The sequence below is a fragment of the Actinobacillus genomosp. 2 genome (assembly GCF_029773605.1).
In the GTDB taxonomy this organism is placed as follows: domain Bacteria; phylum Pseudomonadota; class Gammaproteobacteria; order Enterobacterales; family Pasteurellaceae; genus Actinobacillus.
Genome location: NZ_CP103807.1, coordinates 1,612,208 through 1,669,878 on the forward strand (window position 1 = coordinate 1,612,208; position 57,671 = coordinate 1,669,878).

49 protein-coding genes, 7 tRNA genes, 4 rRNA genes and 1 pseudogene (2 of these 61 running past the window's edge) are annotated in these 57,671 nt (G+C 40.5%); 37 read left to right on the forward strand and 24 right to left on the reverse strand.

Features of this window, described 5'->3' with window-relative positions; all coding sequences use genetic code 11:
* Together rffA and wzxE are read left to right on the forward strand one after the other, a co-directional pair.
* A protein-coding gene (gene rffA / locus NYR60_RS08070; RefSeq protein WP_279466612.1) for a dTDP-4-amino-4,6-dideoxygalactose transaminase crosses the window boundary here: on the forward strand, positions 1-34 show its 3' end. Its footprint begins 1,103 nt before the window's first position; only the last 34 of its 1,137 coding nucleotides appear in the window; the start codon falls outside the window, past its left edge; the stop codon is at positions 32-34.
* Positions 31-1,281, forward strand: a complete 1,251-nt coding sequence (wzxE, locus tag NYR60_RS08075; RefSeq protein ID WP_279466614.1) for a lipid III flippase WzxE — start codon at positions 31-33, stop codon at positions 1,279-1,281. The genes rffA and wzxE overlap by 4 nt, the downstream gene beginning before the upstream one ends.
* A 40-nt stretch (positions 1,282-1,321) precedes the next feature.
* Here wzxE and hcr read toward each other — a convergent pair whose 3' ends face one another.
* Both hcr and hcp read right to left on the reverse strand, forming a co-directional pair.
* Positions 1,322-2,341, reverse strand: coding sequence for an NADH oxidoreductase (hcr, locus tag NYR60_RS08080; protein WP_279466616.1), 1,020 nt, complete (start codon positions 2,339-2,341; stop codon positions 1,322-1,324).
* A 147-nt stretch (positions 2,342-2,488) separates the two neighbouring features.
* Positions 2,489-4,155, reverse strand: a pseudogene (hcp, locus tag NYR60_RS08085) (hydroxylamine reductase).
* A 279-nt stretch (positions 4,156-4,434) separates the two neighbouring features.
* Here hcp and NYR60_RS08090 point away from each other — a divergent pair.
* The 16 genes from NYR60_RS08090 (at position 4,435) to NYR60_RS08165 (ending at position 15,085) form a co-directional block, all read left to right on the forward strand.
* Positions 4,435-5,505: a TDP-N-acetylfucosamine:lipid II N-acetylfucosaminyltransferase gene (locus tag NYR60_RS08090; protein WP_279466617.1), complete on the forward strand. Its 1,071-nt coding sequence runs from the start codon at positions 4,435-4,437 to the stop codon at positions 5,503-5,505.
* Entirely contained in the window at positions 5,498-6,832 is a 1,335-nt protein-coding gene (gene wzyE, locus NYR60_RS08095) for an ECA oligosaccharide polymerase (RefSeq protein WP_279466620.1), read from the forward strand. The genes NYR60_RS08090 and wzyE overlap by 8 nt, the downstream gene beginning before the upstream one ends.
* Positions 6,816-7,541: a lipopolysaccharide N-acetylmannosaminouronosyltransferase gene (gene wecG / locus NYR60_RS08100; protein ID WP_279466621.1), complete on the forward strand. Its 726-nt coding sequence runs from the start codon at positions 6,816-6,818 to the stop codon at positions 7,539-7,541. The genes wzyE and wecG overlap by 17 nt, the downstream gene beginning before the upstream one ends.
* A 159-nt stretch (positions 7,542-7,700) precedes the next feature.
* Positions 7,701-7,777, forward strand: a tRNA-Arg gene (locus NYR60_RS08105).
* A gap of 30 nt (positions 7,778-7,807) precedes the next feature.
* Positions 7,808-7,883, forward strand: a tRNA-His gene (locus tag NYR60_RS08110).
* A gap of 28 nt (positions 7,884-7,911) precedes the next feature.
* Positions 7,912-7,988 (forward strand) — tRNA-Pro (locus tag NYR60_RS08115).
* Positions 7,989-8,186: 198 nt separating this feature from the next.
* A 16S ribosomal RNA gene (locus tag NYR60_RS08120) occupies positions 8,187-9,725 on the forward strand.
* 83 nt (positions 9,726-9,808) lie between these two features.
* A tRNA-Ile gene (locus NYR60_RS08125) sits at positions 9,809-9,885 on the forward strand.
* A 51-nt stretch (positions 9,886-9,936) separates the two neighbouring features.
* Positions 9,937-10,012: transfer RNA gene (locus NYR60_RS08130), tRNA-Ala, on the forward strand.
* Between the two features lie 254 nt (positions 10,013-10,266).
* Positions 10,267-13,167: ribosomal RNA gene (locus NYR60_RS08135) — 23S ribosomal RNA — on the forward strand.
* A gap of 112 nt (positions 13,168-13,279) precedes the next feature.
* A 5S ribosomal RNA gene (rrf, locus tag NYR60_RS08140) occupies positions 13,280-13,395 on the forward strand.
* Between the two features lie 55 nt (positions 13,396-13,450).
* Positions 13,451-13,566: ribosomal RNA gene (rrf, locus tag NYR60_RS08145) — 5S ribosomal RNA — on the forward strand.
* The 16S, 23S and 5S rRNA genes sit together here with 7 tRNA genes alongside, the layout of an rRNA operon.
* A 12-nt stretch (positions 13,567-13,578) precedes the next feature.
* Positions 13,579-13,655: transfer RNA gene (locus tag NYR60_RS08150), tRNA-Asp, on the forward strand.
* Between the two features lie 51 nt (positions 13,656-13,706).
* Positions 13,707-13,782, forward strand: a tRNA-Trp gene (locus NYR60_RS08155).
* A 117-nt stretch (positions 13,783-13,899) separates the two neighbouring features.
* A complete protein-coding gene (gene xerD / locus NYR60_RS08160) occupies positions 13,900-14,793 on the forward strand; it encodes a site-specific tyrosine recombinase XerD (RefSeq protein WP_279466622.1) in 894 nt (297 codons plus the stop codon).
* Position 14,794: 1 nt separating this feature from the next.
* A complete protein-coding gene (locus NYR60_RS08165) occupies positions 14,795-15,085 on the forward strand; it encodes a DUF5389 family protein (RefSeq protein WP_279466624.1) in 291 nt (96 codons plus the stop codon).
* Positions 15,086-15,112: 27 nt separating this feature from the next.
* On the opposite strand, the gene tilS is transcribed toward NYR60_RS08165, so the two are convergent.
* The 5 genes from tilS to xylF all read right to left on the reverse strand — a co-directional run bounded on the left by tilS (position 15,113) and on the right by xylF (position 21,949).
* Complete coding sequence (tilS, locus tag NYR60_RS08170; protein ID WP_279466625.1) at positions 15,113-16,387, reverse strand: tRNA lysidine(34) synthetase TilS; 1,275 nt, start codon at positions 16,385-16,387, stop codon at positions 15,113-15,115.
* Positions 16,388-16,529: 142 nt separating this feature from the next.
* Positions 16,530-17,972, reverse strand: coding sequence for a D-xylose transporter XylE (gene xylE, locus NYR60_RS08175; protein ID WP_279466628.1), 1,443 nt, complete (start codon positions 17,970-17,972; stop codon positions 16,530-16,532).
* A 266-nt stretch (positions 17,973-18,238) separates the two neighbouring features.
* A complete protein-coding gene (locus NYR60_RS08180) occupies positions 18,239-19,366 on the reverse strand; it encodes a sugar ABC transporter permease (RefSeq protein ID WP_279466630.1) in 1,128 nt (375 codons plus the stop codon).
* Between the two features lie 3 nt (positions 19,367-19,369).
* Entirely contained in the window at positions 19,370-20,884 is a 1,515-nt protein-coding gene (xylG, locus tag NYR60_RS08185; protein ID WP_279466631.1) for a D-xylose ABC transporter ATP-binding protein, read from the reverse strand.
* A gap of 60 nt (positions 20,885-20,944) precedes the next feature.
* Positions 20,945-21,949 (reverse strand): D-xylose ABC transporter substrate-binding protein, encoded by a 1,005-nt coding sequence (gene xylF, locus NYR60_RS08190; protein WP_279466632.1) that lies wholly within the window; start codon positions 21,947-21,949, stop codon positions 20,945-20,947.
* A gap of 246 nt (positions 21,950-22,195) precedes the next feature.
* Between xylF and xylA the strand changes: the two genes are divergently transcribed.
* The 4 genes from xylA to dnaJ all read left to right on the forward strand — a co-directional run bounded on the left by xylA (position 22,196) and on the right by dnaJ (position 28,848).
* Positions 22,196-23,515 (forward strand): xylose isomerase, encoded by a 1,320-nt coding sequence (gene xylA / locus NYR60_RS08195; protein WP_039198100.1) that lies wholly within the window; start codon positions 22,196-22,198, stop codon positions 23,513-23,515.
* A gap of 200 nt (positions 23,516-23,715) precedes the next feature.
* Positions 23,716-25,161: a xylulokinase gene (gene xylB, locus NYR60_RS08200; RefSeq protein ID WP_279466633.1), complete on the forward strand. Its 1,446-nt coding sequence runs from the start codon at positions 23,716-23,718 to the stop codon at positions 25,159-25,161.
* Positions 25,162-25,433: 272 nt separating this feature from the next.
* Entirely contained in the window at positions 25,434-27,335 is a 1,902-nt protein-coding gene (gene dnaK, locus NYR60_RS08205; protein WP_005605999.1) for a molecular chaperone DnaK, read from the forward strand.
* Between the two features lie 370 nt (positions 27,336-27,705).
* Positions 27,706-28,848, forward strand: coding sequence for a molecular chaperone DnaJ (gene dnaJ / locus NYR60_RS08210; protein WP_279466634.1), 1,143 nt, complete (start codon positions 27,706-27,708; stop codon positions 28,846-28,848).
* A 39-nt stretch (positions 28,849-28,887) separates the two neighbouring features.
* Here the strand turns inward: dnaJ and prmA are convergent, their stop codons facing one another.
* The 3 genes from prmA to tldD all read right to left on the reverse strand — a co-directional run bounded on the left by prmA (position 28,888) and on the right by tldD (position 31,953).
* On the reverse strand, positions 28,888-29,769 hold the full coding sequence (gene prmA, locus NYR60_RS08215) for a 50S ribosomal protein L11 methyltransferase (protein WP_279466635.1): 882 nt from the start codon (positions 29,767-29,769) through the stop codon (positions 28,888-28,890).
* A 153-nt stretch (positions 29,770-29,922) separates the two neighbouring features.
* Entirely contained in the window at positions 29,923-30,378 is a 456-nt protein-coding gene (gene tnpA / locus NYR60_RS08220; RefSeq protein ID WP_279466636.1) for an IS200/IS605 family transposase, read from the reverse strand.
* A 114-nt stretch (positions 30,379-30,492) separates the two neighbouring features.
* Positions 30,493-31,953 carry a metalloprotease TldD gene (gene tldD / locus NYR60_RS08225; protein WP_279466638.1) on the reverse strand — a complete coding sequence of 487 codons (1,461 nt, stop codon included), beginning with the start codon at positions 31,951-31,953 and terminating at the stop codon, positions 30,493-30,495.
* Between the two features lie 264 nt (positions 31,954-32,217).
* On the opposite strand from tldD, the gene NYR60_RS08230 reads away from it, so the two are divergent.
* Entirely contained in the window at positions 32,218-33,390 is a 1,173-nt protein-coding gene (locus NYR60_RS08230) for a XylR family transcriptional regulator (RefSeq protein WP_279466640.1), read from the forward strand.
* Positions 33,391-33,481: 91 nt separating this feature from the next.
* Here NYR60_RS08230 and murQ read toward each other — a convergent pair whose 3' ends face one another.
* Entirely contained in the window at positions 33,482-34,396 is a 915-nt protein-coding gene (gene murQ / locus NYR60_RS08235) for an N-acetylmuramic acid 6-phosphate etherase (RefSeq protein WP_279466643.1), read from the reverse strand.
* Between the two features lie 34 nt (positions 34,397-34,430).
* A complete protein-coding gene (gene hypT / locus NYR60_RS08240; protein ID WP_279466644.1) occupies positions 34,431-35,312 on the reverse strand; it encodes a hypochlorite stress DNA-binding transcriptional regulator HypT in 882 nt (293 codons plus the stop codon).
* A gap of 213 nt (positions 35,313-35,525) precedes the next feature.
* Here hypT and NYR60_RS08245 point away from each other — a divergent pair, with 213 nt between their 5' ends.
* Positions 35,526-36,221: an aspartate/glutamate racemase family protein gene (locus NYR60_RS08245; protein WP_279466645.1), complete on the forward strand. Its 696-nt coding sequence runs from the start codon at positions 35,526-35,528 to the stop codon at positions 36,219-36,221.
* 16 nt (positions 36,222-36,237) lie between these two features.
* Complete coding sequence (locus NYR60_RS08250; protein WP_279466647.1) at positions 36,238-37,542, forward strand: anaerobic C4-dicarboxylate transporter; 1,305 nt, start codon at positions 36,238-36,240, stop codon at positions 37,540-37,542.
* Positions 37,543-37,619: 77 nt separating this feature from the next.
* Here the strand turns inward: NYR60_RS08250 and NYR60_RS08255 are convergent, their stop codons facing one another.
* Complete coding sequence (locus NYR60_RS08255) at positions 37,620-38,729, reverse strand: anhydro-N-acetylmuramic acid kinase (RefSeq protein WP_279466650.1); 1,110 nt, start codon at positions 38,727-38,729, stop codon at positions 37,620-37,622.
* A 94-nt stretch (positions 38,730-38,823) separates the two neighbouring features.
* Here NYR60_RS08255 and NYR60_RS08260 point away from each other — a divergent pair, with 94 nt between their 5' ends.
* Both NYR60_RS08260 and NYR60_RS08265 read left to right on the forward strand, forming a co-directional pair.
* Positions 38,824-39,888 carry an MFS transporter gene (locus NYR60_RS08260; RefSeq protein ID WP_279466651.1) on the forward strand — a complete coding sequence of 355 codons (1,065 nt, stop codon included), beginning with the start codon at positions 38,824-38,826 and terminating at the stop codon, positions 39,886-39,888.
* Between the two features lie 334 nt (positions 39,889-40,222).
* On the forward strand, positions 40,223-40,588 hold the full coding sequence (locus NYR60_RS08265) for a CrcB family protein (RefSeq protein ID WP_279466652.1): 366 nt from the start codon (positions 40,223-40,225) through the stop codon (positions 40,586-40,588).
* Between the two features lie 59 nt (positions 40,589-40,647).
* Here NYR60_RS08265 and NYR60_RS08270 read toward each other — a convergent pair whose 3' ends face one another.
* Complete coding sequence (locus NYR60_RS08270; protein WP_279466653.1) at positions 40,648-41,970, reverse strand: anaerobic C4-dicarboxylate transporter; 1,323 nt, start codon at positions 41,968-41,970, stop codon at positions 40,648-40,650.
* A gap of 178 nt (positions 41,971-42,148) precedes the next feature.
* Here NYR60_RS08270 and dapF point away from each other — a divergent pair, with 178 nt between their 5' ends.
* The gene (gene dapF, locus NYR60_RS08275) at positions 42,149-42,973 is read left to right on the forward strand and encodes a diaminopimelate epimerase (RefSeq protein WP_279466654.1); all 825 of its coding nucleotides are present in this window, start codon (positions 42,149-42,151) and stop codon (positions 42,971-42,973) included.
* A gap of 79 nt (positions 42,974-43,052) precedes the next feature.
* On the opposite strand, the gene epmA is transcribed toward dapF, so the two are convergent.
* On the reverse strand, positions 43,053-44,036 hold the full coding sequence (gene epmA / locus NYR60_RS08280) for an elongation factor P--(R)-beta-lysine ligase (RefSeq protein WP_279466655.1): 984 nt from the start codon (positions 44,034-44,036) through the stop codon (positions 43,053-43,055).
* 343 nt (positions 44,037-44,379) lie between these two features.
* Between epmA and frdA the strand changes: the two genes are divergently transcribed.
* The 9 genes from frdA to NYR60_RS08325 all read left to right on the forward strand — a co-directional run bounded on the left by frdA (position 44,380) and on the right by NYR60_RS08325 (position 52,621).
* Positions 44,380-46,179, forward strand: coding sequence for a fumarate reductase (quinol) flavoprotein subunit (gene frdA, locus NYR60_RS08285; protein ID WP_005598820.1), 1,800 nt, complete (start codon positions 44,380-44,382; stop codon positions 46,177-46,179).
* Between the two features lie 12 nt (positions 46,180-46,191).
* Complete coding sequence (locus NYR60_RS08290; protein WP_279466656.1) at positions 46,192-46,926, forward strand: succinate dehydrogenase/fumarate reductase iron-sulfur subunit; 735 nt, start codon at positions 46,192-46,194, stop codon at positions 46,924-46,926.
* Positions 46,927-46,934: 8 nt separating this feature from the next.
* Positions 46,935-47,321, forward strand: coding sequence for a fumarate reductase subunit FrdC (gene frdC / locus NYR60_RS08295; protein ID WP_279466658.1), 387 nt, complete (start codon positions 46,935-46,937; stop codon positions 47,319-47,321).
* A gap of 12 nt (positions 47,322-47,333) precedes the next feature.
* Positions 47,334-47,678, forward strand: coding sequence for a fumarate reductase subunit FrdD (gene frdD, locus NYR60_RS08300; protein ID WP_115587985.1), 345 nt, complete (start codon positions 47,334-47,336; stop codon positions 47,676-47,678).
* Positions 47,679-47,857: 179 nt separating this feature from the next.
* Positions 47,858-47,971, forward strand: coding sequence for an LPS translocon maturation chaperone LptM (gene lptM, locus NYR60_RS08305; protein ID WP_279466659.1), 114 nt, complete (start codon positions 47,858-47,860; stop codon positions 47,969-47,971).
* 120 nt (positions 47,972-48,091) lie between these two features.
* Positions 48,092-49,342, forward strand: a complete 1,251-nt coding sequence (gene lysA / locus NYR60_RS08310) for a diaminopimelate decarboxylase (protein ID WP_279466660.1) — start codon at positions 48,092-48,094, stop codon at positions 49,340-49,342.
* A gap of 54 nt (positions 49,343-49,396) precedes the next feature.
* Positions 49,397-50,014, forward strand: coding sequence for a glutathione S-transferase family protein (locus NYR60_RS08315; RefSeq protein ID WP_279466661.1), 618 nt, complete (start codon positions 49,397-49,399; stop codon positions 50,012-50,014).
* Between the two features lie 190 nt (positions 50,015-50,204).
* Complete coding sequence (gene hutW, locus NYR60_RS08320) at positions 50,205-52,025, forward strand: heme anaerobic degradation radical SAM methyltransferase ChuW/HutW (RefSeq protein WP_279466662.1); 1,821 nt, start codon at positions 50,205-50,207, stop codon at positions 52,023-52,025.
* Positions 52,022-52,621, forward strand: coding sequence for an NAD(P)-dependent oxidoreductase (locus NYR60_RS08325; protein WP_279466663.1), 600 nt, complete (start codon positions 52,022-52,024; stop codon positions 52,619-52,621). Before hutW ends, NYR60_RS08325 begins: the two co-directional genes overlap by 4 nt.
* Before the next feature lie 64 nt (positions 52,622-52,685).
* Here the strand turns inward: NYR60_RS08325 and NYR60_RS08330 are convergent, their stop codons facing one another.
* The 9 genes from NYR60_RS08330 to coaA form a co-directional block, all read right to left on the reverse strand.
* Positions 52,686-52,934, reverse strand: a complete 249-nt coding sequence (locus NYR60_RS08330; protein WP_005615901.1) for a succinate dehydrogenase assembly factor 2 — start codon at positions 52,932-52,934, stop codon at positions 52,686-52,688.
* Positions 52,934-53,878 carry a 4-hydroxy-3-methylbut-2-enyl diphosphate reductase gene (gene ispH, locus NYR60_RS08335; RefSeq protein ID WP_279466665.1) on the reverse strand — a complete coding sequence of 315 codons (945 nt, stop codon included), beginning with the start codon at positions 53,876-53,878 and terminating at the stop codon, positions 52,934-52,936. The genes NYR60_RS08330 and ispH overlap by 1 nt, the downstream gene beginning before the upstream one ends.
* A complete protein-coding gene (gene lspA / locus NYR60_RS08340) occupies positions 53,879-54,361 on the reverse strand; it encodes a signal peptidase II (RefSeq protein WP_279466667.1) in 483 nt (160 codons plus the stop codon).
* Between the two features lie 78 nt (positions 54,362-54,439).
* Positions 54,440-54,778, reverse strand: coding sequence for a nitrogen regulatory protein P-II (glnB, locus tag NYR60_RS08345; protein ID WP_039198472.1), 339 nt, complete (start codon positions 54,776-54,778; stop codon positions 54,440-54,442).
* Positions 54,779-54,897: 119 nt separating this feature from the next.
* Positions 54,898-55,482, reverse strand: a complete 585-nt coding sequence (gene mog / locus NYR60_RS08350) for a molybdopterin adenylyltransferase (RefSeq protein WP_279466670.1) — start codon at positions 55,480-55,482, stop codon at positions 54,898-54,900.
* 72 nt (positions 55,483-55,554) lie between these two features.
* A complete protein-coding gene (ccmI, locus tag NYR60_RS08355; RefSeq protein ID WP_279466672.1) occupies positions 55,555-56,469 on the reverse strand; it encodes a c-type cytochrome biogenesis protein CcmI in 915 nt (304 codons plus the stop codon).
* Positions 56,469-56,960 carry a cytochrome c-type biogenesis protein gene (locus NYR60_RS08360; protein WP_279466674.1) on the reverse strand — a complete coding sequence of 164 codons (492 nt, stop codon included), beginning with the start codon at positions 56,958-56,960 and terminating at the stop codon, positions 56,469-56,471. Before NYR60_RS08360 ends, ccmI begins: the two co-directional genes overlap by 1 nt.
* Complete coding sequence (locus NYR60_RS08365; RefSeq protein WP_279466675.1) at positions 56,938-57,483, reverse strand: DsbE family thiol:disulfide interchange protein; 546 nt, start codon at positions 57,481-57,483, stop codon at positions 56,938-56,940. The genes NYR60_RS08360 and NYR60_RS08365 overlap by 23 nt, the downstream gene beginning before the upstream one ends.
* A gap of 115 nt (positions 57,484-57,598) precedes the next feature.
* On the reverse strand, positions 57,599-57,671 hold the final stretch of the coding sequence (gene coaA / locus NYR60_RS08370) for a type I pantothenate kinase (RefSeq protein ID WP_279466678.1). The gene runs 878 nt beyond the window's last position; the window shows 73 of its 951 coding nt (coding positions 879-951); its start codon lies off the right edge, out of view; its stop codon occupies positions 57,599-57,601.

The following is a 57,671-nucleotide window of genomic DNA, read 5'->3' on the forward strand; positions in this document are numbered from 1 at the left end:
TATTCAGGTGATATTGGAATTTCTTACGCAATGAAATCACTGAGCAAAACGGCTGTTTGGACAGCAAGCTCTACGGCTTTTAAAATTGGTATTAGCTTAATACTGGTGAAGCTATTTGCCTTGCAATTCGGGCTAGAAGGATTGGGGCAAGCAGCAAATTTTATGACGCTAATTACCGTACTAGGCGTTTTTGCCGGAGGAGGAATTTTTAACGGCGTAACGAAATATGTAGCGGAATTGGAACATAGCCCAGAGCAATTAGATACGTTTTTAGTAACGTCAAACCGTATTGTTGTGCTGTTCTCTGCAGTGCTAGCGGTCATTTTTGTACTATTTTCTGCAAAAATTAGCGAATGGATTTTTTATTCTGAAGATTATCAGATTGTGATTGTGGTTACCGCCTTTATTCAGTTCGCTATTGCTAATAGTAATTATCTGTTAGCCGTTTTAAAAGGTTATCGACAGGTTAAAGCAAATGCGATAAGCCTGATTATCGGTGCTTTTCTTAGTACGATTTTCTTTTTAGCTTTACTCTATTGCTTCGGGTATTTCGGTGCGTTAATCGGAATTGCTTGTATGTCGGTATTTAGTTTTCTGCCGGCAAGTTATTTCTTAAAGCAAAGAGGATATCAATTTCGACTTTGGCAACAAGGGCGTTTTTCTTGGCAATATGCACGCACTTTATCTAAATTTAGTGCTATGGTTTTGATTACGGTAATAACATTGCCGATAATCTATATTGTATTGCGAGATCTATTAGCCGAATCTCATTCATTGGAACAAGTTGGGTTATGGCAGGGCGTAAGTAAAATTTCCGATGCTTATTTACAGCTGATCACGGCGGTATTTTCCGTTTATTTATTGCCTGTTTTTGCCAAATTAGCCCAAAAAGATGAAATAAAACGTGAAGTCGTGAAAGCGGTTAAATTTGTCGGAATTTTTGTGATTAGCACAAGTCTATGCGTGTTTGTACTAAAGCGTGAAATCATTCTGACCTTATATTCCGAGCAATTTTTGCCAATGGAATCATTGTTTATTTGGCAGCTGATCGGTGATATGTTTAAAGTGGTTGCTTATGTATTCGGTTATTTGGTGGTTGCCAAGGCATCGTTAAAACTCTATATCTTGGCGGAAGTTTGTCAGTTAACCTTATTGTTAATGATCGGACAATGGTTGATTCCGTTAAATGGTGCGGAAGGGGCGGTACAAACCTATTTATTAACTTATTTTTGCTATTTCTTTATCTGCTTATTGGCGTTTCATCGCTATCTAAAAAATTAAAACCTCAAAGATGCTCTTTGAGGTTTTTTGTTAATAAAACTTATAAAGAAACCGATACATTTTCTTTAACACGGCAGCTACACGCCAGCACATAGCCTTGTGCAATTTCTTCTTCAGTTAAGTCGCCGGTGTGTACTACTTCATATTCACCGCCGGTGACTTTGGTTTTACATAAACCGCATAAACCAGTACGACAACCTGAAACGACCGGTTGTTCTTGTGCTTCTAAGGCAGCTAATAGGGTCATACCGACCGGTACTTCTGCCTTAATTTGTTTTGCACCGTTGATTGTAAGAGTGGTTTTCTTATCCGAACTGATTTCACCGGCTAAAGCGGTATTAAAGAATGCTTCGGTAAAGAAACGATCTTCGCTCACGCCTAATTCGGTTACGATATCTTTTAATGCCGCCATATAGGCTTCAGGGCCGCAGGTCATCACAGTGTAATCGCTCACATTTGGTACGGCATTTTTGATAATTTCTGCCGAAATTCGACCGCTTGCAAAGCCTTCGGTTGCCCCGACTGAAGCGTTGATCACTAAGTTGAGTTTTGGATATTTCGCTTTTAATTCTGCCCATTCCGCTTTGAAAATCACATCTTCTGGCGAATGTACCGAATGGATAACGGTTAAGTTCACTTCTGGGCGATTCGCTAATAACCAACGAGCCATCGACATAATCGGGGTAACACCGCTGCCTGCACCGACTAATAAGTAATTAGTCGCTAACACCTGTTGGCAAGAAAATTCGCCCATTGGGTTAGAGAACCAAACTTGGTCTCCGACTTTCACCTCACTGTTGAGCCAAGTCGAACCGACACCGCCCTCAATTTCACGCACGGTAATTGACACGAAACGGCTTTCGCCCGGAGTGGAAGAAAGTGAGTAAGCACGGGTAATATGCGGTGTGTTTTTAATGCTGACTAACGCATATTGCCCCGCTTGGTACGGGTAGAAATCCTGTGCGATAAAGTTAATTGTTTTTACCTTTGGCGCTTCTTGTACGATTGAATAAACCTGTAATTCATTAATACATAAAGGGTTTTTATTGGTATTTGCCATTTTGTTATTCCTTTCGATATGTGTAGGGACGCAATGCTTGCGTCCGTGAACACACGTAGTGTGTCCCTACATTTAATAAGCGGCCAAAATTGCTGAGAAATTTGCAAAAATTTTGCGAAATTAGACCGCTCTTTTTTAATTAGCTGATTATTTATTGATGATATGACCGAAATCTTGCTCTGGAGTGGTTAAACCGCTTAAACCGAATTTTTCGTGTAATAAATTCATCACATTGTCATTCAAGAATGCCGGTTTGCTCGGGCCTGAATAAACATTTTTCACGCCAAGTGCTAACAGCGTTAATAACACGATAATAGCTTTTTGTTCGAACCAAGAAAGCACAATCGAAAGTGGCAATTCATTTAAACCGATACCTAATTTTTGTGAAAGCGTAACTGCTAACATAATCGCTGAATAGGTGTCGTTACATTGACCGGCGTCTAATAAGCGAGGCAAGCCGTCGTCACCCATATCACTAACAGTACCGAAATCTAATTTGTTAAAACGGTATTTACCGCAACCGAGCGTAAGCACCGCAGTATCTTTTGGTAATGCGTAAGCTAAATCGGTGTAATAGTGGCGTTCTTCTTTATCGCCGTCACAACCGCCGATCACAAATACGTGGCTTAATTTGCCCGCTTTGACTAAATCAATTACCGCATCAGATGCGTCAATTAAGGTTTTACGGCCAAAGCCTACTGTGATGTAGTGTTCTAATTCGGTGTATGGGAAGCCATCACATTCCAACGCTTTTTCGATAACCGGTGCAAAGTTATGTTTTTCTAAATGCACCACGCCCGGCCAACCCACGATGTTACAAGTGAAGATACGATCAGCATAATCGCCCACATTTGGATCGATTAAACAGTTTGATGTCATCACGATCGCCCCCGGAAGCGTGCAAATTCTTTTTGTTGATTCTGCCAGCCTGAACCGTAGTTACCGACTAAATGTTTGTATTTTTTCAGTTCCGGATAGCCGTGTGCTGGTAGCATTTCACCGTGGGTGTAAACATTAATGCCTTTGCCTTCGGTTTGTTCTAATAATTCTTTTAAGTCTTTTAAATCGTGACCTGAAATTAGGATACATTTGCCTTTCACCGGACGGATATTAACCGTTGCCGGCACAGGATTACCGAAGGTTTCGGTTTCGCCGGCATCTAACATTGCCATCACTTTAAAGTTCATTGCACCGATAGCGAGCGATTTTTCGAGTAATTCGTTTAAATCGCTTGGTTTTGTACCTAACCAAGCCATAAAGCCGTGGTATTCCACATATAAATCGTTATCGAATTTGCCTAACACATAAGCGTGTTCTAAATAAGCCGCCGCACCTTTTAAGCCGTAAAGGGCTAATAAACGCACGCCGTGAACTTCTTCACCGATTTCCGCACGATCAGTATCTAATGCAAATTCTTTGGCTTGTTCGGCAAGTTGATCAATTGAAATGCCTTTGAGTTCAATATGTGCTAACGGATGGTTAATCGTTGGGTTCGGCTCAATTTCGCTGACCGCTTTGATTAATTCGTTACGGTAAATCATCGCTTGTTGTGCATAGCCAACGATACGATTTGAATCGAAGTTAACGTTGGTTAGGGTGGCAAAGAACGCACGAGGGGCGAAGTTGTCCGCATCGTGGTTGATAATACCGTGTTCACGTGCTTTTAACGCCCACGCAGACAGGCTGTGTAAGCAGGCAATTAATAAGTCTTGTAAATCTGAGGTTTCCGCCGTTTTACCGCACATACCTTGACCGAAACTACAACCATTTCCCACCAGGGTTACCATCGTTTGTTCACATTGAACGCAGTACATAAAATCACTCCAATTTAAATAAGAAAAATAAGTAACCTACTAAAATAGTAGGAATTAATGCACACAATCATAGCGATAACAAAAAGGCAGAAAAAGCAAAAAATCTTGGAAAATAAAAGGAATTTGATCTAGTCGAAATTCTCTACTTAGAACAGGGTATAGGTTATTTTTATTGAAAATTATTCCTAATTTTGTTGGTAAAGTTTTATGGTTTTTTGGCCGCTTGTAAGCGATTTTTCGCTTATAATCGCTAGCCTTAATCCAATTTTAGAAAATATTATGCGTCCTATTTATCATATTCTTGGCTCTGATATACCGCACCATAATCAAACGGTACTAAATTTCTTTCGTGATCAGTTACTACCTCAATTAACTAGACAACAACACTACTTTTATGTTGTGGGACAAGAGGAGTTAGGTTCGCAATATCCACAACTGAATTTACGATTTTTCTCTTCTCGTCAATCAATCGCCAAAGAAACTATAAAAACTGCCAAGCAAGCTCCAACAGCCAAGTTTGTATTACACGGTCAGTATAATATTTGGCTATGGCTTGCGATTTTGTGTGGAAATTTACCCGCTTATCGTTGTGTTTGGCATATTTGGGGAGCAGACCTCTATGAGGAGGCAAGCGCTTGGAAATTTAAATTTTTTTACCGTATTCGCCGTTTAGCACAGCAAAAGTTACCAGTTTTATGGGCAACGCATGGCGATCTTATGTTTGCTAAACAACACTTAAAACGAGAGAATGTTCAAGATCGAGTTGTCTATTTCCCAACAAAAATGGATCTGCAACCTCTGATTCAAACAACGGACCAAACAAAGCCTTTTACAGTTTTGCTCGGTAATTCGGGAGATCCCTCTAATCGCCATTTGGCGGCATTAGTACAGTTAAGAAAAACGATGAGTGATAATATTCGTATTCTAATTCCTATGGGCTATCCTAAGAGTAATCATCACTATATTGAACAAGTACAGCGGCAAGCGAAGGAATTATTTCCTCACAGTACCATTGAGGTGATGAGAGAGAAATTGAATTTTGCACAGTATCAACAGCGATTAGCGGAATGTGATCTCGGCTATTTTTATTTCCAACGCCAACAAGCTATCGGCACAATTTGTTTATTACTCCAACAAAATATTCCACTCGTGTTAACAAAAGAGAATCCGTTTTGTATAGATATGCAAAATGAACAAATTCCGTTTTTGTATAGTGATGAATTAACTGTGGCTAAAGTTCGACAAGTCAGGAAACAACTTCAAGATTATGATAAAAGTCACATTCGTTTTTTTGCACCTCATTATAATGAACAATGGCTGACTTTATTAACGGAACTCAGTAATGATTGAATACACTTTATTAACCGGCTTTTATTTGATTTCGGTATTGCTAATATCAACGCATATTTATATCGTATACCGACAGCAGGCTTTTTCTTTTCATTTCCTATTTAGCCTAATTTATCTTGTTATCTTTTATTTAGGCTTCCCGTTATCAATGGTAATGACATTCAGTTTTGAGAGCCAGATCGTTCATCCGAAGATATTGTTTCTTACGCTTTTTACCGTTTTTGTCGGTTATCTTATCTATTGGTTCAGTTACCATTTTTTTGCAAGAACAATCAGCACTCAAAAGCAACAAGCGGTAGAAAATATCGCAAATTTTGCAAAATTAGAAGCAAAAGTAACCGCTTATTTATTATGTATCGTAGCATTGGGGAGTATCGCTTGGTTTGTTTCGGCTAACGGCTTACTGCTTTTTGAATTGGAAAAATACAGCCAGATTTTCTCAGCAAGGCTTCAGCATTTATGGCTGAAACGTTTCTTTTATTTTTTTCTACCGGCGTTATTAATTCTCTTTTTCCTATACCAAAGCAAAAAAATGTGGGGTGTGTTTTTAATATTAGGGATTGCAATTGGTGGCTTGAACTATATTGCGGTTGGCGGCACTCGGGCAAATTTAGCGATGGCGGTACTAGTATTTTTTCTGTTAGGGCTTTATAAAAATTATATCTCTTTCAAAACATTACTGATTGCCGGTATCGGTATGATCGGTGCCATGTTTTTATTGGCATTAGCACGTTATGGATTAAAAGTAAGTGGTTCGGAAGCATTATTTACTTTTTTGTATCTGACGAGAGATACTTTTTCACCATGGGAAAATCTCACTAAGATATTGAGTTATCCGATTGAATACCAAGAACTCATGCCGATTATTCGCGATTTCTACATCTATATCCCAAATGAACTATGGCAAGCTAAACCTACTTATATCGTGAATACGGCAAACTATTTCACTAAAGAGATTTTAGCAAATTTCTCAGGGTTAGCGATTTCCCCGACTTTATTGGGATCTTTCTATATTATGGGTGGATTTCCGATGATAATAGTGGGTATGATATTTGTTGGTTGGATAGTTCAGTGTTTTGATCGTTTATTTACTTACGGAAAATATCATCAAATGACAAGTATCTCTGCTATCATTCAAACCTATTGTATAGCGAATATATTTAACTTAATCGTTTTAGCGAGAGAAGGTGTGGATGCTTTCATTTCCCGTTGGCTATTTTTTAGTATCGTTTTTTTAGCGTGTTGGAGTTTAGCAAAACTTATCACAATTAGCTTAGAACCTATATTGCTGACAAACAAGGTTGATAATCATGATAGAAACGGTTGAAATTCGTGGACTTAAAATTCTCACGGCAAGAAATAAAGCCGAACTTGTCGATTTTCTGATGAATGAACAGCAGATAAAAACCGGTAAATTAATTGCAATGAATGCTGAAAAGCTTGTGATGAGTGAAAAAAAGCCTGAAATTCGTCAACTACTCAAACAAGCTGAGTATAAATATGCAGATGGCATCAGTATGGTTCGCTCGGTAAAACGAAAATATCCGCATATTAAACAAATGGAACGGATTGCCGGTGTGGATTTATGGGAAGCATTAATGCACAAAGCGGGTGAATTAGGTACGCCAGTATTCTTAATTGGCAGCACAGCGGATACACTTGCAAAAGTTCAGCAAAAATTGACCGCTTGGAATGTCAATATTGTTGGATTACAAGACGGATATTTTGATAATAAAGAACAACAATTCATTATCGAGCGTATAAAACGAAGTGGTGCAAAATTAGTAACAGTTGCAATGGGATCACCGAAACAGGAACAGTTTATCGTAAATATGGAACGAGAGTATCCTAATTGCTTATATATGGGCGTAGGCGGAACTTATGATGTTTTTACCAGTAAAGTCAAACGGGCTCCGAAAATTTGGCAAGATCTTGGTTTAGAATGGCTATATCGCTTATTGAGCCAACCAACACGTTGGCGGAGGCAAGTTAATTTATTATGTTTTATGTATTACTATTGCATAAAACAGCTTTAAAAATCATCAATTATGATAATTATTATTCATTTTGAATAAATTAAAGACAAACAAATGATTTTTTTAAACTTTTTTGAAAAAAGTGCTAGACAACAAAAACGGAAATCTATAATATACGCCTCCGTTGCGACGCACTAAACAAAACGATGAAAATCGTAAGCGTTCGTAGCTCAGTTGGATAGAGCGTTGGCCTCCGGAGCCAAAGGTCGCAAGTTCGAATCTTGTCGAGCGCGCCAGTGGTCAAAAGCAATATTCAATCGGCAATGGTGGCTATAGCTCAGTTGGTAGAGCCCCGGATTGTGATTCCGGTTGTCGTGAGTTCGAGTCTCATTAGCCACCCCATTTAAAATATACTCTTATGAGTAACTGACGGCGAGTAGCGCAGCTTGGTAGCGCAACTGGTTTGGGACCAGTGGGTCGTAGGTTCAAATCCTATCTCGCCGACCACTTTATTTTTTGTTCTTTAACAATATATCAGACAATCTGTGTGGGCACTTGTTGATTGACTTGATTTTAAAAATATTATTTAAAACTTGAAGTCTTAATAGGTGCTTAAACTAGAAATTCATATTTATCTTTTACTTAACTTAGTTAGGTAAGAGAAGTGAACTTAGCTAAGCAGTTTATTGAGCGATTAAACTTTTTGAATTGAAGAGTTTGATCATGGCTCAGATTGAACGCTGGCGGCAGGCTTAACACATGCAAGTCGAACGGTAACAGGGATTAGCTTGCTAATTTGCTGACGAGTGGCGGACGGGTGAGTAATGCTTGGGAATCTGGCTTATGGAGGGGGATAACTACGGGAAACTGTAGCTAATACCGCGTAATATCTTTGGATTAAAGTGTGGGACCGCAAGGCCACATGCCATGAGATGAGCCCAAGTGGGATTAGGTAGTTGGTGGGGTAAAGGCCTACCAAGCCGACGATCTCTAGCTGGTCTGAGAGGATGACCAGCCACACTGGAACTGAGACACGGTCCAGACTCCTACGGGAGGCAGCAGTGGGGAATATTGCACAATGGGGGGAACCCTGATGCAGCCATGCCGCGTGAATGAAGAAGGCCTTCGGGTTGTAAAGTTCTTTCGGTAGCGAGGAAGGTGGTAATGTTAATAGCATTATCAATTGACGTTAACTACAGAAGAAGCACCGGCTAACTCCGTGCCAGCAGCCGCGGTAATACGGAGGGTGCGAGCGTTAATCGGAATAACTGGGCGTAAAGGGCACGCAGGCGGTTGATTAAGTGAGATGTGAAAGCCCCGGCTTAACCTGGGAATTGCATTTCATACTGGTCAACTAGAGTACTTTAGGGAGGGGTAGAATTCCACGTGTAGCGGTGAAATGCGTAGAGATGTGGAGGAATACCGAAGGCGAAGGCAGCCCCTTGGGAATGTACTGACGCTCATGTGCGAAAGCGTGGGGAGCAAACAGGATTAGATACCCTGGTAGTCCACGCTGTAAACGCTGTCGATTTGGGGATTGGACTATAAGTTTGGTGCCCGAAGCTAACGTGATAAATCGACCGCCTGGGGAGTACGGCCGCAAGGTTAAAACTCAAATGAATTGACGGGGGCCCGCACAAGCGGTGGAGCATGTGGTTTAATTCGATGCAACGCGAAGAACCTTACCTACTCTTGACATCCAGAGAATCCTGTAGAGATACGGGAGTGCCTTCGGGAGCTCTGAGACAGGTGCTGCATGGCTGTCGTCAGCTCGTGTTGTGAAATGTTGGGTTAAGTCCCGCAACGAGCGCAACCCTTATCCTTTGTTGCCAGCGGTTCGGCCGGGAACTCAAAGGAGACTGCCAGTGATAAACTGGAGGAAGGTGGGGATGACGTCAAGTCATCATGGCCCTTACGAGTAGGGCTACACACGTGCTACAATGGCGTATACAGAGGGAAGCAATATGGCGACATGGAGCAAATCTCACAAAGTACGTCTAAGTCCGGATTGGAGTCTGCAACTCGACTCCATGAAGTCGGAATCGCTAGTAATCGCAAATCAGAATGTTGCGGTGAATACGTTCCCGGGCCTTGTACACACCGCCCGTCACACCATGGGAGTGGGTTGTACCAGAAGTAGATAGCTTAACCGCAAGGGGGGCGTTTACCACGGTATGATTCATGACTGGGGTGAAGTCGTAACAAGGTAACCGTAGGGGAACCTGCGGTTGGATCACCTCCTTACCAAGAATTGAGCGACTGCAAGTGTTCACACAGATTGTTTGATAGAAGAGAAGACAAAAACGGGTATAATCCGGCATCCTTTTGGGTCTGTAGCTCAGGTGGTTAGAGCGCACCCCTGATAAGGGTGAGGTCGGTGGTTCAAGTCCACTCAGACCCACCACTCTAAATGAGTGAAAGCTAAAAGGTATGATTATATCAAGTTGTGATGTATGGGGATATAGCTCAGCTGGGAGAGCGCCTGCCTTGCACGCAGGAGGTCAGCGGTTCGATCCCGCTTATCTCCACCAATCATCATTACTAAGCATATAAGCAAAACTTAATAAAAGTTAATTGTTTGTATATTTAGTAATGATGATAAGTCAAATTATTGTCTTAAATTGTTCTTTAAAAAATTGGAAACAAGCTGAAAAACTGAGAGATTTTCGAAAGAAAGTCTGAGTAGTTAAAAAATCTTGACTGAACAAAAGCAGTCAAGTGTTTAGTTGAATAAAATACGCATTGAATGAATTTAAATAAGTTTTGAAAACATTTGAGGTTGTATAGTTAAGTGACTAAGCGTACACGGTGGATGCCTTGGCAATCAGAGGCGAAGAAGGACGTGCTAATCTGCGAAAAGCTTGGATGAGTTGATAAGAAGCGTTTAATCCAAGATATCCGAATGGGGAAACCCAGTAGATGAAGAATCTACTATTATTAAGTGAATACATAGCTTAATAAGGCAAACCGGGAGAACTGAAACATCTAAGTACCCCGAGGAAAAGAAATCAACCGAGATTCTGTGAGTAGCGGCGAGCGAAAGCGGAGGAGCCTTCAAACGATAGCAATCAATTCAGAAGAATGAGCTGGGAAGCTCAACGACACAGGGTGATAGTCCCGTATTCGAAGAATAGGTTGTGGTACTAAGTTTGAGATAAGTAGGGCGGGACACGAGAAATCCTGTTTGAAGATGGGGGGACCATCCTCCAAGGCTAAATACTCCTGATTGACCGATAGTGAACCAGTACTGTGAAGGAAAGGCGAAAAGAACCCCAGTGAGGGGAGTGAAATAGAACCTGAAACCGTGTACGTACAAGCAGTGGGAGCCTCTTTATGGGGTGACTGCGTACCTTTTGTATAATGGGTCAGCGACTTATATTTTGTAGCGAGGTTAACTGAATAAGGGAGCCGAAGGGAAACCGAGTCTTAACTGGGCGTTTAGTTGCAAGGTATAGACCCGAAACCCGGTGATCTAGCCATGGGCAGGTTGAAGATTGGGTAACACTAATTGGAGGACCGAACCGACTAATGTTGAAAAATTAGCGGATGACTTGTGGCTGGGGGTGAAAGGCCAATCAAACCGGGAGATAGCTGGTTCTCCCCGAAATCTATTTAGGTAGAGCCTTGAGCGGACACCTTCGGGGGTAGAGCACTGTTTCGGCTAGGGGGTCCATCCCGGATTACCAACCCGATGCAAACTGCGAATACCGAAGAGTGATACTCAGGAGACACACGGTGGGTGCTAACGTCCATCGTGGAGAGGGAAACAACCCAGACCGCCAGCTAAGGTCCCAAAGTACTAGTTAAGTGGGAAACGAAGTGGGAAGGCTTAGACAGCTAGGATGTTGGCTTAGAAGCAGCCATCATTTAAAGAAAGCGTAATAGCTCACTAGTCGAGTCGGCCTGCGCGGAAGATGTAACGGGGCTAAAACTAGTCACCGAAGCTGCGGCATCAATGGAAACATTGTTGGGTAGGGGAGCGTTCTGTAAGCGGATGAAGCTGAATTGAGAAGTTTGGTGGACGTATCAGAAGTGCGAATGCTGACATAAGTAACGATAAAACGAGTGAAAAACTCGTTCGCCGGAAGACCAAGGGTTCCTGTCCAACGTTAATCGGGGCAGGGTGAGTCGGCCCCTAAGGCGAGGCTGAAAAGCGTAGTCGATGGGAAACGGGTTAATATTCCCGTACTTGGTATAATTGCGATGTGGGGACGGAGAAGGTTAGGTAATCAGACTGTTGGATGTCTGTTTAAGCCGGTAGGTGGGAATTTTAGGCAAATCCGGAATTCTGTTAACACCGAGAAGTGATGACGAGTCTCTACGGAGATGAAGTTACCGATACCACGCTTCCAGGAAAAGCCACTAAGCTTCAGGTTATACTAAACCGTACTATAAACCGACACAGGTGGTCAGGTAGAGAATACTCAGGCGCTTGAGAGAACTCGGGTGAAGGAACTAGGCAAAATAGCACCGTAACTTCGGGAGAAGGTGCGCCGGCGTAGATTGTAAGCGTTTACCGCTGAAGGTTGAACCGGTCGAAGATACCAGCTGGCTGCAACTGTTTATTAAAAACACAGCACTCTGCAAACACGAAAGTGGACGTATAGGGTGTGATGCCTGCCCGGTGCTGGAAGGTTAATTGATGGTGTTATCGAAAGAGAAGCTCCTGATCGAAGCCCCAGTAAACGGCGGCCGTAACTATAACGGTCCTAAGGTAGCGAAATTCCTTGTCGGGTAAGTTCCGACCTGCACGAATGGCATAATGATGGCCAGGCTGTCTCCACCCGAGACTCAGTGAAATTGAAATCGCCGTGAAGATGCGGTGTACCCGCGGCTAGACGGAAAGACCCCGTGAACCTTTACTATAGCTTGACACTGAACATTGAATTTTGATGTGTAGGATAGGTGGGAGCCTTTGAAGCAGTCACGCCAGTGATTGTGGAGGCGTCCTTGAAATACCACCCTTTAACGTTTGATGTTCTAACGAAGATTGCGGAACGCGGTCTCGGACAGTGTCTGGTGGGTAGTTTGACTGGGGCGGTCTCCTCCCAAAGAGTAACGGAGGAGCACGAAGGTTTGCTAATCACGGTCGGACATCGTGAGGTTAGTGCAATGGTATAAGCAAGCTTAACTGCGAGACAGACAAGTCGAGCAGGTGCGAAAGCAGGTCATAGTGATCCGGTGGTTCTGAATGGAAGGGCCATCGCTCAACGGATAAAAGGTACTCCGGGGATAACAGGCTGATACCGCCCAAGAGTTCATATCGACGGCGGTGTTTGGCACCTCGATGTCGGCTCATCACATCCTGGGGCTGAAGTAGGTCCCAAGGGTATGGCTGTTCGCCATTTAAAGTGGTACGCGAGCTGGGTTTAGAACGTCGTGAGACAGTTCGGTCCCTATCTGCCGTGGGCGTTGGAGAATTGAGAGGGGGCTGCTCCTAGTACGAGAGGACCGGAGTGGACGCATCACTGGTGTTCCAGTTGTCTCGCCAGAGGCACTGCTGGGTAGCTACATGCGGAAGAGATAAGTGCTGAAAGCATCTAAGCACGAAACTTGCCTTAAGATGAGTTCTCCCAGTCTATAAGACTGTAAGGGTTGTTGGAGACTACGACGTAGATAGGTGTGGTGTGTAAGCGTAGTGATACGTTGAGCTAACACATACTAATTGCCCGAGAGGCTTAACTATACAACGCTCAAGTGTTTTTGGGCGTAGAGCGAAGTGAAAAGCTAGAAAAGACTAAAAACTAAAGAAGATGAAAAAATCAGTAAACAGCTTGTTTCGAATTTAAACCAAATTTCCCGACGACAATAGTGCGGTTGTCCCACCTGAATCCATTCCGAACTCAGAAGTGAAAAGCCGTTACGTCGATGGTAGTGTGGGGTTTCCCCATGTGAGAGTAGAGCATCGTCGGGTTTTATTACCTTAGTTTATTTTATTAAGTGAGTTAAGTTAATAAGCACAGAATTTGATTAACAGCAATAGTGCCGTGGCTCTACCTGAATCCATTCCGAACTCAGAAGTAAAACGCGGTAACGCCGATGGTAGTGTGGGGTTTCCCCATGTGAGAGTAGGGCACTGTTAATCTACTAAATTTGCGGAGCGGTAGTTCAGCTGGTTAGAATACCTGCCTGTCACGCAGGGGGTCGCGGGTTCGAGTCCCGTCCGTTCCGCCACTTATCTGAAAAGCGAGTTAGTTACTCGCTTTATCTGTATATATTACCAATAGGGGCGTAGTTCAATTGGTAGAGCACCGGTCTCCAAAACCGGGTGTTGGGAGTTCGAGCCTCTCCGCCCCTGCCATATTTAAGAAGCCGATTAGTTTACACTAATCGGCTTTTTGCATATTTAGGTTTTCTTTAAATTTAAACCAATGCTTTCTGTTAAAATAAGAAAATATTTTTATATGCTAGTCGTCTTATGAAAAAGTTAGATCCCATTATTGAACAGTTTTTAGATAGTTTATGGCAAGAACATGGATTATCTGAAAATACGTCAGCTTCATATCGTTTAGATTTAGAACGTTTCTCTGAATGGTTGCCTACACCTAAAGCATTTTTGACTCTAGATCATTTTGATTTACAAGCTTTTCTTGGGGAAAGATTAGAGCAAGGTTATAAAGCAACAAGTTCAGCACGTATGTTAAGTTGTTTGCGTAAATTTTTCCGTTTTTTATATACAGAGAATTATCGTCAAGATGATCCTACAGTCACTTTAACTTCTCCTCGTAAGCCGGCACATTTACCTAAATCTTTAAGTGAAGAACAGGTGATGGACTTGTTAGATTGTCCGAATACTTTAGACCCTATTGAATTACGCGATAAGGCTATGTTGGAATTGTTATATGCAACAGGTTTGCGGGTGACTGAACTTGTTTCTCTCAGTATAGATAATTTGAGTTTACGTCAAGGCGTTGTTCGTATTGTAGGGAAAGGGGATAAAGAACGATTAGTACCGATAGGTGAAGAAGCGAGTTATTGGATTCAAGAGTTTTTTCAGCATGGGCGAGCAATATTACTGAATAACCTGCAATCGGATATCGTCTTTCCGAGTCGTAGAGGGCAGCAAATGACACGCCAAACATTTTGGCATAGAATAAAGCATTACGCTGTATTAGCCGGAATTGATAGTGAAAAACTTTCGCCACACGTTTTACGCCACGCTTTTGCGACGCATTTAGTGAACCATGGTGCAGATTTAAGAGTCGTACAAATGTTGTTAGGACATAGCGACCTCTCTACCACACAAATTTATACTCATGTTGCTAAAGCACGTTTAAAATCATTACATCAACAATTTCATCCTCGAGGATAATATGCAGAAATCATCATCTAAATTCAATTGGGCATTAGCCTTCTTTTGCTTACCTGCTGCCTTATGGCCGCTTGCATTGCTGATTTCACCAAAATTTTCCAGTTTAGCGTTAAGTCCTACACAGATTAATTGGTTTTCGACCGCTTTTTGGATTTATCCATTCGTATTATTTGTGATAGCGTTAGTTTTATATAAATTACACCAATCAAAAAAAGCGTTAGCTCGAGGTTTATTGCTACTTTCTCTGATCATATTTTATGCTTTACTTGGCTATATTATTCAAACGTTATAATCTAAAAACCTGCGAGAGCAGGTTTTTTTAATTGCATAGAAAAACTAACTGATCGCCCCAAAAGATAAGAGGTGTTTGTTTTCGTAACCAAACGGGTACTTGTGCTTGTTGGTAGAGCTTTTTCATTTCTTCTCGCATTGGTTTGCCATACGGTTGCACTTTTCCCTGATGTGCTAACTTTACTTGAAACGAGGAATTAACCAATTCCTTTGGTAGTAACAAGCGATCTAGTTTGTCTGATTTTTTGTAAATAATTTGGTCGCCTAAATGTTGTAACTCGCCAATTTCATACGGTAGTTTCAACGTTTGATGTGTTAATAATGGCTGACAGAAATCATCTAATGCCAATAATTCGCCGGTTAAATACAGGTGATTTTGATAACGGCGTAACCAATAATTTGCTAGTTTAATTTGTGGATTTTTATCTGCATTTGCAAATATCATTTGATTAATCACTTGATCCAACTGTGCGGAACTTGGCATCTGCACGCCACATTTGTCTAGCCATAAACGAATCAGTTGTTGTTGTTTTGCCAAAGAAAATTGTGGGAAATCTGCAATATTTAACCGTTTTTGTAGAAAGTTTGCATAACGGTTCAATTCTTGAGAAAGTAATTCTTCTAATAAGGCTTGCTGTTCTGCACAATGCTGTGCGGAACGTGCCACCATTTGATTGAAATGTTGCCAACGTTGGTTCAGCACAGGCAGTACTTCGTTGCGTAAAAAGTTACGATCATAATGATTATCCTGATTACTTTCATCTTCAATCCAAGTTAATTTTTGTTGATCCGCATATTGCTTAATTTGCGTCTTATCTACGCAGAGAAGCGGTCTGAAAATAGTAAAATTTTGCCAAAATCCGACCGCTTGCATAGCGGATAACCCTTTGATTCCGCTACCGCGTTTTAAGGCAAGTAAAAATGTTTCAGCTTGATCATCAAGATGGTGAGCGGTTACAAAGACCTCATTAGGTTGAATAATTTCGCTGATTGCCTGATAACGAGCAATTCTTGCACCGGCTTCGATACCTTCGCTACTGTCTACCGAAACTTTTTGCAAAATAAACGGAATGTTTAACTGCTTGCAAAACTGCTCACAGAAAACCGCCCAACTATCGGCATTCAGACTTAGGCCGTGATGAATATGTACTGCTCTGATATTTATGCCCAATTTTTCTGAAATGTGCATCACAGAATGTAATAACACTACCGAATCAATGCCACCACTTAATCCAATTAAAAAATGAGATTGGTTCGGAACATAGATATTAAATTGGTGAGTAAGTAAATCGATAGAATACATAAAATGATGTAGATTAGACTGAACATAAAAAGATTCTACGCTTTTTGGGTCAAGAAACCAAATAGGAAGTTTGTGATACTAGGTAAGATAAAAGGCGGTTAATTCAAATAAGATTTAACCGCCACTATATCGATTTAAGGAACTAATTTTTCTTCCAAAGTAATTCTAATTCTTCCAAGGTTTTTCCTTTTGTTTCTGGCACAAATTTCCACATAAATAATGCTGCTAGCACACTCATTACACCATAGACCCAATAAGCAAAGCCATGATTAAAATGTTCGACTAAGTAAGAACTTTTATCCATCATTGGGAAGGTCCAAGAAACGATGTAATTGGCAATCCATTGTGTTGCAACGGCAATTGCAAGTGCTTGGCTACGAATTGCATTTGGGAAAATTTCAGCGAGAAGTACCCAACATACCGGTCCCCAAGATACCGCGAAGGAAGCAACATAAAATAACATACCGGTTAGTGCAACTCCACCGGAAAGATTAGCGTAGAATGCCGTACCTAATACAAGCATACCGATAGCCATACCTAATGCACCAATAATTTGTAATGGTTTGCGTCCATATTTATCTACGGTAAAAATTGCAATTAAAGTACAGGAAAGATTGATAGCACCCATTAAAATGGTTTGTAGTAAAGCATTATCCGTGCTTGAACCAAGCGATTTAAAAATTTCTGGAGCATAGTAAAGTGCAACATTAATACCTACGAATTGCTGGAATACGGAGAGTAAAATACCAATCACTATTACACCGATACCGAATGAAAGTAGTGGTGTGCTTTTAACAACTCTATGTTCTAAAGAGGCTAGAATATTTTGTAATTCTTTTTTGCCGGATTGTTCGCCTAATAATTTTAATAATGTAATCTCAGCTTGTGAGAATTTGTTTTGTAACACTAGCCAGCGAGGGCTTTCCGGTACAAAGAAGAGAAGAATTAAAAATAATCCTGCCGGTACAACTTCAGAGAGGAACATATAACGCCAGCCAACTGTATCCAACCAAGCATGATCTCCACTTAATGCAATAAAATAATTCACGAAATAGACGACTAATTGTCCAGCAATAATCGCAAATTGGTTAAATGACACCATTTTTCCTCGGATATGAGCTGGTGCAATCTCAGCGATATACATAGGTGAAACCATTGAGGCGATACCTACACCGATACCACCAATAATGCGGTAGATAACAAATTCTGTGAGGAAGTTACTTAAATAAGTTGGTATGTCTGTTTCATCAATATCTCGTAAGCCAAATTCCGGATATGCGGATCCTAACGCTGAGATTAAAAAGAGAATAGCCGCAATAAGTAATGCTTTTTTACGACCGAATTTACTACTTAAGTAACCACCGCAAGCACCGCCGATGATACAACCGATTAATGCACTGGCAACGCAGAAGCCTAAGAGTGAATTTGCTGAAATTTCAGGTAGACCTTTTGGCTGAATAAATACAGTATCTAATGACGCTACCGTACCTGAAATAACGGCGGTATCATAACCAAATAATAAGCCGCCTAAAGTTGCTATTAATGTAATCCCCATCACATACATATTGGTTTTTGGTGTGGACATTGTGAATCTCCTTAAATAGATTATGTCGCTATATATTTATCTATTTTTCACATTCTTTATTCTTATCTCAATTTCTAAAAATGTTTTTGATATTACGTTTTTTCATTTTTGTGATCTGAGTTACAAAACATTAAATAATAAGGAAATCAATAGGATATAAAAAAGCATATCTTGTTTAAAAGATATGCTTTTGAAAAGTGTTTATCAATAGCGGTCATATTTCTGCAAATTTTTGCAAGAATTTGACCGATTGTTGTGTAACTAAATTAGGCTTTTTTCTTACTCATACTATCTGCCCAAACCGCAAGTAATAAGATTGCACCTTTTACAATGTATTGCCAGAAAGTTGGAACGTCTAACATACTCATACCGTTGTCGAGTAAAGCGATAATGAAAGCACCGATCACCACACCATAGATAGAGCCGATACCTCCGGCTAAACTTGCTCCGCCGATAACACAAGCAGCAATCGCATCAAGTTCAGCATTTTGTCCGGCTGACGGTGCACCAGCACCTAAGCGAGAACTTAAAATCAAACCGGCGATACCGACTAATAAACCGTTGATTGCAAAGATCATCAATTTCACTTTTTCTACCGCAATCCCTGATAAACGAGCGGCATCAATATTGCCACCGATTGCGTAGATATGACGACCCAATGCGGTTTTGCGTGCGATAAATGTACCGGCAATGGTAAGTAAAGCGAGTAATAAAACTGGGAATGGTACGCCACGGTAGTCGTTAAGTAGATAAATTGCACCAAGTACCACGATTGCTACCAAACCGTATTTCATGGTTTCTTTACTCATAGTTGGCACATTGAGATTTAAATTTTGGCGTGCTTTACGTTGGTAACTGCCCCAAGCAATGAATAACAACATACCGAGTGTGCCTAAAATCATTCCCACTGTATCAGAAAGATAACCTTGACCAATGACAGTCATATCTTGGCTGATTGGGGAAACGGTTGTACCGTTGGTTAAGCCGATGAGTACGCCACGGAAAGCAAGCATACCGGCGAGGGTGACAATGAAAGACGGTACTTTTTGATAAGCAACCCACCAGCCGTTCCAAGCACCTAATAATAAACCGAGTGCAAGGGTAACAATGATTGTGACGGAAAGCGGCCAACCCCACCACACATTCGTGATAGCTGCAAAACCACCGAGTAAGCCCATCATTGAACCGACTGATAAATCAATTTCTGCCGAGATAATCACAAACACCATACCGATAGCAAGGATCCCGGTAATGGATGTTTGTCGTAGTAAGTTAGAAATATTTCTCGCACTGACATAAGCCCCGTCGGTAGCAATGGAAAAGAATGCCATAATCACGATAATGGCAATCAACATAATATACACTTGTAAATTAATTGATTTTAATTTGTTCATAGGTTACTCCTTAAGGGCGGCTTCCATTACTTGTTCTTGGGTTAAATTATGATTAATTAAATCTGCTTTGATTTTGCCTTGGTGCATAACAAGCACACGATCACTTATACCTAGTACTTCTGGTAATTCAGATGAGATAACAATCACAGCCATTCCTTGTTGAGCAAGTTGGTTGATTAATTTATAAATCTCATATTTTGCACCAACATCAATGCCTCGGGTCGGTTCATCTAAAATCAGAATTTTTGGATTGAGCAGCAGGCATTTCGCTAAAATTGCTTTTTGTTGATTACCGCCGCTTAAACGTCCGATAGCAAGATCTGGTGAAGAGGTTTTTACCGTAAGTTTAGCGATAGATTGGTTAATAATAGTTTCTTCTAACGGTTCATTAATCACTTTTTTACCGAAACAAAATTGCGGTAATGCGGCTAATGTAATGTTTTTACCGACACCCATAATCGGCACAATGCCGTGTTTTTTACGATCTTCCGGCACCATTACAATATTTTTCTCAATCGCTTGAGCACAATTTTTGATTTGGACTTTTTGTCCTTCGACATAAATATCACCTTGGTATTTTCCTAAATAAGAACCGAAAATACATTGTGCCATTTCTGTACGACCTGAGCCGACCAAACCTGCTACACCAAGGATTTCACCTCGTTTTAGCGAAAAACTGGCATTATCTACCCGCTTGATATGTGTATTGGTTGGATGCCAAGCGGTGATATTTTCTACTCGTAAAATTTCTTCACCAATGTCGTGTGGTTCGTGTGGATAAAGTGAAGTAATTTCACGGCCGACCATCATAGTGATAATGTCATCTTCACTCATTCCTTTTGCTGGACGAGTACCGATATATTCACCGTCACGAATCACGCAGATATTGTCTGAAATTGCTTTAACTTCATTCAGTTTGTGCGAAATATAAACGCAAGCAATATTATGTGCTTGTAAGTCTTTGATAAGATTGAGCAAAATTGCCGTTTCGGTTTCAGTCAAAGATGCAGTTGGTTCGTCTAAAATTAATAAACGTACTTGTTTATTTAACGCTTTAGCAATTTCGACTAATTGTTGTTGACCTAAGCCTAATTCGGAAACTTTAGTATTCGGGTCGATATTTAGCTGTACTTGTTCCAATAAAGTTTTACAGCGTAGGTACATTTCATTATCGTTTGTTATGCCATAGTTTTTCATCTCGTTGCCTAAAAACATGTTTTCAAGCACGGTCATATTTTTCACGAGCGTTAATTCTTGATGGATAATAGAAATGCCTTTTTCTTCGGTATCTTTGATATTTTTAGCGGTGAGTTTTTCGCCTGCGAAGTAGATTTCTCCTTCATAATCGCCATGTGGATAGATGCCGCATAACACTTTCATTAAAGTGGATTTACCTGAACCATTTTCACCACAAAGAGAAAGCACTTCGCCAGGTTCTAATGAAATAGAAATATTATTGAGCGCAACGACATCACCAAACCGTTTAGTGATATTTCTCATTTCTAATAATTGAGCCATAATCCTTTCCTCTAGTTAAAAAATGTGCGGTATAACTACCGCACAGGATTGTCGAGCTAATTATTTGCCATATACTGCTTCTTTAGTGTGGAAGCCATCTTTAATCACAGTGGTATCAATATTCTCTTTGGTTACCACAACAGGTTCTAATAAGTAAGCTGGAACATCTTTCACGCCATTATTTAGGGTTGAATTTGATTCCACTTTTTCATCTTTACCTAAAGCAACGGAAAGTTCTGCAGCTTTATCAGCAAGGTTAGTAATCGGTTTATATACGGTCATTGTTTGTGAGCCGTCAATAATACGTTTGATCCCTGCGATGTCTGCATCTTGACCGGAAATCGCTACTTTACCAGCCAGACCTTGTGCACTAAGTGCTTGGATTGCACCACCGGCGGTTGCATCGTTAGAAGCAACTACCGCATCAATGTTGTTTTTATTTGCAGTTAACGCATTTTCCATAATTTGTAGTGCTTTTTCCGCAAGCCATGAGTCTACCCATTGGTCACCGACCACTTTGATTTTGCCGCTATCAATATGTGGTTGTAGCACTTTCATTTGACCTTTGCGGAATAATTTCGCATTGTTGTCTACTGGTGAGCCACCCATTAAGAAATAATTACCTTCCGGTTTTTTCTCAATAATACTTTTTGCTTGTAGTTCGCCTACTTTTTCATTATCGAAGGATACATAGAAATCAATATCCGCATTATTAATTAAGCGGTCATAAGCTAATACTTTTACACCTTCTTTTTTCGCTTCGGAAATCACGTTAGAAAGCACTTCACCGTTAAATGGAATAATGACTAATACATCAATATCTTTATTTAACATATTCTCAATTTGAGAAATTTGTGCGGTTGCATCACCATTGGCGGATTGCACAAACACTTTTGCACCTAATGATTCCGCTTTTTTTACGAAGATATCGCGGTCTTTTTGCCAACGCTCTAAACGAAGATCGTCAATAGACATACCGATTTTTAGATCTTTGGCAATGGCGGTTTGACCTAAAGCTAATAAGGTTGCTGCGGCTACTGCTAATAACTTAGATTTAAGTTTCATAGAACACCTCTGATTGGTTTGTGAGTAAAAAATAAGCGGTATTGCTTTGTGTGCAGTTTGCGTAGATTTTACATAAGGTGCAATTATCAGATTTAGTAATAGCATTACGTTTTTTCGCTTTTGTGATCACTACCACAATAACCAATTATCAAAATGAAAAAACAAAATAACGTAATTGAACCACTTTTTAATTTTTATCATTATGCTCTCGTTTTCAAAATCCATTGATTCACAGGAGAATTAATTATGTCTAACTATTTCGATAAAATTGAAAAAGTAAAATATGAAGGTGCTAACTCAACCAATCCTTTTGCTTTTAAACATTACAATCCGAACGAAGTGATTTTAGGTAAAACCATGGCAGAGCATTTACGTTTAGCGGTGTGTTATTGGCATACTTTCTGCTGGACGGGGAATGATATGTTCGGTGTAGGTTCTTTAGATCGTAGTTGGCAAAAAACAGGTGACTTACTCGAAGGTGCAAAACAAAAAGCGGAAATTGCCTTTGAATTCTTCCAAAAATTAGGGATTCCTTATTATTGTTTCCATGATGTGGACATTGCACCGGAAGGTAATTCATATAAAGAATACGTACATAATTTCCATACTATCGTAGACATTCTCGAGAAAAAACAAGCGGAAACCGGTGTGAAATTATTATGGGGTACGGCGAACTGCTTTACTAACCCTCGTTATATGTCCGGTGCATCAACCAATCCGAATCCTGAAGTATTCTCTTGGGCGGCATCGCAAGTATTTAACGCAATGAATGCAACTAAACGCTTAGGCGGTGAAAACTATGTGTTATGGGGTGGTCGTGAAGGTTATGAAACTTTATTAAATACCGATTTAAAACGTGAACGTGAACAAATCGGTCGCTTTATGCAAATGGTAGTGGAACATAAACATAAAATCGGCTTTAACGGTACGTTATTAATCGAACCGAAACCGCAAGAACCGACTAAACACCAATATGATTATGACGTGGCAACGGTTTACGGCTTCTTAAAACAATTCGGTTTAGAAAAAGAAATCAAAGTAAATATTGAAGCAAACCACGCAACCTTAGCCGGTCATACTTTCCAACACGAAATTGCAACTGCGGCAGCATTAGATATCTTCGGTTCGATTGATGCCAACCGTGGTGATCCGCAATTAGGTTGGGATACTGACCAATTCCCTAACAGCGTGGAAGAAAATACTTTAGTGATGTATGAAATCTTAAAAGCAGGTGGCTTTACAACTGGTGGTTTCAACTTCGATGCGAAAATCCGTCGTCAAAGTACCGACCCGTATGATTTATTCCACGGTCATATCGGTGCGATTGACGTACTTGCGCTTTCATTAAAACGTGCGGCGAAAATGATTGAAGACCAAACCTTACAAGGTATCGTTGATCAACGTTACGCAGGCTGGAACGGCGATTTAGGTCAGCAAATTCTTGCCGGTAAAGCAAGCCTTGAAGATTTAGCGAAAATCGTTGAAAGCAAAGCACTTGATCCGAAACCGGTTTCAGGTCAGCAAGAATACTTAGAAAATTTAGTGAATAATTATATTTATCGTTAATTATTATTTATTGTAGGGGGACAAGATCCCCCTCTTTAGTAAAGAGGGGTTAGGGAGATTTGTTTAAAAGGTTAATTTACATTGTTTAAGTAAGTCTTTTTGCAATATGAAGTATTTTATTTCATTGGTTATACTTATATCGCAATCAAATCTCCCCCAGCCCCTCTTTTCTAAAGAGGGGAGTTCTCTCAGGAGGCTTTATGTATATCGGAATTGATTTAGGCACATCAGGCGTTAAAGTCGTTTTACTCAATGAATCGCAAGAAATCATCGCAACTACCCATCAATCTTTACCTATTTCTCGCCCTCATCCGCTTTGGTCGGAACAAAATCCGGAAGACTGGTGGCACGCAACTAATTTAGCCATGCTCGCTTTGGCACAACAGCAAGATTTAACTGCTGTGAAAGCGATCGGCTTAACCGGCCAAATGCACGGTGCGACTTTATTGGATAAACATGATCAAGTATTGAGTCCGGCAATTTTGTGGAATGACGGGCGTAGCTTTGTGGAATGTGCCGAATTGGAATCATTAGTGCCGAATAGCCGTGAAATTACCGGTAATCTGATGATGCCGGGCTTTACCGCACCGAAATTAAAATGGGTGGATAAACATCAGCCACAAATCGCCGAACAAGTGGATAAAGTCTTACTACCGAAAGATTATTTGCGTTTACGTATGACCGGCGAATATGCTTCTGATATGTCGGATGCCTCCGGCACAATGTGGCTGGATGTCGGTAAAAGAGAGTGGAATCAGGCGTTACTGAATGCTTGCGGACTTGATGTTAGTAATATGCCTAAACTGTTTGAAGGTAACCAAGTCACCGGCTATTTACGTCCTGAATTGGCAAAAAACTGGAAATTAAATACTGTTCCGGTGATTGCTGGTGGTGGCGATAATGCCGCCGGAGCTATCGGTATCGGGCTTTACCAAGCCAGACAAGCGATGTTATCGCTTGGTACGTCAGGGGTGTATTTTGTCGTAACCGATAAATTTAGTGCCAATCCGCAAAAAGCGGTACATAGCTTCTGCCATGCGTTACCGGACCGTTGGCATTTGATGTCGGTTATGCTCAGTGCCGCATCAGCGGTCGATTTTGCCCAAAAAGTTACCGGTATTAGTGATATTAAAACGCTATTCCAACAAGTTGAAAATTGTAACCAAGCGAGTGATGCAATTTTCCTACCTTATTTATCCGGTGAACGTACACCGCATAACGATCCTTATGCCAAAGGCGTATTTTGGGGCCTAACTCATAACGATAACCCGATTACCATGGCAAGAGCGGCAGTGGAAGGGGTCAGTTTTGCGTTAGCGGACGGTATAGACGTGTTACACGAAACCGGTGTGAAGGCGGATAATATCGCTCTGATCGGTGGTGGAGCAAAAAGTGCTTATTGGCGACAATTATTGGCGGATATTACCGGAAGAACCTTTGAATATCGTACTGGTGGTGATGTCGGCCCGGCTTTAGGGGCAGCGAAACTCGCACAGATTGCCTTAAATCCGAATGACGATATTGCTAATTTCTGTCAACCGTTACCGCTTGAAGCGGTTTACCAACCGAATCGCAGTAAGTTTGCCGAATACCAAGACAAGCGGTCAAAATTTGCGGAAATTTACCAAAGACTAAAAGGCCTTTAATGCTCGGAAAGCCAGCCCGTTCAATATGGACGGGCTTTTTTGTCCGTTTTATTCAAAAATCTTACAAAAATTTATTTTACGCCCTTGATCATTTCATTTTCATCCCTATTTATTGTTTCGTCTGAAGGGGAACGTTGAATGTCCCGTTTCTTTTTTTAAATACTTGCAAGAAAATTTCAAATTTAGCCTTGAAAAGTTGTGAAAGAACACCATCTTGTGGGTAACGTTACGAAAACGTAATCAAACAAATTTATATTCAGAGGAATTTTAAAATGGGTAAAATCATTGGTATTGACTTAGGTACAACAAACTCTTGTGTAGCGGTAATGGACGGTGACAAAGCGCGTGTAATCGAGAATGCGGAAGGCGCACGTACAACGCCGTCAATCATTGCTTATACAGATAACGAAACGTTAGTTGGTCAACCAGCAAAACGTCAGGCGATTACAAACCCGAAAAATACATTATTTGCAATCAAACGTTTAATCGGTCGTCGTTTTGAAAGCGAAGAAGTACAACGTGATATTAAAATTATGCCTTTCGAAATCACACGTGCTGACAACGGCGATGCGTGGGTAAACGTAAAAGGCGACAAATTAGCACCACCGCAAATTTCAGCAGAAGTGTTGAAAAAAATGAAAAAAACAGCGGAAGATTTCCTTGGCGAAGCAGTAACTGAAGCGGTTATCACAGTACCGGCATACTTTAACGATGCGCAACGTCAAGCGACAATCGATGCAGGTCGTATCGCAGGTTTAGATGTTAAACGTATCATCAACGAACCGACAGCGGCAGCGTTAGCGTTTGGTTTAGGTTCAACTAAAGAAAACCAAGTGATCGCAGTTTACGACTTAGGTGGTGGTACATTCGATATCTCAATCATCGAAATCGATAACTTCGACGGCGAACAAACATTCGAAGTATTAGCAACCGGCGGTAACACTCACTTAGGTGGTGAAGACTTCGATAACCGTGTAATTGACTACATCATTGACGAGTTCAAAAAAGAACAAGGCGTTGATTTACGCAACGACCCAATGGCATTACAACGTGTGAAAGAAGCGGCGGAAAAAGCGAAAATAGAACTTTCTTCAGCACAATCTACTGAAGTAAATCTTCCGTATATCACAGCAGATGCGACAGGTCCTAAACACTTAGCGATCAACGTAACTCGTGCGAAATTAGAAGCATTAGTAGAAGATTTAGTGGCAAGCTCAATCGAGTCACTTAAAACCGTATTAAAAGACGCAGGTAAATCAGTGAATGAAATCAACGACATTATCCTCGTTGGTGGTCAAACACGTATGCCGTTAGTACAACAAAAAGTGGCTGAATTCTTCGGTAAAGAAGCTCGTAAAGACGTGAACCCGGATGAAGCGGTAGCAATCGGTGCTGCGGTTCAAGGTGGTGTGTTAAAAGGTGATGTAAAAGACGTTCTTTTATTAGACGTTACACCATTATCTTTAGGTATCGAAACCATGGGCGGCGTGATGACGGTGTTAATCGAGAAAAACACTACGATTCCAACCAAGAAATCACAAGTGTTCTCAACCGCAGAAGACAATCAATCAGCGGTAACGATCCACGTATTACAGGGTGAACGTAAACAAGCGTCTGCGAATAAATCTTTAGGTCAATTCAACCTTGAAGGTATTAACCCAGCACCACGTGGTATGCCGCAAATTGAAGTAACTTTCGATATTGATGCGAACGGTGTAATCAACGTATCTGCGAAAGATAAAAACACAGGTAAAGAGCAACAAATTCGTATCCAAGCGTCTTCAGGTTTATCTGACGAAGAAATTGAACAAATGGTTCGTGATGCGGAAGCAAACGCAGAAGCGGATAAAAAATTCGAAGAGTTAGTTCAAGCACGTAACCAAGCGGACGGTATCGCACACGCAACTCGCAAACAAATCGAAGAAGCTGGCGATGCGTTAAATGCAGATGATAAAGCGAAAATCGAAGCAGCTATCGCTGATTTAGAAAAAGCAGCGAAAGGCGACGATAAAGCGGAAATTGATGCGAAAACCGAAGCGTTAATTAAAGCATCTGAACCTTTAATGCAAGCGGCTCAAGCCAAAGCACAACAAGCTGGTGGCGAACAACCACAAGCGAAAAAAGATGACGGCGTAGTGGATGCTGAATTTGAAGAAGTGAAAGATAATAAATAATTTCACTGGTAGGGACACAATGCGTGTGTCCACGGACGCAGGCACTGCGTCCCTACAAAGGGCGTGGCGACACGCCCTTTTGGTGTATTTATCTATCATATAATTACTTTCTACCTAGCACGAGCCATGCTAGGTTACGCATAGTTCAGCTCCTCTGGAGCTGTGAAGAAAGAGCCGCAGAGCGGCTCACTCAGCCAAAGGCTGATCATAACCACGTACGGCTTGCCGTGCGTGGATGAAATGAATCCGATAGCGCCCGTCTGTGACGGGTGCTAAATCAGAAAAATCCGGCATTCGTCATAGACGAGCGCCATCCAGTAAGATAGTTACAAGCGGTTAAATTTCCGTAAAATTTTACAAACGAAACACTATGGCAAAAAAAGATTACTACGAAGTCCTTGGCTTACAAAAAGGGGCGAGTGAGAACGAGATTAAACGTGCTTATAAACGTTTAGCCTCAAAACACCACCCGGATAAAAACCAAGGCAGTAAAGACGCAGAAGAAAAATTTAAAGAGATCAACGAAGCCTATGAAGTGTTAGGCGATGCTGAAAAACGTGCCGCATACGATCAATACGGTCATGCTGCTTTTGAACAAGGTGGTGGTGCCGGCGGATTTGGTGGTGGCTTCGGCGGAGGCGGTTTTGGCGGCTTTGAAGACATCTTTAGCGAAATGTTCGGTGGTGGATTTGGCGGTGGTGGTCGCCGTAATCGTGTCGTACGTGGCGATGACTTACGTTACGACATTGAAATCTCACTAGAAGAAGCGGTTAAAGGCTGTAAAAAAGATATTCGTATCTCAACATTAGCGGAATGTGATACCTGCCACGGTTCGGGTGCGGAAAAAGGTTCGAAAGTGGAAACCTGTTCGCACTGTCACGGTTCAGGCAGAATCCGCCGTCAGCAAGGCTTCTTTGTGACGGAAGCGGTTTGTCCGAGCTGTCACGGAAGCGGTAAGAAAATTGAAAAACCTTGCAAATCTTGTCACGGTGACGGACGTGTTCAAAAAGCAAAAAACTTATCGGTAACCATTCCGGCTGGTGTGGACACCGGTAACCAGCTTCGCTTATCCGGCGAAGGTGCGGCAGGTGAGAACGGTGCGCCGGCAGGTGATTTATACGTAGTGATTCACGTTCGTGAACACGATATTTTTGAGCGTGACGGTTCAAATCTTTACTGCGAAGTGCCAATCAGCTTTACGATGGCGGCATTAGGCGGTGAGATTGAAGTGCCAACGCTTGATGGCAAATTAAAACTGAAAATTCCGGCAGAAACCCAAACCGGCAAATTATTCCGAGTGAGAGGTAAGGGCGTAACAAGTCCACGTGGCGGTTATGCAGGTGATTTAATTTGCAAAGTAGTAGTGGAAACACCTGTTGCGTTAAATGACGAGCAAAAAGACTTATTACGAAAACTGGAAGAAAGTTTAGAAGGTAAAGGTCTACATCGTCCGCAGCAAGAAGGTTTTTTAGATAGTGTGAAAAACTTCTTCTCGAACTTAGGTAAAAATTAAAATTTAAGGGCTGTTCTATTTGAATCAGCCCTTATTTTTTTATTTCTTGATACCTGTAATACGGCACCACTCTTCTTTTTCTACTACCGGATCAAGATTGAAGTCCAGTACATAGGCTTCGCAGACCGATTCCGCTTGTGTTGCTAAAATACCGGATAAACCTAAATCACCTTGTGGTTTCACCAACGTAATAATATTTGGCGCAAGTTCTTTCAGCGGGCCGGCAAGAATATTCGCCACCACCACATCGGCTTGTAGATCTTGCGGTTGATCTTTGGCTAAGAATAATTGTAAACGATCCGCCACACCGTTTGCTTCCGCATTATTGGTAGAAGCTAAAATCGCCTGCGGGTCGATATCAATCCCGATCGCTTGTTTTGCACCGAGTTTAAGTGCCGCAATCGCCAAAATACCGGAACCGCAACCAAAATCGATCACCGTTTTACCGGTTAAATCTAAGCTATCTAACCATTGCAAACAAAGTGCGGTCGTCGGGTGCGTACCAGTACCAAACGCAAGTCCCGGGTCAAGCATAACATTGACCGCATTCGGATCCGGCACTTCACGCCAGCTTGGGCAAATCCATAAGCGTTTACCGAATTGCATCGGGTGGAAGTTATCCATCCATTCACGCTCCCAGTCTTTATCTTCGATTTGCTCAATCTTATGTGCAAAATCCGCTTCAACTAAACGGCTGGTAATTAATGCTTCCACAATCGCTTTCATATCGGTTTCCGCATCAAATAAACCCACTACGTCCGTGTTACCCCATAAACGGGTTTCACCCGGTAACGGCTCAAAAATCGGCGTATCCTGACTGTCCATAAAAGTGACCGACACCGCCCCGATTTCTTCTAAAAAATCACTGATTTGCTCAGCCTGTTTATCTGTACTATTTAAACGAATTTGTACCCATGCCATATTATTTTTTCCTTATTTTTATCTGCTTTCCTTAAAACGGAGCCAGATAATTTGTAAAATATCAGTCAAAAATGACCGCTTGTTACCTAGCACGGTAAGCCGTACTAGGTTAAGTATAAGTCAGTCCCGTTGGGACTGATTTGCTTTAAGAACTTAAATATTTATTTCAAAAAAATCTTCATTAATTTCAATGTTACTATCAGCCAATAAGAATCTAGCTTCATCTAAGAAATTTTGTGTTTTATGATGAAATTTTTGATTCTTAATATAGTTAAGAATTTTTAATTTATCCCTTTCACTATATGTTAATGCACAGTAACCGACTGCCCAGGCAGAAAAAAGTGGAAATTCTTCGCGATGACGTTCTAATAATAGATGTGTCGCATTTTTAAGTTGCTTTACAAAATCGGCAACAGCAATTTTGGGGTGTAAATCAACCAATAAATGGATATGATCCGGCATACCGTTGATGCGATATAAAACAGATTTTCTCTTTTCTATAAATTTCCAAATAAACGTATATAAAATCTGTTCATGTGCTTCTGTAATCGCAGGTATACCAAATTTAGTGCGAAAAATAATGTGATAAATTGCTCTCGTATAACTCATTTTAATCTCCTCACATAACAGTCCCAATGGGACTGACTTATGATTAACCTTGTACGCTTTAGCGTGCAAGGTATAAAGAAGATTTTGTTAATTTCTCGAGTAAGATCGCAAAATTTACCCTCGTCCGCCAACCGTAATCTTATCTAACTTCACGGTCGGTTGGCCTACACCGACCGGTACGGATTGACCTTCTTTACCGCAAGTACCGATACCCGGGTCGAGTTCCATTTTTTTGCCGACCATGGAAACCTGTTGCATTGCGTCAATGCCACTACCGATTAAGGTTGCGCCGGTAACCGGTTTGGTGATTTTACCTTTTTCGATTAAGTAGGCTTCTGCGGTTGAGAACACGAATTTACCCGAAGTAATATCCACCTGACCGCCGCTGAAATGCGGTGCGTAAATACCGTAATCAACTGATTCAATCATTTCTTCAAATTCATGATTGCCTTCTGTTAAATAGGTATTGGTCATACGTGGCATTGGTAGATGTGCATACGACTCACGGCGACCGTTGCCAGTTGGTGCAACACCCATTAAACGGGCATTAAGTTTATCTTGCATATAGCCTTTTAAAATCCCGTTTTCGATCAATACGTTACGTTGCGAAGGAACACCTTCGTCATCCACCGTAATTGAACCTCGCATATCCGCTACTGTGCCGTCATCAACGATAGTACAAAGTGGCGAAGTCACTAGTTCGCCAATTTTGCCGGTAAATAGCGAAGATTCTTTACGGTTAAAGTCTCCCTCTAACCCGTGCCCGACCGCTTCATGAAGTAAAATGCCCGGCCAACCGGCACCGAGTACAATCGGTAGTGTGCCAGCTGGTGCAGGCATTGCACCTAAATTGACTAATGCCATACGTACCGCTTCTTTCGCCAGATAAACCGCTCGAGTATCGCCGGTCATTTCACCATTGACCACCTGTGGTTCAAAAAACCAATTTAAGCCGAAACGTCCACCGGCACCGGCAGAACCACGCTCACGTTTGCCATTTTCTTCCACTAAGACTGAAACTGATAAACGCACCAACGGGCGAATATCCGCCGCAAGCGTGCCGTCTGTCGCCGCCACTAACATTTCTTCATAAACCGCTGAAAGCCCAGCATTAACTTGAATCACACGAGGGTCTTCCGCACGTGCGACTTTATCGACTAAATGTAATAGTTCTACTTTTTGCTCACGGCTTAAGGTATCTAACGGGTTGATCGACGCATAACGTTTGATTGCATTCGTTTGTTTGAAACTTTTTACCGATAATTGACCGCTTGCATGAGTAATCGAACGGGCTGCGGTCGTACATTGTTCAAGCTGGCTCAAGCCGATTTGGTCTGCGTAGGCAAAACCGGTTTTCTCGCCCGATACCGCACGCACACCGAAACCACGGTCAATATAAAAACCGCCCTCTTTGATAATCGAATCTTCTAACGACCAACTCTCATCTTGGCTTAATTGAAAATAGAGATCCGCATAATCGATTTGACGATCTGAAAAATGATCAAGCACTTTACTCAAGTGCGATAATTCAAGTCCGCTTGGTAAAAGCAAACTTTGTGAAACTTGATTTAACATTGTTTTTCTCACATGATAAAAATTTATATCATTTTATACTAAATGAACGCTTTTCCCAAAATCACAAGCGGTTAACTTTTCTGAAAATGTTGTAAAAACCGGTATAACGATGTTTAGTTGTTATGGATATTTAAAGAAATTGAGTAAATTTATCGCATTAAGCGTTAAAATTGATGTAATTACTTCAAAAGTATCAGTCGCTTTTTTATAACACACCTAAAATATGGTATTGTAGAGCTATGAATTACCCGGATTAATCGTATTATGGAAAAAAAATCTTTTCGTATCGCCTTATGTTTTAATGCGAATAAAGTTTACGATCGCCAAGTGATTGAGGGGATTGGGCAATATATTCAAGCCTCTCAATGTACTTGGAATATTTTTATGCAAGATGATTTCACTTACCATAAAAACGATATGGAAGGGTTATTAATTGACGGTATTATTGCGGATTGTGATGATCCCGAAACTGCTGCTTTACTAAGTGAATTAACTATTCCTGTCATTGCAGTAGGTGGGTCTTATAAAAATCCAACCTACTATCCGAACCTACCCTATGTTGCCACCGATAATTATGCTTTAGTAGAAATGGCATTATTACATCTCAAGCAAAAAGGGATTAATCAATTTGCCTTTTATGGTATTCCGAGTGAAGCGGAAAAACATTGGTCGGTTGAGAGAAAAAATGCCTTTATCGATTTAATGGAAAAGTATGAACACCAAACCAATATTTATCTAGGTCATCAAGTTAATGCACAGCATTGGTTGGAGGCTCAATCTGCATTAAGTGAGTGGCTATCGTCACTACCGGCACAAACCGGTATTATTGCAGTGACTGATGCGAGAGCCAGACATTTATTACAAGCCTGTGAATACTTAGATATTGCGGTGCCAGAACAGATTTCGGTGATTGGCATTGATAATGAAGAATTAATTCAGCATCTATCACGTGTTTCATTATCTTCTGTGGTACAGGGGACGAAACAAATCGGCTATCAGGCGGCAAAAATGTTACACCACTTATTTGAAGGCAAAAAATTAAGCCATTCGCCGGTATTGATTCCGCCTTTACGAGTTGAACAACGCCGTTCTACTGATTTCCACGCTTTTCAAGATCCTTTCGTGATTCAAGCAATGCACTATATTCATCATCACGCTTGTAAAGGGATCAAAACCGAGCAAGTGCTTGATCATTTAAGGATTTCTCGTTCAAATTTAGAACAACGCTTTAAGCTGGAGTTAAACAAAACCATTCATCAGGTTATTCACGAAGAAAAGCTGAATCGTGCCAAATATATGCTGCAATTTACCGATATCTCTATTCAGGAAATTTCAGAAGTTTGCGGCTATCCTTCATTACCTTATTTTTATGCAGTCTTTAAGAAAGAATATGATTGCACACCTAAGAGTTTTAGGGATATGAAAAATAATTTGTAGATTACTGAATCAGATAGGAAACTTGCCCATAAATTCAATGAATTATGGGCAAGTGTGTTAAATGACAGCAAAATTTAACCGCTTTTCATTGCTATTTTGCTAGTGCTTGACGTAATTTTCCGTGATGAGCGGACAGTAATTGTTCAGCCGTTTCTTTATTTGAATCACTTAAGATCATCATAATCGCTAATTTTGCGTTATTTTCAGCGATTTTCAGTGCATTTTCGGCAATTGTTCGATCACATTCAGTCGCTTCCATTACGATTTTAATCGCACGAGCTTTAAGTTTTTCGTTACTTGCCTGTACATCAACCATTAAATTGGAATAACATTTACCGATCATCACCATAGATGCGGTGGTCAGCATATTTAATACCAATTTTTGTGCCGTACCAGATTTCATACGACTTGAGCCGGTCAGCACTTCCGCTCCTACCACCGTATCAATCGCAATGTCTGCAATTTGTGCCATTGCCGAATTTGGGTTGCTGGCAATTGAAACCGTAGTCGCACCTAAAGATTTAGCATATTCTAATGCACCAATCACATAAGGTGTGCGTCCGCTTGCTGCAATGCCGACCAATACATCTTTTTGTGAAAAATTGACCGCTTGTAAATCAGCTTTGCCTTGCTTAGTATTATCTTCCGCACCTTCAATCGGATGGCGTAACGCTCGTTCGCCACCGGCAATAATACCAACCACCATTTCCGGTGGAACGCCGTAAGTCGGTGGACACTCCGAAGCATCTAATATGCCTAATCGTCCACTGGTGCCGGCACCGATATAAACTAAACGTCCGCCATTTTGAAACGCTTGCACAATCTTTTCGACCGCTTGAGCGATTTGTGGTAAACATTGTTCTACCGCAAGTGGGACTTGTTTATCCTCGTGGTTAATCACTTTCACTAGCTCAAGTGCGGAGAGTTGATCGATATTCATTGAGTGAGGATTACGTTGTTCGGTAATAAGCGTAGATAATTGAAAGAGTAAGTTTGAAGTTGTCATAGATTTATGAAAGTTAAATATGTTCATCATTTAGTTATTTATGTTTTAAATAATCCCAAAATTTTTCCGCTACGTTGTTTAATCTTGTATTCATTCTATAAATATATCCTTTAATCGGAATGACCAATTCTTCATGTTCTAATATTTTTACTTTTTTGAGTGCTAATTCTTCTTTTATTGTATATTCAGGCAGCCAAGCAATTCCTTGTTTATTTAAAACCATATTTTTTAATAATTCAGACATAGACGAGATAAATTTTGTTTGAGTATGTATTAACTCTGTTTGAGCTAATTTTCTGTTTACTAGCCTTCCCATATAAGAATTTGGTGTGTAATTTAATAGGGGGATATTTGGATCGTCTAAATGAAAGAGCACTTCACCTCTCAGATTGGTCGGAGATATAGGATATAACTTCGACTGGAGTATTTCTACGGATAAAAAGGGTTCTTGCATTAATTTTTCATCATAAAATGAAAAAATAAAGTCACTCTTCCCCTCAATCAAGGTATGTACCGTTTCTTCTACATCAATAGCCTCAACAGAATAAATAAAATTTTCTCCTTTTTGAGAGAGTTCTCGAATCAAGTTAGGCATTATGGATAAGGATAGAGAGTGTGCTGCTGCAATTTTTATATTAGGTAGATGATTATTATTGCCTAATAATTCATCTAAATTATCTCTTAATTGTTGTAATAAATTTCTAGTTTGAGAATGAAATAATTTTCCTTCATTGGTTAATTGTAAAGGAATGGCTGTACGGTCGAATAATTTAACACCTAATACATCTTCTAATGAGGAGATTCGTCGACTAAATGCGGACTGAGATAAATTACGCTTTTCTGCTGCAAGCGAAAAATTTCTATATTCTTCTAATGTTAGAAAATCTTCCAACCACTTGGTTTCTATATTTTTCATACTTCCTCATTATGCAATTTTTGCATACATACGTATTTTATCACATTATAAATTTAATTTTTTTATTGTAACTTATTGATTATAAATTGTTAATTCAATTCTTCGTTTTTTGTTGTTGTGTTTTTTACATAGCACTTCTGTTTCTTGCATTTCTTTTCATACAAGGGCTTTGTTATAAACCAGCCATAAGTTTCAGCATCCGAGGAGAAATATATGAAAAAAAATGTTATTGGGATCTTGGGCGGAATGGGACCTGCCGCTACTGCCGATATGTTCCAAAAATTCATTAAATTAACGCCCGCACACTGTGATCAAGAGCATATTCCACTCTTAATATCTTCAATACCAGATATTCCAGATCGTACCAACTGTATTTTACATGGTGGAGAAAATCCGGAACCGATTATGGAGAAATATGTAAAAAATCTAGCAGTCGCTGGGGCAACCTGTGTCGTTATTGCTTGTAATACTGCACATTATTGGTTTGATGATTTAAAAGCCAATACCAACATCAATATGCTCAGTATGATCGATACAACCATAGATGAAGTCATTAGACGTGGAAAGCAAAAAATAGGATTACTGGCGACTGATGCCACTTTAGCTGCCGGATTATACAAAAAACGTATTGAAAACAAAGGGTTAATCTTTATTAGTCCGACAGAGTCAGGACAAAAAGATGTAATGGAAAGTATTTATTTATTGAAATCGGGAGAGTATGAACATTCAACTCAATTAATGCTTAAACAACGTGATGAGCTTATAGCACAAGGTGCAGAATTAATTATTTTAGGTTGTACTGAAGTTCCGATTATTTTAGCTGATGACATGGAAAATAATCCAAACCTATATGTAGATTCTACGCTTACCTTAGTTCGTTCGGCTATTGATTGGTATCAAACACATTAGGTTTTAAGGAGATATTATGATATATGCAGAAATTGCTGTCGTATTAACAGCTATATTTTTAGGGCTAAGATTCGGTGGTTTAGGTATTGGGCTCTTTGGCGGATTAGGACTCGCTATCCTAACTTTTGGGTTCGGACTCCCTGTCGGAACTATTCCTATTGATGTGATTTTAATTGTAATGACGGTAGTTATTTCCGCTGCAACATTACAGGCTACGGGAGGAATGGCTTTATTAGTTCATTATGCCGCGATCTTTATGCGTAAAAATCCTAAATATATTAATATCATCGCTCCGGCAATAACGTGGTTAATGACAATTATGGCTGGTACAGGATTTATTGTATTCTCGACATTACCAGTTATAGCAGAAGTTGCTAAAGAAAGTGGAATTAGGCCATCAAGAGCATTAGCAGGCTCAGTTGTCGCATCGCAACTTGCTGTAACAGGATCTCCATTAAGTGCAGCCATGGCTGCAATGATTTCAATCATGGAGAACAATGGCGTTGCCTTTTTTCAAGTATTAGCAGTTTGTTTACCGGCCTCTTTTATTGCTTCAATGGTGGCTGCTTTAGTATCATCCAGACAAGGCTGTGAGTTGCAAGATGATGAAGTGTATTTGCAACGCTTACAAGCTGGATTAGTTAATAAAACATCTAATACAACTCTTGAAGTACAAAAAGGTGCTAAGTTATCAATTATTATATTTTTACTTGCAACTATCTTTATTGTTTTACTTGCTGTTGTCCCTGGATTACGTCCGATTTATGAAAGTGGAAAAGCAATGAGTACAAGGGATATTATTATTATCGTTATGTTAGCTTCTTCTTGTTTGATGCTGCTTTTCTCCAGAATTAAACCGGATGTCATTGTCACAAATTCCATTTTCCGCTCAGGGATGACATCAGTTGCTGTCATTATTGGTATTGTGACGTTAGGAACGACTTTTGTAGATGCTCATTTACCGGAAATTAAAGAATTAGCTGGGGAAATCCTAACATCTTATCCAATGTTATTAGCGGCCGTATTGTTCTTTACATGTGCGTTACTTTATTCTCAGGGGTCTACTACTCCGTTGATTATTCCTCTTGCAGTTACGTTAGGTGTTCCTCACTGGGCTATTCTTGCATCCTTTGTAGCTGTAACAGGCGTATTTGTATTACCGACTTATCCAACAACATTAGCTGCTATGGAAATAGATACAACGGGTTCTACTCGAGCGGGAAAATATGTGCTTGATCATCCGTTTATGCTTCCAGCGCTTTTAGGTGTTATTGCAGGACTTATTTTTGGTTTTGCCTGGGCTCCGATTGTGATGTCTTAATTAGATAAATCTCAAAAAATTCAGCGGTTTGTCTTAATAAAACAAACCGCTTTTTTCTTAAAAAGATATAGAATTTACTATTTAGGATAAATTACCCCTAAACTCACCGGTTCTTTTGCACCGGTTACGCTTGGTAGATTACTTGCTAAATTATGCACTCGTTGATAAGCCAGCCATGCAAAAGCGGCTGCTTCGACATAATCGATATCCAATCCATATTCGCTAGTGGTTGTTACCGCCCATTTCGGTAGTAATTCATTAAAACGCTGCATTAACAATGGGTTACGTGCGCCACCTCCACATACAAGTAACAAGCATTGCTTTTCACTTTCTAAAGTTTTTAACTCGTTTACGACACTTTGTGCGGTAAATTCAGCCAGTGTCCGTTGTACGTCTTCAGGACGATAAGCGGTTAAATTTGGCGATTTTTTTGCAAGCCATTCGAGATTAAATAATTCTCGTCCGGTGCTTTTCGGTGCCGGTAATTTGAAAAAAGGCTCATCAAGTAAACTGTTGAGCAATGCCGGAATCAATGTCCCGGTTTTTGCCCATTCGGCATTTTTGTCGTAACGTTTAGTTTGATGTAATTCTATCCACGAATCCATCAGTGCATTACCGACACTGACATCGTAACCGATGGTTGGTTGATTGGGTGAAAGTACCGAAATATTTGAAATACCGCCGATATTTAGCACTACAGTTAAGCGTTCCGGTGAGGCAAAAATCCCTTCGTGAAAAGCGGGAACCAGCGGTGCGCCTTGTCCGCCGACCGCCATATCTTTACGGCGAAAATCCGCGATAGTAGTAATACCGGTATGAGTGGCAACCAAATTCATATCACCGATTTGCATAGTAAATGGAAAGTTACCGTTTGGGGAATGCCAGACAGTTTGACCGTGACAACCGATCGCTTGAATATCACAGGCACTTAATTGATGTTCATCTAAAAAACGGTTGATACTTTCGGCATACAGTAAGCCTAGACGGCGATCGATTTCACCTAGTTTTTGCAAGGAAGTTTCGCCGCTTTTGAGTAAGTGCGATAAATCGGCACGTAAATCTTCCGGCATCGGAGTAAAGCCGCAAGCGGTCAACTTTGGTGGATTTTCTGCAAAATCCATGATGCACAAGTCTACGCCGTCAAGACTGGTGCCGGACATTACGCCAAGATAGAGATTTTTAGTCATAAAAGTAAGATAAAAGGAAAATTTATTGAATTATATCGAATATCCGGCATAAAAGCGGTAAGATCTCGGCTGATTTTTACAAATTTATCACTTTATGAACCTTCAAAAACTTTTACTGATTCGACGATTTTTCTCCACCCTTGCATTTTTCTCAATGCAAACCGTATTTTTTATCTATTTACAGAAAAAAGGCTTAAGCAATAGCGAAATCGCTTTTTCATTGTCTTTATTATTCTTTTGTAATCAAGCTTTGGCAATTTTAGCCGGCATCTGGGGCGACCGTTATGGCTTGGCAAAAATGATGCTACTCGGCTGTTTGCTAGACGTATTGGCTTATATTTTCTTCCTCTCAGCGGATAATTACGGCTTATTATTGTTAGCAACTACTTGCTTCGGGCTAGGGAGTTGTTTGTTTGGGACTAATGCGAAGGCGTGTTTATTAGCTTTGGCAGGCGATGAATATAGCGAAAAAACTCGTTTACAGGGCAAATATCTGAAAGTGACCAGTATGTCTTCAATGTTTGCCCCGTTATTAGTGATTCCATTTATTAAATTTGAACAAATCGAGTTATTAATTTGGGTTTGTTTTGCGATGGAAGCGGTACTATTTGCCTTGATGATTAAGCCGTTTTATCAGATTCAAACTTTACAAACCTTGGCGAAATTCCGTTTCGGGCAAATTCGAGAAATTATCACCAAGGAATTTTTATTTGTGCATTTGATGTTGTTTATTCCGTTATCAATTGCCACTTCGTTTTTTGTGATTTTCCCGTTTTTATTTGATAACAAATTATCTGCACCGGAACATAGCCCGATAGCATTGTTTGTGAATGGTTTAATGACAGTATCGTTACAAAGCTATTTCTCACGTAAAATTAATCTCACTGCGAAGCAAACCATTTGGGTCGCACCGCTGTTAGCGATTGGTATCATTGTGCCGTGGTTTATTACCTTGCATTATATTTCGCTGTTCAGTGCTTATGTCTATTTGGTTATTTTTACCGTGATTGAGGTGTATGCGCTGACAGCAATGGCGAATTTGTTAGTGAAATTTGATAACGGTACCAATCGAGGCTTCATTTTCGGTGCATCACGTCTGTTACTTTCGATTGCGACGGTAGTGGTAATGAATTTAATTCCGCATTTGTTTTTGGTGTAATTTATCGTTTATAGTTTATTCAATAGTCTTATTGAAAAACTAAAAAGTGAGGCATATAATGAAAACAAGAAAGGGATAAGCACAAACTTATCCCTTGGTTGGGTTGCTATCTTACGATAGGGGTATCAGCAGCTAGCAACAGTATTACGATAATAAGTAATGAGAACTTAAACCATTTCACACATAATCACCTCCTTAGATCGGTAAGATTGGGAGGATATAGCTAACCCGAGTACCAGTCGGGAAAGATAAACACCTGACCAACCGTGAAATAGTTTAGCATAAAAACCGCTTTTTAGCGGTTTTTTTACTTTTAGTGAAAAGGAAGAAAGTAATGTTATTTATTGCTATCGGTGCAGTGTTAGGCGCTATTTCTCGCTGGCAATTAGGCGTATGGTTTAACAGTTTTTTAAGTCAATTCGCTTTTGGTACATTGTTAGCCAATTTGCTTGGTTGCTTCTTAATTGGAATTGCTATCGGATTACATTTGAATGACGGGCAGAAGCTGTTGTTTATCACCGGTTTTTTAGGTAGTTTTACGACGTTTTCAAGTTTTTCATTAGAAGTGAGTGAAAAGCTACTGGCGGAGAAATATTATCAAGCCTTCGGTATTGTTGGTTTGCATTTAGTCGGGGGAATTTTGTGTACAGTAATAGGAATCTTGCTGGTACGCCTTTTTACAAGCGGTCAAAATTACTAAATTTTTTGCAAAAAAATGCCCTCACGACTTAAAGTTGGAGGGCATTTTTCGTTAGCTAATTAAAGTAAGATATTTGCAAATAGTAAACCGAATGCAATACTAAATGCCATACTTAATAAACCCGGTAACATAAAGCTATGGTTGAAAATGTATTTACCAATTCTTGTCGTACCTGTCGTATCGAAGTCGATAGAAGCGATAATCGGACCATAGTTCGGAATAAAGAAGTAACCGTTTACTGCAACGAATACTGCGATAAGCACCGCAGGATCAATTTGTAATGCAACCGCTAATGGGAAAAGTGTTGCTACTGTTGCCCCTTGGCTGTTCACTAATACAGAAAGTACGAATAAAGCGAATGCAAATGCCCATGGAGCGGTTTCTACTAAGCCTGAAACCATACTTTTCACTTCAGTCATATGACCTTGCATTAAGGTATCACCTAACCATGCGATACCGAAGATAGCGATTACTGCACGCATACCAGCATGGAATACAGAACCTTTAGTAATTTCATTACCATCCGGTTTGCAGAAGAAAATGATTAATGCACCGATAGTCAACATAACGATTTCAATCGTATGTGCCATACCCATTGGTTTACCGTCAAATACCGGACGTAATGCTGGTACGGCACCCATTAATACTACTAATAATGCACCAAATAAGAAGAGGCTTACTGAAAGTTTTGCTGTCGGTTTGATTGCAACATCAGCAGGATTAGTATTAGCATTGTTTGCTTTTACATACTCAGGATCTTGTAATAGTTTTTGGTAATGTGGGTCATCTTTTAGTTCTTTACCCATTTTATTCACGAATACACAAGCAAGCATTAAACCGAAAAGTGTAGCCGGAATAGTTACAGAAAGTACGTTACCTAATGTGATACCTTGAGGCTCTAAGAATGCAACAACTGCAACTACCGCTGCTGCGATTGGGCTTGCGACAATCGCAAATTGAGATGCGATTACTGCCATTGAAAGCGGACGTTCAGGGCGGATACCGTTATGGCGACTTACTTCAGCGATAACCGGTAATACAGAATAAGCTACGTGACCTGTACCTGCTAACACGGTGAATGTCCAAGTAACAAGCGGTGCGATAAATGTAATATATTTAGGGTTACGACGTAAGATGTTCGTTGCGATTTTAATCATATAATCTAAACCGCCGGCTGCTTGCATTGCTGCTGCTGCCGAAACAACCGCCATGATCATAAACATAACGTCAATCGGTAAACCTGCCGGTTTTAAACCGAAGCCAAAAGAAAGAATTGCTAAACCTAAACCGCCAAAGACACCTAAACCGATACCACCCACACGGGCACCAATTAAAATACATAGTAGAACTATGGCAAACTGCAAAAAGAACATTGCGGACATAATTTAATTACTCCATTGTAATTCAGTAAAAAAGCCCTCATACTTGGGCAATAATGCTTAGAGATCAAAATCTTTTCAAATGAAGTGAACCCCCCTGAAAAGGGTATGTAATATAGCAATAAATAAAACTAATCTCTATAAGATTTACTAATTAAATTTTTTTATGATAGGAAATAATATGCAATTTTCAAAAATGCACGGTCTTGGTAATGACTTTATGGTAATTGATGGCGTAACGCAAAACGTTTATTTAACCGAAGATGTTATTCGAAAATTAGCCGATCGTCATACCGGTGTTGGTTTCGATCAGTTATTGCTGGTAGAGCCACCTTACGACCCAGAGCTGGATTTCCATTACCGTATTTTTAATGCGGATGGCAGCGAAGTGGCACAATGTGGTAATGGTGCGCGTTGCTTTGCACGTTTTGTTACGCTAAAAGGTTTAACTAACAAACAAGATATTCACGTCAGTACCGCTAAAGGCAAAATGGTTTTAACTTTAAAAGGTGAAGAAAAAGTTCGCGTGAATATGGGGGAACCGATTTGGGAACCGGCACAAGTGCCGTTTGCAGCGAATAAATTTGAAAAAAATTATATTCTAAGAACCGATTTACAAACGGTGTTATGTGGCGTGGTTTCCATGGGCAATCCGCATTGTGTATTACAAGTTGAAGATATTAAAACCGCACCGGTAAATGAATTAGGCCCTTTGCTAGAGAATCACGAACGCTTTCCTGAGCGTGCAAATATTGGTTTTATGCAAGTGATTAATCGCAATCATATTAAATTACGTGTTTTTGAACGTGGTGCTGGTGAAACGCAGGCGTGCGGTAGTGGTGCTTGCGGTGCGGTGGCTGTCGGCATTATGCAAGGCTTGTTAGATAGTAACGTCCAAGTCGATTTACCTGGCGGCTCACTCCAAATCGAGTGGGAAGGTGTAGGGCATCCGTTATATATGACCGGTGACGCAACCCATATTTATGACGGTTTTATTAAACTTTAAAAGCTCTTAGCCACGGAATACACGGATAACACGGAAATTTTCTTCTGTGTAGTCCGTGTGTTCCGTGGTTTTTAATTATCTAAGCACTTTCCACACCGAATGCCATGACCTCATCGATTTTCTCGGCACTCATTGCAATCATCATCAAGCGATCCACTCCTAACGCCACACCGGAACAATTTGGAATACCCGCTTTTAATGCGGCAAGAAAACGAGTGTCTAACTGCTGAGCCGGTAAGCCCATTTGTGCACGTTGTACGTTATCTTGTTCGAAGCGACGCATTTGTTCTTTCGCATCACTTAGCTCATGGAAGCCGTTTGCCAATTCTAATCCTTTATAATAAACCTCAAAGCGTTCCGCAACACGGTGATCTTCCGAACTGATTTGAGCCAATGCTGCTTGTGATGATGGGAAATGGTAGACTGCAGTCGGGCGCTCTTTACCGATATTCGCTTCTACAATTTCACTGAATAGAAATTGTAGTAAAGTATCTCGATTCTCATCATCTTCGCAAGGAAAGCCGTGTTTACGGGCTTTTTCGACTAATTGGGCTCGAGTCGCCGACAACGGATCTAAACCGACATAGGTTTGGAACACAAACTGATAGCTATAAGATTCCGCCGGTTCGCAATCCAGAATTTGTTGCAATAAATCATCCACTTCATTGATTAAACGATACATATCAAAATGCGGACGATACCATTCCAACATAGTAAATTCCGGATTATGACGCTTACCAGATTCTTCATTACGAAACACACGGCATAATTGGAAAATTGAACCACTACCTGCTGCTAATAAGCGTTTCATATGGTATTCAGGACTTGTCATCAGATGCAATGTTTTTGCTTCGCTAGAGAAAGGCGAAAGAAATTGAGTGCTGAAGGTAGAAAGATGCACATCGGTGACGGAAAATTCACTTAATGCCGGTGTTTCCACTTCTAATACACCACGATCTTTAAAGAACTGGCGAATTTCTACCATAATTTTGCTACGTTTAATCAGGTTCTGAATAGAAGCGGTTGGTTTCCACTCAATATTTTCTAAATTTAATTCATTCATAAAAAGTATCTGAAGATATAAAAAGTAGATTTTAGCGAGATTTACTTTATTTTGCGAAAGCTAATTTTGCTATCATTCGTATTTTATGATTATTCCCTTAAATTTTTTGTTACATAATTTGCGAAATTTTAAGCAAAATTAACCGCTAAATGAGATGTATTCTTATCCATAATTACGAGTAATTATCAATACACCTATAAGTTGATTTACCTTTTTTGAGGTAGATCACAAAACAGATTTTTATCTGACTAAAAAAGTAAAATACGCTTATCTTGCACAAAAAATAGTGGCACAATAAAAACGAGTTATATTGATTAATTAATCTATTATTTTGGAGTGCATTATGCAAAGTGTTAATTTTGATGTCGCAATTATCGGTGCTGGCGGTGGCGGTTTACGTGCAGCGATCGCAGCAGCGGAGGCAAATCCAAATCTTAAAATTGCTTTAATTTCAAAAGTTTACCCAATGCGTAGCCATACGGTGGCGGCAGAGGGCGGTTCAGCGGCAGTAATCAAAGATACAGACTCTTTCGATAACCACTTTAATGATACAGTGGGTGGCGGTGACTGGTTATGCGAACAGGATATCGTAGAATATTTTGTTGAACATTCACCGATTGAAATGACTCAGCTAGAACGTTGGGGCTGTCCTTGGTCACGTCGTGAAGATGGTGAAGTGAACGTACGTCGTTTCGGTGGTATGAAAATCGAACGTACGTGGTTTGCGGCGGATAAAACCGGTTTCCACTTATTACACACCCTTTTCCAAACTTCTATCAAATATCCTAACATCGTCCGTTTTGACGAACATTTCGTTTTAGATATCCTGACTGACAACGGCGAAGCTCGCGGTTGTGTAGCGATGAATATGATGGAAGGTACTCTCGTTCAAATCAACGCAAATGCAGTCGTTATCGCAACAGGTGGTGGTTGTCGTACTTATCGTTTCAATACCAACGGTGGTATCGTAACGGGTGACGGTTTATCAATGGCATATCGTCACGGTGTGGCATTACGTGATATGGAATTTGTTCAATATCACCCAACCGGTTTACCGAATACCGGTATCTTAATGACCGAAGGCTGCCGTGGTGAAGGTGGTATCTTAGTCAATAAAGATGGTTATCGTTACTTACAAGATTATGGCCTAGGACCTGAAACACCGATCGGCAAACCTGAAAATAAATATATGGAATTAGGTCCGCGTGACAAAGTTTCACAAGCATTCTGGCAAGAATGGAAAAAAGGTAACACTTTAAAAACGGCAAAAGGTGTGGATGTAGTGCATCTAGACTTACGTCATTTAGGTGAAAAACACTTAACCGAACGTTTACCGTTTATCTGCGAATTAGCACGTGCTTATGAAGGCGTAGATCCGGTAACTTCACCAATCCCAGTTCGCCCGGTGGTTCATTATACAATGGGTGGTATTGAAGTGGATATGCACGCAGAAACTTCAATTAAAGGCTTATTTGCAGTTGGTGAATGTGCGTCTTCAGGCTTACACGGTGCAAACCGTTTAGGTTCTAACTCATTAGCAGAGTTAGTGGTATTTGGTAAAGTGGCTGGTGAAAATGCGGCTCGCCGTGCACAAGAAGCCGGTCCTCGTAACCAAGCACAAATTGATGCACAAGCACAAGATGTAGTTGCACGTTTACACGCTTTAGCTCGTCAAGAAGGTAATGAATCTTGGTCTGATATTCGTAACCAAATGGGTGACGCAATGGAAGAAGGTTGTGGTATCTATCGTACTCAAGAAAGTATGGAAGGTGCAGTAAACAAAATCCACGAGTTAAGAGAACGTTACAAAAATATCAGCGTAAAAGATAAATCAAGCGTGTTTAATACTGATTTACTCTACAAAATCGAATTAGGTTTCATTTTAGACGTGGCGCAATCAATCGCTTGCTCTGCGGTTGAACGTAAAGAATCTCGTGGTGCACACCAACGTTTAGACTATACCGAACGTGACGATGTGAATTACTTAAAACACACCCAAGCATTCTATAACGCAGACGGCACACCAACCATTAAATATTCAGATGTGAAAATTACTAAATCACAACCTGCAAAACGTGTATATGGTGCGGAAGCAGAAGCGCAAGAAAAAGCGAAAAAAGCAGCAGAACAGGCACAAAAATAGGAGAGCGATAATATGGCAAATTTAAACAAAATGACCATCGAAGTGCTTCGCTACAATCCGGAAACAGATAGCGAACCACATTTAGACAAATATGAAGTGCCGTTCGATAGCCAAACTTCATTATTAGATGCACTTGGTTATATTAAAGACGAACTTGAGCCTGAGCTTTCTTATCGTTGGTCTTGCCGTATGGCAATCTGCGGCTCGTGCGGTATGATGGTAAACGGTAAACCGAAATTAGCATGTAAAACATTCTTACGTGATTACAGTGGCTTTATGCGAATTGAACCGCTTGCAAACTTCCCGATTGAGCGTGACTTAGTAGTGGATTTAAGCCACTTTATCGACAGCATCGAAGCAATCAAACCTTATGTTATCGATAATAAAGCACCGGAAGGTCAGCGTACTAAACAAACCCTGGCACAATTAGAGAAATATCGTCAATTCTCAATGTGTATTAACTGTGGTCTATGCTATGCAGCTTGTCCGCAATTTGGTTTAAACCCTGAGTTCATCGGTCCGGCAGCGATTACCCTTGCTCACCGTTATAACTTGGATAACCGTGATAACGGTCGTGAACAACGTATGAAACTCTTAAGCTCTAAAAACGGGGTGTGGAGTTGTACTTTCGTCGGTTATTGTTCAGAAGTATGTCCGAAACATGTAGGCCCAGCTTCTGCGATTAACCAAGGTAAATTGGAAAGTGCGAAAGATTACGTAATTTCAATGCTTAAACCAAAAGGCTAGGGGGCAATATGACAACTAAACGTAAAGCGTATGTACGCGAAATGAACGCAAATTGGTGGACAAAATCTAGCTTCTATAAAATGTACATGGTACGTGAAGCAACTTGTCTTGCTACCGTATGGTTTTGCTTAGTATTACTGCATGGAGTAATTAGTTTAAGCGGAGAAAGTTTAGACGGCTTTATCAGTTTCTTACAAAACCCTATTGTATTTATTTTAAACGTTATCAGTATTGCCGCATTGTTATACCATGCCGCAACATTGTATGTGATGACTCCGCAAGTTTTAACTTTTATCGTTAAAAATGAGCGTGTAAATCCAAACATTTTAAAAAATGCACTTTGGGCAGTAACAGGTTTAGTGAGCCTAGTTGCATTAGTATGTACTTATATGTAGGGGAGAATAGCAATGAATAAACAAGATCCAAAACGTTCTAATGAACCACCTGTATGGTTAATGTTTAGTGCGGGCGGTACAATTAGTGCAATTTGTTTCCCTGTATTACTTCTTATTTTAGGTGTGTTATTACCGCTCGGTTTAGTACCGGTAGATAATATTGTGGCATTTGCCCACACTTGGTTAGGTAAATTAGTGATTTTAGCGGTAACTATCTTCCCAATGTGGGCAGGTATGCACCGTGTACATCATGGTTTACACGACCTCAAAATTCACTTTCCTGCAGGTGGTTGGGTATTCTACGGATTATCTGCCCTCTACTCAGTGATTGTGTTCTTTGCAGTAATCGCACTGTAATCAATATAACGTGAATCAAGCCATCCGCAAGGGTGGCTTTTTTTATACTATAAGCGGTCGAATTTGTGAGAAATTTTACAAAAGCTATGTCTCTAAAAATCTGAGAAACGGCTTTTTTGCTTTTTCATTACCGCAATTTGTTTTAGAATCAACAAACAATTCACTCTCAAGGATTTACGATGAAAAAATTATTGTTAGTGGCACTACTCGCATCATTCGGATTAGCAGCCTGCGGTGTAAAAGGCCCACTTTATTTTCCTGAGCAACAACCGGCTCAACAACAAATAAAATAACCTTTTACCACGGCAATATAAAAGCTCGGTATCACAAGCGATCAAATTTATTCGATTGTTTGTCATTACCAGTATGGGATTTTGCCGTGGTTTTATTTTTCAAACACAACGGACAAGTCAATGAATCATTTTGAATATAAAAATCAACAACTGTTTGCGGAAGAGGTTTCCGTTTCCGACATCATTAAGCAATATGGCACGCCAGCTTATATTTATTCTCGTGCTACGCTTGAGCGTCATTGGCACGCATTTGATAAAGCATTTGGTACGCATCCACATTTAGTTTGTTTTGCGGTGAAATCCAATTCCAATATCGCTTTATTAAATGTAATGGCACGCCTTGGTTCGGGCTTTGACATAGTATCGCAAGGTGAGCTTGAACGTGTACTTGTCGCTGGTGGTGACCCAAGTAAAGTGGTATTTTCCGGTGTGGCAAAGTCACACAGTGAAATTCAGCGTGCGTTGGAAGTTGGTATTCGTTGCTTTAATATAGAATCTATCGCCGAGTTACACCGCATTAATGACGTTGCCGGTCAATTAGGTAAAATCGCACCAATTTCATTGCGTGTAAATCCGGATGTGGATGCACATACTCACCCTTATATTTCCACCGGTTTAAAAGAAAATAAATTTGGGGTAAGCGTAACCCAAGCACGTGAGGTGTATCGTTTAGCCAAAACCTTACCGAACGTAAAAATTACCGGTATGGATTGCCATATCGGTTCGCAATTAACCGAATTACAACCGTTTTTAGATGCCGCTGATCGCTTGATTGTATTAATGGAACAATTAAAAGAAGACGGTATCGAATTACATCACTTAGATTTAGGCGGTGGTTTAGGCGTGCCGTATAACGGCGAAGAACCGCCGCATCCAACCGAATATGCCAAAGCATTACTCGAAAAATTAAAAGGTTATGCAGATCTTGAGATCATCTTAGAGCCGGGTCGTGCGATCACAGCCAATGCGGGGATTTTAGTCACTAAAGTGGAATACCTTAAAGCGAATGAAGATCGTAATTTTGCGATTGTTGATACCGGTATGAACGATATGATTCGTCCGGCGCTTTATGAAGCTTATATGCAGATTACCGAGGTAGATCAATCACTTGTGCGTGAAAAAGCGGTCTATGACGTAGTTGGCCCGATTTGTGAAACCTCAGACTTTTTAGGTAAAGGCAGAGAACTGGCGATTGAACAAGGCGACCTGATTGCAATGCGTTCGGCAGGGGCTTACGGAGCGGCGATGTCTTCAACCTACAATTCACGTCCGCAAGCGGTCGAAATTATGGTTGACGGCGACCAAGCGCACTTAATTAAAGCACGTGCAAGTTTTGCGGATTTATGGCGTTTAGAGAAATTATTACCATAAGATTGCTATTTCCTCGGCGAGTAATGGTCGAGGATATTTGATTTGGAGAAAGATATGAAACTTTATTGTTTAAAAGGTGCTTGCTCATTTGTACCACACGTTGCGTTAGAATGGACTGGTGCGGAATATCAAGCGGAGCTAGTGAGCCGTGATTTTATTAAATCAGCGGAATTTTTAGCGTTGAATCCACGTGGTGCAGTACCGTTATTAGTGGACGGTGATTTAGCCCTTTCACAAAACCAAGCGATTTTGCACTATTTAGATGAGAAATATCCGGAAGCAAAATTATTCGGTAGCAAAACCTTACGTGATAAAGCGAAAGCGGCTCGTTGGCTAGCCTTTTTTAATTGCGATGTACATAAATCATTTGTACCGTTATTCCGTTTACCAAGTTATGCGGAGGGTAACGAAGAGTTAACTCGTCTTATTCGTCAGCAAGCGGCAGAACAGGTTTTAGATCAATTATCGACTGCCAATGAGCATTTAGAAAGCCATATTTTCTTTGGAGAAAATATCTCGGTTGCAGATGTGTATCTTTACATTATGTTAAATTGGTGTCGTCTGCTAGGCTTAGATTTTTCACACCTTGAGCAACTCTCACCATTTATACAACGTGTAGAAGCAAATGCCGGTGTGGATGCGGCACGTATTGCCGAAGGTTTAAAAGGTTAATTCGTTTCAACAATGTAGTAACTGTTACGTAATATCGTCATTCCGTAGCACTCAGTAAAAAAGCAGAGCAAAGGCTCTGCTTTTTTTGTAAGCATTATAATTAACTTGACATATCTTGATAAAAATCAATATCATTTACAGTTGGATTCTGTATAACTCCTTTCTCGTTTTACAGACTGAGGAAGCAATTATGATTACAACAAAAAATTGGCAAGCAACTCAAGCTGCTCCACAAGCATTTCCTGAACGCCAAGCATTAATGCCGATTTGGGGTGGTGAAGTTGTACCGCAACAAGAATGGCAGAATTTATGGAGACAAGCTGCTATTCACGCTCTTAAAGAAGATGGTTTGGCATACTTCCATATTCCTTTTTGTGCCGGTCATTGTATTTTCTGTGGTTTTTATCGCAATGCGTGGAAACAAGACTATAGCAAAATCTATACCGATAAACTGATTGAAGAGTTAGCGTACGAAGCAAGTATCCGCCAAGGTAACGGTAAAATCAAAGCGGTTTATTTCGGTGGCGGAACGCCAACCGCATTGGATACCGAAGATCTGGTGCGTTTAATCAAAGCCTGTTACCAGTATTTACCGCTGGCGGATGATTGCGAATTTACGATTGAAGGTCGTATTAGTCATTTTGATATTGAAAAGGCTCGTGCTTGCGTAGCTGCCGGTGTGAATCGTATTTCAATCGGTATTCAAACCTTTAATTCAAACATTCGTAAACGTTTAGGACGCAAACATAGTGGAGAAGAAGCCTACGAATACCTCAAGGCCTTGTGTGGATTGGATGTGGTTATTGTTGCTGATTTGATTTTCGGTTTACCAAATCAAACGGACGAAGTCTGGGCGAACGATATTAAAGTGGCAAGTAGCCTACCGTTATCCGGTTTGGATATTTATGCGTTTAATAATTATCCGTTTTTACCGATTAATAAAATGATTGAACACGGTTCTCTGCCTGCCGCCGCCAGTTTTGGGGTACAAGCGCAACATTACGCTTATGCGGTAGAGCATTTACAAAAAGCCGGTTGGCAACAAGTCAGTAATAACCACTTTGCTTTCCCGAATCGAGGGGAACGAAACCGTTATAACACGTTAGTTAAATCCAATATGCCGTGTCTGGCTTTCGGTTCCGGTGCAGGCGGTAATTTCGGCGGTTATAGTTTCCAAGTTCATTCCACATTACAAACCTATTTAGACACACAGGCAGACAAAAAAGCGCTGTCGTTTTTAAGTAAACACGGTGCAAATAAACCGTTGCTTGGTGTGGTACAACACGATTTAGAACTGGGCTATCTGGATATTAAGTTATTTAAACATAACCCAAAAGCAATGAAATTGCTGATGCAATGGCAGCAATTATCTTTATTAAACATTGATCAAGATGGTATCGCTCACTTGAATATCAGTGGTCGATACTGGTCACCTACATTGATCCGCAAATTAATGCTCACGCTACCCACAGAAGATAAAAAGGAGAACAGCATGGTTAAATTAAGTGAACAACAATTAAGCGAATTACGCCAATCACTTGCCGAAAATCCAGGGCAAATTTTAGAAATGGTTGCCGGTATGAAACAATGCAGCTTAGAAGAAGTGATTAGCTGCTTACCGGCGGAAATGGTCACCAAAACGGACGGCGCACGTTTTGTGGAAATCATGCAAGCGTTAGCAACGCTAGAAGATGCAGTGACCTTTATTGCACACACGCCGGATGCTGTGGTTGAAGTCACCGGCAAGCTACCAAGCGGTCAAATCGGCAGAGGATTTTACAATTTTGATCACGCTCAGGAAGGTGGCGTACACGGTCACTTACGTTATGAAAACTGTGCGGCGATTTATTTACTTGAACGTCCATTTATGGGCAAACATACCGTATCGCTTAACTTTATTAACCATCAAGGCGACGCAATGTTTAAAATCTTTGTTGGACGTGATGAAGCTCGTAATTTACGTCAAAACCAAATTGACTTTATGCGTCAATTAGTGAAGGGGGAAAAATGATTTTATTGTTTGGAGCCAATGGCTTAGCCGGACGGGCATTATTGCAAGCAGTTGATGAACCGATTGTGTCGGTACTACGTAAACCTTCTGACGATCCGTTTTTTGCTGATCGCCAAACAGCGGTTGCCGATGTAATGTCACCGGAAGCCTGTGAAGCGGTGATGCAGCAATATTCGCCAAAAGTGGTGATTAGCTATATCGGTGGTAAAAAGGACGGTGTACGTAGCGATGCTGCCGGTAATATCAATATTATTCGTGCGATGCTGAAATATGCACCTGCCGCTCGTTTTATTTTTATTACCAGTATGGGTTGCGGTGAGCAATGGTCATTTTTATCCGAACGGGGGCAACAAGCACTTGGAGAAGCATTACAAGCAAAAACGCAGGCTGAAAACATATTGCGTGAAAGCTCACTAAACTGGACAATTTTACGTCCGTGCGGATTGAATCTTGACGAAGACGAAACCTTCCGGTTGATTGAAAATGCAACGGCAATGCCAGACAGTTATATGAGCCGTAAAGCGTTAGCAAAAGCGGTTTTATTTGTACTTGAACAGCAAAACTTAAATCACAAACTCTTATCTGTTTGCCAGTAAGAACAACGTAACAAGCGGTCGTTTTTAGCAAATTTTTACCAAAAATGACCGCTTGCAGTAGGGATTAACGCTCGATTTTAGAACGGATTAATTCGATTAAATCGGTCATTTCTTGCGTTGGGGCAGGGGCTTGGTGCATAAACCAACGGAATAATTCCGGATCGGTATATTTGAGCATTGCTACAAAAGTTTGCTGCTGCGCTTCGCTTAACTCATCAAAATATTCCTTATAAAAAGGCATAATCATTTTGTCTAGCTCTCGCATTCCACGGCGACATTCCCACTCAATTCTAAAACGATTTAATTCAGCCATTATTTCACCTCGTGAATACGTAGTTCTTTCGGTACTTCAAACACCATATTTTCTTCACAACCTTCTAAGTTGCTCACACCGGTTACACCTAAGGTTTTTAAGTGTTCCACTACCGATTGTACTAAAACTTCCGGTGCTGATGCGCCGGCGGTAATACCGATGGTTTCCACACCATTTAACCAGCTTGGATCAATATCTTGTGGACCGTCAATCAATTTAGATGGCACACCCATACGTGAAGCCAGTTCGGCTAAACGATTTGAGTTTGAAGAATTTTTAGAGCCGACCACTAATACCAGTTGTGATTGTTTCGCCAACTCTCTAACCGCTTGTTGGCGATTGGTGGTTGCATAACAAATATCGTTTTTACGCGGACCTTGAATTGCCGGGTATTTCGCTTTTAACGCTTCAATCACATCGCTGGTATCGTCAATCGAAAGCGTGGTTTGCGTCATAAAAGTCAGCTCGTCTTGGTTGCTAACCGGCAGTCTGGCAATATCTTCGACCGATTCCACTAAGAAAATACCGGCGTCTTGGTTGTCATATTGTCCCATTGTGCCGATCACTTCCGGATGACCTTCATGTCCGATTAAAATCGCTTTAGTGCCTTTTTTGCTAGCACGTGCCACTTGCATATGTACTTTGGTGACTAATGGGCAAGTGGCATCAAATACTTTTAAACCGCGTTGCTTTGCTTCTTGGCGAACCGCTTGTGAAACACCGTGTGCCGAGAAAATCACAATCGCATCATCCGGCACTTCGTCTAATTCTTCGACAAACACCGCACCTTTAGCTTTTAAGCCGTCCACCACAAAGCGGTTGTGTACCACTTCGTGACGAACATAAATCGGTGCACCGTGAATTTCGAGAGCGAGTTCTACAATCGAAATCGCACGATCAACGCCAGCACAGAACCCCCTTGGGTTTGCTAATAAAATATTCATTTAATCACTCTTTCTCTTTTTGTCGAGGAATGCTTCCAAGATAAGCAATCCTGCACCCACTACAATGGCAATATCCGCCACATTAAATACGGGATAATGATAGATATCCCAATAAAAATCAAAGAAATCAACTACATAGCCATTATAAGCACGGTCAATTGCATTACCGATTGCACCGCCTATAATCAGGGCATATGCAGAATTTTCCAATTTTTTAACCGCTTGATTACGCCACAGCATAACAATTAAGCCGAGTGAAATGACAATAGCTAATCCTAAGAAAAAATATTTCTGCCAACCGCCGTGATCAGCTAAAAAGCTGAAGGCTGCACCGTAGTTGCGTACGTAGGTTAAATTGAAAATTGGTAGTACGTTTACGCTTTCATATAGCTCAAAGCGTTGTACCACAAGGTATTTGGTCCATAAATCAATAATAATTGTCGCTAAACTGAGCCACAACCATTTGATGCCGGTTTGTTTCATAGTGTTCCTATTTGAATGTTACTCGTATTTGGTTTGAATGTTATCCTTCTCATTATCTGATAACATCAATACAAATGGTTAAATAGCGTCTTCGTTTTCTTCTCCGGTACGGATACGAATTACTCGCTCGACATCATAGATAAAGATTTTACCGTCACCGATCTTACCTGTTTGTGCAGTGTCGATAATCGCTTCGATACAAGCATCTACTTGATCATCTGCTACCACGATTTCCAGTTTAATTTTCGGTAGAAAATCAATCGCATATTCTGCACCACGATAAAGCTCTGTATGGCCTTTTTGACGACCAAAGCCTTTCGCTTCGGTAACAGTCATACCGGTAATACCCGCATCGGTTAATGCTTCACGAACATCATCTAGCTTGAACGGTTTAATAATTGCTTCAATTTTTTTCATAAGAAATTCCTATTTTAATCGCCACGGAAAATGTAGATTACTCGGAATGTAAAATTTTCAGTAAATTTGACCGCTTGTTTAGCTTTCCGAGTTACCAGTGTATTCCGTGGTTTTAAAGATTATCTTCTCGCTGATTTCGGACGGAAACTTTCGCAGATTTCAGGATACGTGTCGATATAAATTTCACTTAATAATTGCAAACAGTATGGCACGGCACTAAAAATGCCTCGTACTAGTGTATTACCTTGTGCATCTTTTACCCCTTCCAAGGTTTCTTTAATCGCTTTCGGCTGTCCCGGCAAATTTAAAATGAGTGAGTCTTGACGAATAACACCGACTTGGCGAGAGAGAATGGCGGTCGGGACAAAATGCAGACTTACTTGACGCATTTGTTCACCAAAGCCTGGCATTTCACGGTGTGCCACCGCAAGAGTTGCATCAGGTGTAACGTCACGTTTTGCTGGACCTGTTCCACCGGTAGTTAATACTAAATGGCAGTAGTGTCTGTCCACTAATTCAATTAGAGTTTGCTCAATAACAGATTGCTCATCCGGAATTAAACGTGTTTCAACCTCAAATGGTGCAGTTAGTGCGGATTCCAACCATGCTTGTAATTCAGGAATACCTTGATCTTGATAAACACCGCTAGAAGCTCGGTCTGAAACAGAAACCAAACCGATTTTTAATGTCTCTTTACTTAACATTATTTATCCTTTTGCAATTTTAGGGCGGGTATAAACCCGCCCAAATCAGTTTTAATCTCGCTAAAACGTGAATTATTTTTTCTCTTCCGCTTTTGCCGGTTGTTTACTTTCTTGCTCTTTTAGCATCGACATTGCCATATTGATACTTTTTTCAACCGTCGCACGGCGTGGCTCTCCTTCAGGAATCAGTTTTAACATCATACCCCAAGTCATTGCCGCCATTTTGTAATCTTGTTCTTCAAAAGAGCTGAAAGCGAGTAGGCTAAGCGCATCTAAATTAGTATGATCTTGGCGTAAAATTTCTTTTAACACTTCTTTGCCCTTGTCTTTATCCGCCTGATCTTGCGAGAACATTAACACCTGTGCATAACTGCCTTTATATTGCAGATTTTTTGGGTCTAATTTGCTCGCTTTTTCATAGCTTTCTAGGGCTAATTGACCGTCATCTTTTGCCATCCCGATTTGACCTAACATAAACCAACCTTTAGCATCGTTTGGTTTATCCTGTAATTCTACACGTAATGCCATGGCAAATTGATTTAATTCTTGTTCAGACAATGGATTGGTATCTTCATCTTTGATACGTTCATAAAAATATTCTAATTTTTTATGGGTCATATCTATCATGGTACCGGCTTGCCATGAACCTACGCTGACATAAGCAGTAGTGCCAATAATACCAACGGCTAGCAGTAATACGACAAACCAAATTTTACCGATATGGCTTGGTTTTGTCGGTATTACCTCTTTTTGTTCAGGAATATCGTCCAATAAACTTTGTTGAAGTTCTAATTTGGTTTTTTCAGGGTCATCAATTACCCCTTCATTCGCTTCACGTTCTACTTCTTTTAAACGATCTAAATAAAATGCTTTATTTAGGCTGTCACGTTTAGTTGAATCGCTTTTTACCGCTTTTTTTAATAGTGGATAGAACGCAATAAAACAGGTAACAAGCGTTACGAGCGTAATAATAATCCAAAAATTCATTACTCTTCCTTATTGTTTAAAATTTGGTTTAAACGTGTTTGGTCAATCGTTGATGTTGCAAAATCTTGCTCGGATTTAACCGCTTGTTTCACTTTGGACTTACGTCCAAAAATTAAACCGAAGCCAAGTAGTAATAATGCGACCGGTAATGCCCAAAGTAATACTGTTGCAGGTGTTAACGGTGGATCATAGGTAACAAAATTACCATATCGTTCAATCATATAATTGACCACTTCATCTTTGCTTTTACCTTGTTTGAGTAACTCTAAGGTTTTTACACGCATATCGGTTGCGATAGTTGCGTTAGAGTCAGCAATATTATTGTTCTGACATTGTGGACAACGTAATTCTTGAATTAGGCTATGATAATCAGCTTCTTGTTGCTCCGAATCAAATTGATTAAATTCAACCGGAGCGGCAGTAACAACCGCACTTGCCATTAAGAAAATCGAAAATAATTTTTTCATATTATTGTTGCTTAAGTTTTTCATAAATCGGTTTTAATACTTGGTTCCATACTTGGTCGTTTACATCGCCTGCATGGCGGTAGTGGATAATGCCTTTACCGTCAATAATAAAAGTTTCAGGCGCCCCGTAAACACCGAGATCTAAGCCTAATGACCCCTTTGGATCGTAAATGTTTGCTTTGTAAGGATTACCGTAACTGGCAAGGAATTTCATTGCTTTAGAACGCTCATCTTTATAGTCCACACCGACAATTTCTACGCCTTGTTTAGCGAGTAATGTGAGATATTCATGTTCGGCATAACAAGTTGGACACCAAGTCGCCCAAACAGTTAACAAACGCGGTTTACCTGTTTTTAATACATTTTGATCAAGCATTTGTTTTTCATCAAGTAAAGATTCTAAACGGAAATCAGGAATCGTTTTACCGACTAATGCAGATTCTAATTTTTTTGGGTCATCGCCCTGAGCATTACGAGAAAGTTGCACCATAAATGTTACGGTTAACGCTAAAAAAATAATTAAAGGAAGCAAAAGTTTTTTATTCATAAGCGGTCTTTTTTCTTTAAAAGTTTGCAAAAATAGGCGATTAGCTTAACAAAAAATTGCAGATTAATCGCCCTAATTTAGTGGGTTTTTATTAAATATTACTACTTGTGGTTAACTATTTCTGCAGTTTAACCGTCTGAATGGCGTGGTCTTCGCCCTTAACCAAAATTAAATTCGCACGATCACGA

Excerpts from the sequence above, each read along its gene's own strand:
- wzxE (WP_279466614.1), top strand. The coding sequence starts at position 31 with ATGAAATCACTGAGCAAAACGGCTGTTTGGACAGCAAGCTCTACGGCT.
- hcr (WP_279466616.1), bottom strand. The coding sequence starts at position 2,341 with ATGGCAAATACCAATAAAAACCCTTTATGTATTAATGAATTACAGGTT.
- NYR60_RS08090 (WP_279466617.1), top strand. The coding sequence starts at position 4,435 with ATGCGTCCTATTTATCATATTCTTGGCTCTGATATACCGCACCATAAT.
- wzyE (WP_279466620.1), top strand. The coding sequence starts at position 5,498 with ATGATTGAATACACTTTATTAACCGGCTTTTATTTGATTTCGGTATTG.
- wecG (WP_279466621.1), top strand. The coding sequence starts at position 6,816 with ATGATAGAAACGGTTGAAATTCGTGGACTTAAAATTCTCACGGCAAGA.
- xerD (WP_279466622.1), top strand. The coding sequence starts at position 13,900 with ATGAAAAAGTTAGATCCCATTATTGAACAGTTTTTAGATAGTTTATGG.
- NYR60_RS08165 (WP_279466624.1), top strand. The coding sequence starts at position 14,795 with ATGCAGAAATCATCATCTAAATTCAATTGGGCATTAGCCTTCTTTTGC.
- tilS (WP_279466625.1), bottom strand. The coding sequence starts at position 16,387 with ATGTATTCTATCGATTTACTTACTCACCAATTTAATATCTATGTTCCG.
- xylE (WP_279466628.1), bottom strand. The coding sequence starts at position 17,972 with ATGTCCACACCAAAAACCAATATGTATGTGATGGGGATTACATTAATA.
- NYR60_RS08180 (WP_279466630.1), bottom strand. The coding sequence starts at position 19,366 with ATGAACAAATTAAAATCAATTAATTTACAAGTGTATATTATGTTGATT.
- xylG (WP_279466631.1), bottom strand. The coding sequence starts at position 20,884 with ATGGCTCAATTATTAGAAATGAGAAATATCACTAAACGGTTTGGTGAT.
- xylF (WP_279466632.1), bottom strand. The coding sequence starts at position 21,949 with ATGAAACTTAAATCTAAGTTATTAGCAGTAGCCGCAGCAACCTTATTA.
- xylA (WP_039198100.1), top strand. The coding sequence starts at position 22,196 with ATGTCTAACTATTTCGATAAAATTGAAAAAGTAAAATATGAAGGTGCT.
- xylB (WP_279466633.1), top strand. The coding sequence starts at position 23,716 with ATGTATATCGGAATTGATTTAGGCACATCAGGCGTTAAAGTCGTTTTA.
- dnaK (WP_005605999.1), top strand. The coding sequence starts at position 25,434 with ATGGGTAAAATCATTGGTATTGACTTAGGTACAACAAACTCTTGTGTA.
- dnaJ (WP_279466634.1), top strand. The coding sequence starts at position 27,706 with ATGGCAAAAAAAGATTACTACGAAGTCCTTGGCTTACAAAAAGGGGCG.
- prmA (WP_279466635.1), bottom strand. The coding sequence starts at position 29,769 with ATGGCATGGGTACAAATTCGTTTAAATAGTACAGATAAACAGGCTGAG.
- tnpA (WP_279466636.1), bottom strand. The coding sequence starts at position 30,378 with ATGAGTTATACGAGAGCAATTTATCACATTATTTTTCGCACTAAATTT.
- tldD (WP_279466638.1), bottom strand. The coding sequence starts at position 31,953 with ATGTTAAATCAAGTTTCACAAAGTTTGCTTTTACCAAGCGGACTTGAA.
- NYR60_RS08230 (WP_279466640.1), top strand. The coding sequence starts at position 32,218 with ATGGAAAAAAAATCTTTTCGTATCGCCTTATGTTTTAATGCGAATAAA.
- murQ (WP_279466643.1), bottom strand. The coding sequence starts at position 34,396 with ATGACAACTTCAAACTTACTCTTTCAATTATCTACGCTTATTACCGAA.
- hypT (WP_279466644.1), bottom strand. The coding sequence starts at position 35,312 with ATGAAAAATATAGAAACCAAGTGGTTGGAAGATTTTCTAACATTAGAA.
- NYR60_RS08245 (WP_279466645.1), top strand. The coding sequence starts at position 35,526 with ATGAAAAAAAATGTTATTGGGATCTTGGGCGGAATGGGACCTGCCGCT.
- NYR60_RS08250 (WP_279466647.1), top strand. The coding sequence starts at position 36,238 with ATGATATATGCAGAAATTGCTGTCGTATTAACAGCTATATTTTTAGGG.
- NYR60_RS08255 (WP_279466650.1), bottom strand. The coding sequence starts at position 38,729 with ATGACTAAAAATCTCTATCTTGGCGTAATGTCCGGCACCAGTCTTGAC.
- NYR60_RS08260 (WP_279466651.1), top strand. The coding sequence starts at position 38,824 with ATGAACCTTCAAAAACTTTTACTGATTCGACGATTTTTCTCCACCCTT.
- NYR60_RS08265 (WP_279466652.1), top strand. The coding sequence starts at position 40,223 with ATGTTATTTATTGCTATCGGTGCAGTGTTAGGCGCTATTTCTCGCTGG.
- NYR60_RS08270 (WP_279466653.1), bottom strand. The coding sequence starts at position 41,970 with ATGTCCGCAATGTTCTTTTTGCAGTTTGCCATAGTTCTACTATGTATT.
- dapF (WP_279466654.1), top strand. The coding sequence starts at position 42,149 with ATGCAATTTTCAAAAATGCACGGTCTTGGTAATGACTTTATGGTAATT.
- epmA (WP_279466655.1), bottom strand. The coding sequence starts at position 44,036 with ATGAATGAATTAAATTTAGAAAATATTGAGTGGAAACCAACCGCTTCT.
- frdA (WP_005598820.1), top strand. The coding sequence starts at position 44,380 with ATGCAAAGTGTTAATTTTGATGTCGCAATTATCGGTGCTGGCGGTGGC.
- NYR60_RS08290 (WP_279466656.1), top strand. The coding sequence starts at position 46,192 with ATGGCAAATTTAAACAAAATGACCATCGAAGTGCTTCGCTACAATCCG.
- frdC (WP_279466658.1), top strand. The coding sequence starts at position 46,935 with ATGACAACTAAACGTAAAGCGTATGTACGCGAAATGAACGCAAATTGG.
- frdD (WP_115587985.1), top strand. The coding sequence starts at position 47,334 with ATGAATAAACAAGATCCAAAACGTTCTAATGAACCACCTGTATGGTTA.
- lptM (WP_279466659.1), top strand. The coding sequence starts at position 47,858 with ATGAAAAAATTATTGTTAGTGGCACTACTCGCATCATTCGGATTAGCA.
- lysA (WP_279466660.1), top strand. The coding sequence starts at position 48,092 with ATGAATCATTTTGAATATAAAAATCAACAACTGTTTGCGGAAGAGGTT.
- NYR60_RS08315 (WP_279466661.1), top strand. The coding sequence starts at position 49,397 with ATGAAACTTTATTGTTTAAAAGGTGCTTGCTCATTTGTACCACACGTT.
- hutW (WP_279466662.1), top strand. The coding sequence starts at position 50,205 with ATGATTACAACAAAAAATTGGCAAGCAACTCAAGCTGCTCCACAAGCA.
- NYR60_RS08325 (WP_279466663.1), top strand. The coding sequence starts at position 52,022 with ATGATTTTATTGTTTGGAGCCAATGGCTTAGCCGGACGGGCATTATTG.
- NYR60_RS08330 (WP_005615901.1), bottom strand. The coding sequence starts at position 52,934 with ATGGCTGAATTAAATCGTTTTAGAATTGAGTGGGAATGTCGCCGTGGA.
- ispH (WP_279466665.1), bottom strand. The coding sequence starts at position 53,878 with ATGAATATTTTATTAGCAAACCCAAGGGGGTTCTGTGCTGGCGTTGAT.
- lspA (WP_279466667.1), bottom strand. The coding sequence starts at position 54,361 with ATGAAACAAACCGGCATCAAATGGTTGTGGCTCAGTTTAGCGACAATT.
- glnB (WP_039198472.1), bottom strand. The coding sequence starts at position 54,778 with ATGAAAAAAATTGAAGCAATTATTAAACCGTTCAAGCTAGATGATGTT.
- mog (WP_279466670.1), bottom strand. The coding sequence starts at position 55,482 with ATGTTAAGTAAAGAGACATTAAAAATCGGTTTGGTTTCTGTTTCAGAC.
- ccmI (WP_279466672.1), bottom strand. The coding sequence starts at position 56,469 with ATGAATTTTTGGATTATTATTACGCTCGTAACGCTTGTTACCTGTTTT.
- NYR60_RS08360 (WP_279466674.1), bottom strand. The coding sequence starts at position 56,960 with ATGAAAAACTTAAGCAACAATAATATGAAAAAATTATTTTCGATTTTC.
- NYR60_RS08365 (WP_279466675.1), bottom strand. The coding sequence starts at position 57,483 with ATGAATAAAAAACTTTTGCTTCCTTTAATTATTTTTTTAGCGTTAACC.